We start from the raw sequence: 56,800 nt of genomic DNA, 5'->3' as shown, positions 1-56,800 counted from the left end.
AACCGCCACCAAGGCCACTGCAAAAGCCGCCAAGGCATCGACGGTAAAGGTGACCGACGCCGAGGTGCGCCAGATGATCGAATCGTCGTTCACTTCGAAAGGCCCGGCCACTGTCGAAGGCGTGCTGAACCAGGACGCCACGCAGAAGGCATGCAGCCAGTACCCCGATCGCACCCATGTGCCGGCACCGGTGGCGAAGAAGGTGGAGGCGGCCGAGCTCAAGCAGGTCAAGTACCCGTCTGACAGCAACTTCATCGGCGACTGGAAGGAAGGCGAGAAGATCGCACAGAACGGCCGTGGCATGCAGTTCTCCGACCAGGTCGGTGCGCCAAACGGTGCCAACTGCTACGCCTGCCACCAGCTGACCAAGGCCGAGATCTCGTTCGGCAATATCGGCCCGTCGCTCTACAACTACGGCAAGCTGCGCGGCAACTCGCAGGACGTGATCCGCTACACGTGGGGCAAGATCTGGGATTCGAACGCCTACAGCGCCTGCTCGAACATGCCGCGCTTCGGGCACAAGGGTATCCTGACCGAACAGCAGATCCGCGACGTGATGGCGCTGCTGCTGGACCCGGCATCGCCGGTCAACCAGTAAGCGCAACGCAATGACAGTGCGGCGTGTTGTGATGGCATGGTTTCTGGTCCTGCTCGGCATGGCCAGTCATATCGCATACGCTGCGGAGGTGGGCGACACCATCCACTTGCCAGACGTGAAGCTGCTCGATGGCCGCACCGTACCCGCTTCCCAATGGGCGGGCAAACCGCTGGTCATCGAGTTCTGGGCATCATGGTGTCCGTTCTGCGCATTGCAGAACCCGCGCCTGCAGGCCCTTTACGAGCAGGCGCGCGGCACCCGGCTGCAGATGTTGACGGTCAGCATCGACAAGCATCCACAAGATGCGGTGGCGTACCTGAAACAGCGTGGCTACACGTTCCCGGTGACGATGGATTCCGACGCGCTGCGCCAGGCCTTTGGCGCGCGCAAGGGCCTGCCCGAACTGTATGTGCTCGACGGCCGCGGCCGCGTGGTGCAAAAGGAAGTGGGCGAAATGCTCGACGACGAGGTTGCCGCGCTGGTGCGCTACGGCAAGCCGTAAAGATCGTCCTCGAATCAAACGGATAACAGGCATGAACCGACGTGAGTTCCTGCAGGTGCTGGCCGTGGCTGGCGCAGGAGGCATGACTTTCCCAAGTGGCGACGCCCATGCTGCGCGCGCCGCGCAACAGCTCTACGACGTGCCGCGCTTTGGCAATGTCCACCTGCTGCACTTCACCGATTGCCATGCGCAACTGAAGCCGGTGCACTTCCGCGAACCAAGCGTGAACCTTGGCGTGGCCGAGTGGGCCGGCAAGCCGCCGCACCTGGTGGGTCAGGCGTTCCTGCGCGAATACGGCATCCAGCCCGGCAGCGCCACCGCGCATGCTTTCACGTATCTCGACTACACGGCAGCCGCGCAACGCTTTGGCAAGGTGGGCGGGTTTGCCCATCTGTCCACGCTGGTCCAGCGCATGAAGGCCAGCCGCCCCGGTGCGCTGCTGCTCGATGGTGGCGATACCTGGCAGGGCTCCGCTACTGCGCTGTGGACCAAGGGACAGGACATGGTCGACGCGGCGCTGCAGCTTGGCGTGGACGTCATGACCCCGCATTGGGAAATGACCCTTGGCGCGGACCGCGTGAAGCAGATCGTCGATAACGACTTCAAGGGCCGCGTGTCGTTCCTGGCGCAGAACGTGAAGACCAACGACTTTGGCGACCCGGTCTTCGACCCCTACGTAATGCGCGAAATGAACGGCGTGCCGGTGGCCATCATCGGCCAGGCATTTCCGTACACGCCGATCGCCAACCCCCGCTACCTGGTGCCCGACTGGACCTTCGGCATCCAGGAAGAGAACCTTCAGCAGGTGATCGACGAAGTGCGCGGCAAGGGCGCCAGGGTGGTGGTGCTGCTGTCGCACAACGGCATGGATGTCGACCTGAAGCTGGCCTCGCGCGTGCGCGGCCTCGATGCCATCCTGGGCGGCCATACCCACGACGGCGTGCCTGCGCCGGTGCCGGTGAAGAACGCAGGCGGCGTGACGCTGGTGACCAATGCCGGCTCGAACGGCAAATTCCTTGGCGTGCTCGATTTCGATGTACGCAACGGCAAGGTGACTGATTTCCGCTACAAGCTGCTGCCGGTCTTCGCCAACTACCTTCCCGGCGATCCGAAGATGGACGCGCTGATCGCCAAGGTACGTGCGCCGTACGAGGCGAAGCTCAATGAAGTACTCGCCGTGAACCGTGGCCTGCTGTACCGCCGCGGCAACTTCAACGGCACCTTCGACCAGTTGATCCTGGACGGACTGATGGCCGTGCAGGATGCCCAGATCGCTTTCTCTCCAGGCTTCCGCTGGGGCACCACGCTGCTGCCCGGGGAAAACATCACGATGGAAGCGCTGATGGACCAGACCGCCATCACGTATCCGTACACGACTGTCACCCCGATGACCGGCGAGACCATCAAGACCATCCTGGAAGACGTGGCCGACAACCTGTTCAACCCCGACCCGTACTACCAACAGGGCGGCGACATGGTTCGCGTAGGCGGCCTGCAGTACACGATCGACCCGCTCCAGCCCATCGGCAAGCGCATCAGCGACATGCGCCTGGCCGGCCAGCCCGTCGACGCCGGAAAAACCTACAAGGTGGCAGGCTGGGCTCCCGTTGCAGAAGAAGCCCGCCAGACCGGCGGCGCCCCGATCTGGGATGTGATGGCCCAGTGGCTGCGCTCCAGCAAGGAAGTCAGCGCCCGCCCACTGAACCTGCCAACGGTGCGCGGCATGGATGGAAACCCGGGGATGGCGCCCGCTTGAGATGGGTCTAAAGTGTTGGATCGAAGCGATTGAAAGGCCGCATGGGCTTGGCTACAATCGTTCGTCATGGGCCGATAGCTCAGCTGGGAGAGCGCTGCGTTCGCAATGCAGAGGTCGGGAGTTCGATCCTCCTTCGGTCCACCACTAATCCATCAAAGGGCTTGGCTGATTGCCAAGCCCTTTGCCTTTTCGGACAGGCGTCAAGCTACGCACATGTGGCGCAAGCACATCTTTTCACGAGGCTTACGCAGTCACTGAAATTCTGCAGATTGGCCCTTCCTGATGTGTGGGAGATTTGACCCAACTTAGTGGACTATCAATGGATGGCGGGCCACAATTGATTCATGGACACGAACCTGATCACGATTTCGCTGGAGGATGACTCCCCGGGCTACAAGATTAGCCCGGCCCGCGTACCGCTGGCGACGCTCGCTGCGTTTGCCGGCGAGGTTCGTGACTTCCTCAAAGGGACTGGCAAAGATGGCGATGCTGATGCTGCCGAGGTGGCGGTGGTAAGCGGATCGCTATCCGTAGAGGCGCGTTACTCCTCCCCAAGCCTCGCGCGAGACCTGCAGATACTCTCGGCAACGTTCAATACGGACGGGATCGACCCAAAGCGCCGAGCAATTTTGCAACGTTGGCAGTCCGCGGCGCAAAAGCGTGGGGCCCTGACCGTGAGCATCAAGACTCAGGAAGGAGTTCTTATCGCGATCTCGAGCCAAACGAACTTCCGTGCCGAAAGTGAGAGACGTCTGGTCAATGTCGAGCGCTATGTGCGAGGGGAGATGGTTGATCTCGGTGGGGCTACCCAGGCAAACGCGCATATCAAACTTCCCGACGGAAAAACCCTGGTGGTACGCACGGACCGCGATCTAATCCGTTCCGAGACCGAAAACCATGTGTACAAGCAAGTGCATTTGCGTATTCGCGCAAAGCTAGACCTGGAAACCGGCGAGCTGACTGATGCGCAGTTGGTTGAGTTCGTCCATTACTCGCCAAATTTTGACCAGCAGGCATTCGACAATCTGACGGTGCGCGGTGACGAGGCGTGGAAAGATGTGGACGATCCCGCCGAATGGGTCCGAAAGATACGTGGAGCGACCGATTGAACTCCGTATTGCTCGATACCAGTTTCCTGATTTGCCTGAGCAGTCCGAGCCGTCCCCATCACCGTATCGCAAAGCAATACTTCCAGCGATTCATTGCGGCGGAAGTGACCATGCACCTGTCCACCATTGTCGTCAGCGAGTATGAGGTCAGGCAACGGATTGGCGATCTGGGTTTGGGAAACTTTATCGTATTGCCATTCAACATTGATGACGCGGTTACCACCGCGAAGATCTTTTCGGTCATGCACGCGGCTCGGCAGACTACCGACGGACGAGACGCTGTGAAGGACGATGCAAAGTTGCTCGGGCAATGCGTTGTCGGGGGTGTCACGCACTTTGCGACGGACGACGGGCCGTGCGCGCGACGCATCGCCGAGGCTCGCGGTAACGGGACGATTGTTGGTCTGCCTCATGCGATTTGCCTGCACGATCCATTTTGGGAAGGATGGTTTTCCCAAGGGAACCAGGGCACGTTGCAGCTTTGAAACACTGGGCATAAAGCGAACTCCAATGCCCAGATCGATTCGTTCCACTTCAGCTTAGAGATGCGCGATACTCAGGTCGCCACGGAACATAACGCCCCCTCCCTCGGCACCGATACCACCGACGCCGAAGCGCGCCATCTTGCCGGCCGTCGCAGCACGCTGGTCAGCGTCTTCGTCAATATCGGACTGACCATAGCGCAGGGCACCATCGGCGTGGTGGCTGGCTCGCAGGCGCTGGTCGCCGACTCGCTCCATTCACTGTCCGATCTCGTTTCCGACTTCGTGGTGCTCTTTGCTGGCCACCACAGCCGCAAGGGTGCCGACCTCGATCATCCTTATGGCCACCAGCGTTTTGAAACCGCTGCATCGCTCGCGCTGGGCGCGTTGCTGCTGGCGGTAGGCGTGGGCATGTTGTGGGCAGCAGTCGGCAAGATCCAGCATCCCGCTGGTGCGCAGCCAGTCCAGACAGTGGCGCTGTGGGTTGCGCTTGGCGCGCTGGCGGCAAAGGAGCTGCTGTTCCGCTACATGCTGCGCGTAGCGGAACGCGTTAGGTCCAGCATGCTGGTGGCCAACGCGTGGCACGCGCGCTCCGATGCAGCGTCGTCACTGGTGGTGGCGTTGGGTATCGGCGGCAACCTGCTGGGGTATCACGTGCTCGATCCCGTGGCGGCGATCGTGGTCGGCCTGATGGTGTCGCGGATGGGCCTGCGCTTTGGCTGGGATGCCATGAGCGACCTGATGGACCGGGCTGCCGATGAGGATGTGGTCGAGGACCTGCGCATGACCATGCTCGAATCACCTGGGGTGCTGGGCCTGCATGACCTGAAGACGCGCAAGATGGGGGACATGATCCTGGTCGATGTCCATCTGGAGATCCAGGCGGACCTGACCGTCGAACAAGGTCATGCAATCGCAACCGAGGCGCGTCGCCGGGCGATGGAGCGCGACGACGTGCTCAATGTGATGACGCATGTGGACCCGATTCGGCTTGGTTGACACAGAGCCAATCGCGTAACTAGTGCAATCACAATCAGATTGTCAGTGAACCAATTTGTGTAGGCTTGCGGCTGACGTAATTGCTGTAAAGAGTAGTGAGGACATTCCAAGCTCAAGAATAAGTCCCAGTAGCGCCAACTCGAGGAAGAAGATGCGTTTGCGCCTCCACGTAAATAGCATAGCGAAATACGTATGTCTCCAGCCTGTGATTTTCCGTTTGCGGAGTCCCTGCTTGAATTTTTCGATCTGAGTCGTTGATCTGACGCAACGCTCAATAAACAGCGTAATGTTGGCATACGCTGCCAAAAGAAAAGCCAGAATTAGTGACAAGAAAATCGCGGTGTTAAAGCTATTGCCAACATCGATGGTACCGAGATCGAGCTTCGCACCCACAATCAGTCCCACGGATAATAACACTGCCTGCGGGCCGAGATTGCGTAAGAACTCAAGTAAAGGCCCTCTTCCGTCTCCCAAAAAATACATAATAATTATCTCGCAAGAGTTCATGTGATACGGACTTTAACTTATAGCGCCCCATGCCATTCCGCGAACTAACGACTTATTTACTGCTAACTATTTTAGATCGCTGCGGCGATACAAGCTCAGACCCACGGCCAGGAACGCGAGCATGCCGGCGCAGCCGCGATTGATCCATTGCACCGTGCGTGCCGATAGCGTGCGCATGGCATGCCGGCCACCGAATGCGTAGATCACCATCATCACGATATCCATCAGCGCCGCAATCACGGCCAGGATCACGTACTGGATGGCCACCGGCTTGTCCGCATGCACGAACTGCGGCACGAAGGCCGACGTGAACAGCAGCGTCTTGGGGTTGGACAGCGCCACAAACAGCGCACGCAGGAATGCCGCCCGGCCGCTGGCCGAGGTTGCATCCGAAGATGCCACCAATGCCTGAGTGGGCGCCCGCCACATCGACACCGCCAGATAGAGCAGGTACGCCGCACCAACCCACTTGATGGCGGTGAACAGGTGCTCGGAAGCCTGCAGCACCGCACCAAGCCCACAGCCTACCGCCCCAATCAGGATCAGGTCGGCCAGCGCGGCTCCCGCAATACCGCAAGCGGCCACGCGCATCGGGCGGGTAGCGCCGTTGCTCAGTGCCAGCAGCATGGTCGGGCCGGGGGTGACCATGACCGCGGTTACGGCGATCAGGTAAAGGAACAGGGTAGTGGAATCCATGGGCGGCTCCGCGCGAACAGCGAGGCGTCAGTGTGACCCGATTTGGCTTGGCATGCACGCGCAATCCTGTGGACAACTACGTGAACAAGCGGGTGAAAGGGCTGGGGGTGACGTGTGGGACGTATACGGACAACTAGCGAACAACTCAGGACGTATACGTCGACCGCCGGACAATGGGCACCAGTTACCCACGTCTGTGCACGTATACCCCGCCCGCTTTCCCAGATAGTTATCTGTTCTGCAAGTGATTGATCCGGCGAGAAAAAAAGCAGTTATCCACGTATACGACCCCGCGTTAACCATTACTACTACTATTTATGTATACGTAAACAGTAATGAAATACGTATACGCACTGTTGCCTGTGTCGCATCAACCGGCGTGACTGCGCTAACGTGGAACCTTGAACGCCTTGCGTTTGCGCAGTGCTTCGTCGCGCGCCCAGCATCCATCCATATGGTCGTTGACCAGGCCCATGGCCTGCATCAGCGCGTACATCGTGGTGGGACCAACGAACTTCCAGCCGCGCTTCTTCAGGTCTTTCGATAGCGCCGTGGATTCCGGGCTGGTCGCCATCGTGCGCAGTACCTCGGGGGTCAGCGTGCGTGGCCGGCTCTTCGGATCGGGTTCGAACTTCCAGAAATACGCAGCCAGCGATGGCTCGGTCTCCAGCAGTTCCTGGGCGCGCTTGGCGTTATTGATGGCGGCCTCGATCTTGCCGCGATGGCGGACGATGCCCGCATCGCCAAGCAGGCGCTCCACATCGCGTTCGGTGAAGCGGGCGACCTTGTCGATCTCGAAATTGGCAAACGCGCGCCGGAAGGCCTCGCGCTTGCGCAGGATAGTGAGCCAGCTCAGGCCGGACTGGAAGCCTTCGAGACACAGCTTCTCGAACAGTCGCCGGTCATCGTCGACCGGAAATCCCCATTCGTTGTCGTGATAGTGGCAGTAGTCTTCCAGCTCGCCGCACCAGCCGCAGCGTACCTTGGTCTGCGGCACGGACTTGGTTGTCATTCGCTCGGGCTCCTTGCTAAGGGGTAGGGCGGGCGTCGCAGCGATCATGCGCCCGCAAAGCCGTAGGGTAAAGGATCGCACCAGCCGGATCCGGACATCCAACTGACAGTGGCGGGCAAAAAAAAGCCAACCCGGAGGTTGGCCTTTGGTTTGACGGAAAGAAGCGGATCAATCCAGCTTCTTGCCGGTGCGGTCGTGCATGAAGAACAGCGCGACCAGGCTGATTGCCGCGGCGGCAATCACGTAGTAGGCCGGTGCGAGCTTGTTCTGCGTCGACTCGATCAGCCACGTCACGATCAGCGGGGCAAAACCGCCGAAGATCGTCACGGCGAAGTTGTAGGCCAGCGACAGGCCCGTCGAACGCACTTCGGTCGGGAACTGCTCGGCCAGCACGGCCGGTGCCGGGCCCGTGAACGCGGCCAGCAGGATGCCCAGTACGATCTGCACCTGCAGCAGCGTGGCGGTGGTCGGCGACACATTGAGCCAGTGGAACAGCGGATAGGCCAGCGCCAGGATGGCCAGGGCCACCACGCTCAGCATGCGCTTGCGGCCCACGCGGTCCGACAGCATGCCCATCAGCGGGCACAGCACCAGGATGATGGCGCCGCAGATCGCCGTCGACTGGAACGTGGCACCCAGCGGCAGGCCCAGTTGCTGCTTGGCGTACGACGGCATGTAGAACACCAGCACATAGGTACAGACCGTCCACAGGATGGTCACGCCGAGGCCGGCCACCACTTCGCGCGGATGGTCACGCAGCACCTGCGACAGCGGCGAAAACTTGACGTTGCTGGCGCGGCGCTCGGCCTGGCGTGCCTCGAACTCGGGCGGCTCTTCCAGGTGCGAGCGGATATACATGCCCACCGGGCCGATCAGCAGACCGAACAGGAACGGAATGCGCCAGCCCCAGGCGTCGATCTGGGCCTGGTCCAGGCCATTGGTCACCAGCGCACCCATGGCTGCGCCGAGCATGAACGAGATGCCCTGGCTGGCCTGCTGCCAGCTTGCATAGGCGCCGCGTTCTTCATCCGGGGCGTGTTCGATCAGGAACGCCGTGGCGCCACCGACCTCGCCACCAGCCGAGAAGCCCTGGATCAGGCGCGCCAGCACGATCAGCGCCGGGGCCCACAGTCCAATCGATTCGTAGGTCGGTGCCAGGCCAATGATGGCCGTGCCCAGTGCCATCATCAGGATGGTCAGGGTCAGCGCTGCCTTGCGGCCCACGCGGTCGGCGTAGACGCCTAGCACGATGGCGCCTACAGGGCGCATGAAAAAGCCCACGCCGAAGGTGGCGACGGTGAGCAGGAACGAGGTCAGGTCATTGCCGGTAGGAAAGAACAGCTTGGCGATGATGACGGCAAAGAAGCTGTAGACGGTGAAGTCGAACCATTCCAGGCCGTTGCCGATGGTGGCGGCGATGATCGCGCGTCGTCGGGTGGCTTTGGACAGGTCGTTGGCGGTTGCTGCGGTAACGGACATGAGGCTTGGTACAACGATGAAAGAACCGGTGGATGCCCCCGCCAGTTTGTGCCCTGGCGGTGACGCAAGCCGTCATCTTAAGCGATTCCTTACATCGACTACCGAATGGCACCACGCAGCCCGGGTTACGTTCGGGTCACGTGTTACCCATGTCCCCGGACGTTTCAGCCAGCGCCGTGCCCGTGGTGATTGGGGGTGGGCGGGGTTTGTGTCGGGGCACCCAGCTCCGGCGCCTGGTCGGCGTGGGGTCGTTTGCGCGTGAACCAGAGCCATGCGGCGCTGGCCAGCCAGCCCGCCACGAAGACGGTGTCGCCGGCATGGTTGAGCAGGGCGTACGCGTAGGGTGTGCCGAAGATCTCGGCTAATGAATCGGCGGGTAGCCGCGCGATGATCCAGAGCAGCACGGCCGGGCCGCTGCCGTAAACGCCGGGTTGCCACCACAGCGCGTGGGGCAGGGCATGCAGGGGATCGAAACGCTTGGACACGGGGGCTCTCCGGCTGGATGCTTCATGGCATCCGTGTGCCCATCATAGGCCGATTCGGCTTGCGCCTGTCGTGGCACAGCCCAAATCCGACGTGTGCTGTGTGCGCTATCCAACGCCGCGCACGCCAGGCGGCTTCGACGTTCAAGTTTTTTGCACGATGTGTCCGCAAATGCCGTGCGTCGCTGCCGCGTATCTTTGCCAGACTACAGTCATCGTACAAAACCGCTGAACGGTTGCTGCCATGACTACCTTGCTTCCCACCCTTTACGTATCACACGGATCCCCAATGCTGGCGATCGATCCCGGTCCTACCGGTGCCGTATTCGACGCGCTTGGCGCACGCCTGCGCGCATTGAAGCCCAAGGCAGTACTGGTGGTATCGGCGCACTGGATCTACAGCACGCTGGCGGTCGGCACGCGTACGCGGCAGGAAGCCTGGCACGACTTTGGTGGCTTCCCGCGCGAGCTCTACGCGCTGCGCTACGACGCGCCCGGCTCGCCGGAACTGGCCGCACGGGTCAAGTCCCTGGTCGAGGCCGCGGCGATACCGGGCGCCGGTTTCGTGGCCGAGGACGAAGATCGTCCGCTGGACCACGGCGCCTGGATGCCGCTGCGTCATTTCTTCCCCGATGCGGACATTCCCGTGGTGCAACTGGCCTTCAATCCGTACCTGAGCCCCGCCACGCAGATCGAACTCGGCCGCGCGCTGGCGCCGCTGCGTGAGGAGGGGGTACTCGTGATCGGATCGGGCAGCTTTACCCACAACCTGCAGGAAGTGTTTGGCGGCGGTGCCCGCAAGGCGCAGCACGGCCCGGAGACCGAGCCTTATGTCGACGCATTTCGCGGCTGGATGACCGAGGCGCTGGACGAGGCATTGGCCACAGGCGATGTGGGCAAGATTGCCGACTACCGCAACCAGGCGCCGTACGCACGCCGCGCGCATCCCACGGACGAACATCTGCTGCCGTTCTACGTGACGCTGGGCGCCGCGCTGGGACCGGATACGCTGGCAGGCACTTCAGCCAGCGTGGTGCGCGTGGCCGATGAGGTGACCTACGGCGTGCTGGCGATGGACACCTTCGTCTTCGAAGGCGTTGGCAGCGGCCACGCGTCGCTGCCGAAAGCGGCCTGACGCCACTCGGTACGGTCTAGGTGGTGAGATAGCGGCGTGCGGCCTTGGCGCCGAACAGCGCGATATAGCCCATCGTCAATGCCACCACGGCAAGACCGATGCGCAAATCGACCAGGTGCGCCACGCCGCCGATCAGCACCGGACCGATCAGCAAGCCGACATAGGCAAAGCGCGCCACGCGCGCAATGGCCTCGGCGGCGGCCACGCCTGGCAGTCGCGATGCCGCCACGAAGAAAATCGGCACCATGTTTGCGGCGCCCAGTCCCATCAACGTGAAGCCGAGCAGCGCCACCAGCGGGAACGGTATCGCGATGGCCAGCACGATGCCGGCAAAGCCAAGCCATGCGCTGCCAGTCAGCGTGCGGGCATCGCCGAAACGCGCGCGCAGGCGATCGCCACCAAACCGGCCGCAGGCCATGCCGCCCGAGAATGCCGCATAGCCGAAGCTGATCCAGCCCAGCGGCGCCATGGTGACCTCGCGCATATAGACCGTGGTCCAGTCGTACATCGCGCCTTCGCCGACCAACCCCAGGAATGCCAGCAGGCCCAGCAGCCACAGTCCACGCGAAGCATGTTCGCGGTGATGATCGGCAGTTGGCAGGACAGGATGATCGGCCAGCAGTCCCGGCGTCATGCCGATGGCCACCGCGGCCGTCAGGGCCGCGATCATCGCGGCATGGACCAGCGGCGGCACGCCCAGTGACAGCATCAGGCCGCCGAAGCCCGCGCCAATCATGCCGCCCAGGCTGAACATGCCGTGCAGCGCCGACATCACGGGCCGCGTGCGGCTGGCTTCGACCGTGGCGGCTTGCGCGTTCATGCCGACGTCGAACATGGCGTTGGCCATGCCGAACACCAGCAGCGTGGGCAATAGCAGCGCAAAGCTCGGCATGGCCAGGATCGCCAGCGTGAGGATGGCAAATACCACGCCGCCAATCATCGATGCCCGCGCACTACCCAGCCGTGCCACCCAGCGGCCCACCAGCCCCATGGCAAGAATGGCGCCGGCGGCCACGGCCAGCATGGCGAGTGACAGGACGGCATCGGACAGTCCGAAGCGGGCCTTGATGGTGGGGATATGGACGCCCCAGGTAGCGAACGTGGCACCGTTGGCGAAGAACAGCGCCATCGTGCCGCGCGTGGCGCGCGATACCGCCGACGGCGAAGGGGCTGGAATGGAAGCCGAAGGCGAGGTGGTTTCTATCGAATAATCAGACATCAGGTACGGCCGGACAACAAAACTCAGGATTCACTCGCGATTCAATATGCAGGGGCAAGGCTCAGGCGGGCGCGGCGCCTTGCCGCAGCAGGCCGCGCTGGTGCAACGCAAAGGCAAATGCCGCGAGCGCACCTACGGCCAGCGCCACCATGACCCACAACATCAGCCAGTAGCCGCCGGCGGCGCGCCAGAGCAGCGCGCCAAACCATGGCGCCACGGCCTGCATCAACAATACCGGGGTCATCATTAACCCGTTCAGCGTTGCATAGTGATGACGCGAGATCAGCTCGGGCATCGCCATCGCGCGCAGCATGGTGTTGACGCCGTTGGCGCAGCCATAGCAGATTGCCGCAACCATCAGCCAGTAGCCGTCACCGAGCGTCAGGCACAGCAGGCCCACGCTCATCACGATATACACCGGCATCGACAGCCGCACCGGATGGCTGATCGGCAGGCGCGCCATGGCCAGCCGCCCGGCCACCTGCGCGGGACCGATCAGCGCGGCCACAATCAGTTGCTGTGCCACCGGCATGCCTTTCTCGGTCAGCATCGGGATCAGGTGCGCGCCGAGCAGCGAGGCAATGACCGCAGTGGCGGTGAATGCCAGCACCACGGCCCAGAACACGGGCTGGCGCAGCGTCGTGCGCGCAATGCCCTGCGACGCGCCAGCCAGTGGTGTGCTGGTATGGGAGTAGCTGGGGTGCACTGCATAGCGCAGCCGCGCATGCAGCGGCGCGCAGATGAACAGGTTCAGTGCCGCGAAGATAACCAGGGTCTCGCGCCAGCCCAGATGCAGCACAAGCCATTGCCCCAGCGGAATGAACACCGTGCTGGCAAAGCCCGCCAGCAACGTTACATGGACGATCGGCTTCTGGTAGCTGTCACCAAACGCTTGCCGCAATACCACGAAGGCCGGCTCATAGAGCGTGGAGGCCATTGCCAGGCCGAGCGGTATCCACATCAGCAGGAACATGGTCGGCGACGGGCACCACGCCCAAAGCAGCAGCCCGATGGCGGCCAGCACCGATCCCGCACCCATGACCTTGCGCGCCGGTACGCGATCGAGCAGCCGGCCCACCGCGAACGAGCACATCGCCCAGACCAGCAACCCCAGCGAGAATCCGCCCGCCAGGAACGGCTTGCCGAAGCCCAGCGCCGCATGCATCGGATCGATAAAGACCGTGAACGTGAAGTACAGCGTGCCCCAGCTGATGATCTCGGTGATGCCGAGCGTCCAGACGATATGGCGGGGCGACAGCATGGGAACTGCGGACGACGGGGAGGCGGCAGGAGCGTTCATGGCGCGCCCGACGCAGCGGGCGCCGGTGGCGATGCGATCAATGAAGCCCAAATTGTATCGGTGCCGATGCGCGCGCGTGAAGGCGTCGTTCAGGGGGTGTTGGGCGGGCCCTTCAGTTCCACGGTGTTGCCGTCGGGGTCTTTGACATAGATCGAGGGCCCCTGGCCTTCGGCACCAAAGCGCTGCTCCACCGGACTTCCATCGACGTGATGAATATTGAGGTATCGAAAAATGATGTCTACATCGAACGGATCGATGCGAAGGCAAAAATGATCGAGGTTGCGCCCCTCTGCGCCGGGGCCTGCACCGCCGGCAAGCCCAAGCGGGCCGTCAAGCGCAACCAGGTCAATCAAGCCGCTGCCCGCCCGCAGCTGGGTCAGGCCGATGGCGGCCTGTTCACGCTCGACCGTGCAGCCCAGCACATCCACGTAGAAACGCAGCATGCGGGCCACATCGGCGGTGCGCAATACCAGATGGTCGATGCCCCGGATCGTGAACATGGCCAGGTGTTACTTGTGCAGGCCGTCGTACTCGATGACCTTGAGACTGGCCAGGTCGACGCCATCCACACAACGTACATTCACTGCGGCCGTCGGATTGCCCTGCGGATCCGATGCTTCCGCGTAGGGTCCGCAACCGCAGACCGGGCAGAAGCGATGGGCGATCTTCATCGTGTTGAAGCGATAGGTGGTGGCGTCCGCGTCAGGCGTTTTCAGGCGGAACTGGGTCTTTGGCACGAACCAGAGCAGATGCCCGCGCCGGCGGCAGATCGTGCAGTTGCACTGCAGCACCTGGGTAATCTCGCCGTCCGCCTCGAAGGCGACGCGACCGCAGTGACAGCTTCCCTGGTAGGTTGCCATGGTGTCTCCTGTTATTGGTCGGGAATCAGACGTTTGCCGAGGCTGACCGCGGCATCGCGACCGTAGCCAAGCCTGTCGTAGAAAGCGAGCACGGCATCATTGCCCTCGCGCACCAGCAGGTTGATCTTCGGGCAGCCTCGTTCCAGTAGCAGCGCCTCGGCGCGTGCCATCAGCATACGCCCGTACCCGCGTCCCTGAAACTGTGGATCGACAGCGAGGTAGTAGATCCAGCCTCGATGTCCGTCGTAGCCGATCATCGCCGTGGCGATCAGGCGCCCATCGATCTCGCCGACCTGGAACAGTTCGGGCTGCGCCGTCATCTTGCGCGCAATGTCCTTATGCGGATCGTTCCAGGGCCGGGTCAGCCCGCAGGCGTTCCACAGTGCAACAACGGCCGACTCGTCGGCAGGGCGGTAGCTACGGAATTGCATGGATATACGGTGGGTTGCGCAGACCCCAGTGTAGCGCCGCCCAGTCACCTGCCCTCGGTGGTCTCCCCTCTCCCGCGCGCGGGAGAGGGGCCGTGGGAGAGGGCCAGCGCATCAAGATCCCACGCCGCCCAATCCATCACGCCCACATCGATCAAGCCGCCTGTTGCCCCGCCTGTGGATTGCGGAACAGCTCGAGCAGGCGGGCCCATTTGCCACGCGCAGCCTTGAGGTTGTTTTCCTTGACGTGACCGAAGCCGCGGATATCGTCGGGCAGGTTGGCCAGTTCCACCGCAGTACCGTGATTGGCGGCGCTCAGTCCTTGCGACAGCTCATCGAGCAGCGCGCGGTATTCGCCAATCAAAGCACGCTCCATGCGACGCTCCGCAGTCTTGCCGAAGATGTCGAGCGGACCGCCGCGCAATCCCTTGAGTTTCGCGAGAATGCGGAACAGCGTCATCGTCGATGGACCGTAGCGACGCTTGACCAGTTGGCCCTTGTCATCGTGTTTGGCCGTGGTCGGCGGTGCCAGCCAGAAGTTGAGCTGATAGTCGCGACCCGGTTCGCCTTCGAACTGCGCGCGAAGTTTGTCGAGGAAGATCGGATCGGTGTACAGGCGAGCCACTTCATACTCGTCCTTGTACGCCATCAGCTTGGCCAGATTGCGCGCGGCAGCTTCAGTCAGCGGCAGTGGCTTGCCGGCACCCACCAGCGCGCTCTCTGCTGCGCGCACGTGCTTGACCGCATCGTGATACTGCCCGGCATAGGCCGCGTCCTGGTACTTGGTCAGCAGCTCGACGCGATTCGCGATCAGCTTCTCCAGCAATGCCCCGGACGATGTCGGCAGCTTCACCACGTCGGCGCCTTCGGTCTGCGTCTTGAGCTTGCCGGTCAGCGACAGCACGTGATCGGGGTCGTGCGCCATATGGCGCCCCCAGTCGAAGGCGGCCTTGTTCTTGTCGACCGCGACCCCGTTCAGTTCGATCGCACGTTCCAGTGCTTCGAGCGTCAGCGGAATCCAGCCCTTCTGCCATGCGTAACCGAGCACCAGCGGGTTGGTGTAGATCGTGTCGCCCAGCAAGGCCACGGCCAGTGCGCTCGCATTGATGAAATCGCACTGCTCGCCCACGGCATTGCGGATATCCTGCTCCGCCGACATGCCCGGGAACTGCCACTTCGGATCCTTGATAAACGCGGCGGTCGGGGTTTGCGCGGTATTGACCACGGCGCGCGTGCGGCCCGACTGGGTCTTCGAGACGACCTCGTCGGTGGCCGAGACAATCGCGTCGCAACCGATTACCAGATCGGCTTCGCCCATGGCGATGCGCGTGGCATGCAGGTCTTCCGGCTTCGCGGCAATCTGCACATGCGACAAGACCGCGCCACCTTTCTGTGCCAGCCCGGCCATGTCGAGCACGGTCACGCCCTTGCTTTCCAGATGCGCGGCCATGCCGAGCAATCCGCCAATCGTCACCACGCCGGTACCACCGACACCGGTTACCAGGATGCCGTACGAGCGGCGCATCGCCGGCAGCACCGGTTCCGGTAGCGAAGGCAGCCCGCTCATCGAGATGCCATGCGCCTCAGGCTTGCGCACCTGTGCGCCTTCTGCCGTCACAAAGCTCGGGCAGAAGCCGTTCACGCACGAGAAGTCCTTGTTGCATGAAGACTGGTTGATCTGACGCTTGGTGCCGAGCTCGGTTTCCAGCGGCTCCACCGACAGGCAATTCGACTTGACCGAGCAATCGCCACAGCCTTCGCAGACCGCGTCGTTGATGAATGCGCGGCGAGCCGGATCGGGGAACGTGCCGCGCTTGCGGCGACGGCGCTTTTCGGTGGCACAGGTCTGGTCGTAGATCAGGATCGTGCAGCCCGGCACTTCGCGCAATTCGCGCTGGATGTCGTCAAGCTTCTCGCGCGCATGCACGGTCAGCCCTTCGGGCAATTTGATCGCCCCGTTGTACTTTTCGGGCTGGTCCGTGACGATGACGATCTTCTTCGCACCCTCGGCCGCTACCTGGTAGGCGATGTCTTGTACCGACAGCTGCCCGTCGACGGGCTGGCCGCCGGTCATGGCCACGGCATCGTTGTAGAGGATCTTGTAGGTAATGTTCACACCGGCCGCGATCGAGGCGCGGATGGCCAGCAGCCCCGAGTGGAAATACGTGCCGTCGCCAAGGTTGGCGAATACGTGCTGGTCACCGGCAAACGGCGCCTGGCCGATCCACGCTACGCCTTCGCCGCCCATCTGGCTGAACGTGCTTGTATTGCGGTCCATCCAGACCGTCATGTAGTGGCAACCAATGCCGGCCAGTGCGCGCGAACCTTCGGGCACGTTGGTCGACGTATTGTGCGGGCAACCCGAGCAGAACCACGGCTTGCGCTCGGCCGTCACGCGCGGCGTGGCCAGCGCCTTCTCCTTGGCCTGGATGATCGCCAGGCGCGAATCGATACGAGCACGCACATCGCCGGGCAGATCGAATTTTTCCAGCCGCGTGGCGATGGCCTTGGCGATGATCGCGGGCGACAACTCGTAATGCGCCGGCAGCAGCCAGTTGTTCTGCGGAATCGACCATTCGCCGCCCGCATTGTCCTTCTCGTCGAACTTGCCGTAGACCTTCGGGCGTACGTCGTCGCGCCAGTTGTACAGCTCTTCCTTGAGCGCGTACTCCATGATCTGGCGCTTCTCTTCGACGACCAGGATTTCCTGCAGCCCTTCGGCAAACGCGCGTGCGCCATGTGCCTCGAGCGGCCAGACACAGCCCACCTTATACAGGCGGATACCAAGCTGCGCGCAGGTGGCATCGTCGAGCCCCAGGTCGGACAGTGCCTGGCGCGTATCGAGGTAAGCCTTGCCGGCGGTCATGATCCCGAAGCGGGCGTGCGGCGAATCGATCTCGATGCGGTCGATCTTGTTGGCGCGCACATAGGCCAGGCCCGCATACCATTTGAAGTCGAGCAGACGGGCTTCCTGCTCCAGCGGCGGATCGGGCCAACGGATATTGAGGCCGCCCGGTGGCAGCATGAAATCGTCGGGAAGCACGATCTGCACGCGATGTGGATCGAGTTCGACCGAAGCCGACGACTCCACCACATCGGTCACGCATTTCATGGCCACCCAGAGCCCCGAATAACGGCTCATGGCCCAGCCGTGCAGGCCGTAGTCGAGATACTCCTGCACGTTGGATGGATAGAGCACCGGCAGTCCGCACGCCTTGAAGATGTGCTCTGACTGGTGTGCCAGCGTGGAGGACTTGGCCGAGTGATCGTCGCCGGCCAGCACCAGCACACCACCGTGCCTGCTTGAACCGGCCGAGTTGGCATGCTTGAACACATCGCCCGTGCGATCGACGCCGGGACCCTTGCCGTACCACATGCCGAACACGCCATCGAACTTTGCGTCCGGATACATGTTGACCTGTTGCGACCCCCAGACCGACGTGGCGGCCAGGTCCTCGTTCAGGCCGGCCTGGAACACGACGTTGTGCGCTGCCAGATGCTTCTTGGCTTTCCAGAGCGACTGGTCCAGTGCACCAAGCGGGGAGCCGCGATAGCCGGAAATGAAACCGGCGGTATTCAGGCCGGCGGCGCGGTCGCGTTCCTGTTGAAGCATCGGCAGGCGTACCAGGGCCTGCGTGCCGCTGATGTAGATGCGGCCACGCTCAAGCGTGTATTTGTCTTCGAGGGAAACGTTTTCGAGCGCGCGGCGGATCGCGTCGCTGACCGGAGGGGTCAGTGGGGCATTCATAGGTGCTCCTCTATGGGCATGCTGTCGGGATCACCGACACATCAGTTGTGGGCAACCGTTCCTGGCCTCTTGTGGAGGCGTCAAACGGCCGTGTCTCTGCGCGGCATGGTAGCACCGGCGTGCAGGCCGCGGTACCGTGCGATGCAGCATAAAACGCGCCAGATACCCCCGTGATTTCCCGTATACGTGGGCGCCGCGCGTGTACACTGCAGTGCATCCAAATGGCGCACGCGGTTCGCGAATGACGACCCGGCGCCACACCACCGGGACGCCGCCATGGTGCAACCCGGTACCTTCAAGAAAAACCGACCATGACCAATTCCCCCCGCCAGGGCGCCACCCTGGCCGTGCTGATCGACGCCGACAACGCGGCGCCCGCCATCGTCGAAGGCCTGCTGGCCGAAGTGGCCAAATACGGCGTGGCCGCCGTCAAGCGCATCTATGGCGACTGGACGCGCCCGAACCTGTCGGGCTGGAAAGATCGCCTGCTTGCGCACTCGATCCAGCCGATCCAGCAATTCCGCTACACCGTGGGCAAGAACGCCACCGATAGCGCGATGATCATCGACGCGATGGACCTGCTCTACACGGGCCGCTTCGATGGCTTCTGCATCGTGTCGAGCGACAGCGATTTCACGCGCCTGGCATCGCGTATCCGCGAACAGGGCCTGATGGTCTACGGCTTCGGCGAGCGCAAGACGCCCAAGCCCTTCGTTACCGCGTGCGACAAGTTCATCTATTCCGATGTGCTGCGCGCCGATGCGGACAACGACAACGAGGCCGAAGCGGCCCCGGCACGCCGCCGCAGCACGCAGGAACTGCGTCAGGATTCGCGGCTGGTACGGCTGCTGCAAAGCGCATCGCAGGCGGTGTCCGATGAAGACGGCTGGTCCACGCTGGGTGGTATCGGCAACTACATCGCCAAGCAGGCCCCTGAGTTCGATTCGCGCAACTACGGCTACGGCAAGCTTTCGGAACTGGTGACGGCGACGAACCTGTTCGAAGTGGAAACGCGCAACGGCGGCAACAACAAGACCCTCTGGGTGCGGCTGAAGAAGCGCAGCAAGGGCGAGGGCGGTCAGGCCCAGCAGGCTCAGCAACAGCCGCAACAACGCCCCGCGCCAGTGAAGCCGGCGTCGGCCCCGCTGCCCACGCAGACCGTGGCGCAACCGGTGCCCCCTGTCGAAACGCCGGCCCCGGTGGTCGAGGTGGAAGCGATTCCCGAACCCGCGCCTGCGTTGTCAGCCGAAGCCGAGGACGAGTATGAGTCGGCCGGTTCCGCTTCGACCCTGATTCCGGAATCCGTGGAGGTTGAGGAAGAACCGAAGGCCCGCGGCAAGCGCGCGAAGCGTCCTGATGTGAAGCTCAGCGAAACGCCGTGGCCGATCGATCAGTCGGTGTTCGCGGCGCCGGGTACGACGGTGTTGTCGGCGCAGGTTGCGGAGCCGATTGAAGCGCCGGTTGAAGCGCCGGTTGAGGAAACGAAGCCGGTGAAAAAGCCTGCTGCAAAAAAGGCGGCACCGCGCAAGAGAGCACCGGCCAAGAAGGCGGCCGCAGCCTAACGAAGCACCACCGGTTTTCTGCCCTCTCCCGCTGGCGGGAGAGGGGCCGGGGGAGAGGGCCAGCGATTCAATTGCCGCGGTCTTCTCCACTCCGCTGCCACTACACCAACGCCCGCTCCTGCAATCCCCTCACCGCATCGCGCGCTGCACGACCCAGTGCGGCCATGTCGAACCCGGCAATCTCATCCTGACGCACTACCACACGGCCGTTGACGATCAGCGCCTCCAGCGCGGGCCGGCCGCCGGAAGCCACCGGTGCAATGGCCGGATCGTGCAGCCCGAAGCAGCGCGGATCGTCAAGTCGATACAACGCCAGATCCGCGGCCATGCCGGGCGCCAATGTTCCGACCTTGCCAAGACCCAGCACCGCAGCCCCGCCAGCGGTGCCCCAACGCACCACGTCCTCGACGCTTGCCGCGTCCGCTCCGCCCTCGAAGTTGCCGCCATCGGCGCTGGACAAAGCCAGCTGGCCACGGCGTGCGCGCTGCAGCAGCCATGCTGCATGCGTTTCTGAGATCATGTCGGCGGCCTCATTCGACGCAGCGCCATCGACGCCGATCGATACCGGCACACCCGCGCGTTCCAGCGCCGGCAGATCGGCAATGCCACTGCCAAGTCGGCCATTGCTCTGCGGGCAATGCGCGATGCCGGTGCCGGTATCGCCAAGCAGGCGGATCTCGTCCGCGCCAAGCTTGACCAGGTGGGCGAACCAGACGTCGTGGCCAACCCATTCGTACTCGGCACAGAAGCCCACCGGCGTGGACGCGAACTTTGCCAGCGCGGCGTTCTGATACTCGACCGTTTCCGACAAATGGCTATGGAGCCGCAGGCCAAGCTTGCGCGCCGTGCGTGCGCAGGTGCGCAACTCTTCCGGCGACATCGAGTACAGCGGCGTGGTGGGCGCAATTACCACGCGGCGCAATGCGTCTGGCGCGGCGTCGTGATACTGCGCCGCGAGCCGCGTGCAATCGGCCAGGAAGTCATCGAGCGATTCCGGGCGTAGCGCCTGCGGCAGATCGCTTTCCAATTGGCGCGTGCGCGTGGCACCCCCGCGGCACAGGACGAAGCGCAAGCCCAAGGCTGCGGCCTCTTCGAACAGGATCGCCGAGCTGTCGAACGGCATGCCGGGGTAGTAAAGATAGTTGTGATCCGCGACCGTGCCGCACCCACTACGCAGCAGTTCCACCAGGCCAATCCTTGCGGCCAGCCGAAAGGTGTCTTCATCGAACGCAGCGCGGAAACGATACGGCGTGGCGGCGAGCCACGGTGTCAGCGTCAAATTGATGCCTACCGGGTCGCCCTTAAGCAGCGACTGGAACAGATGGTGATGCGTATTGACCCAGGCCGGGTAGATCACGCAGTCCGTGGCGTCGATCTGCGCTTCACCGGGCAGCGGCGCGAGCGCGCCAATGGCCTCGATGGTATTGCCACGGATACGGATGTCGGACCCCGCCGCGCGCGCAGCGTCGCCGGACAGCCCGGTCAGGATGGCTGTCGCATTGCGGATCAGCAGCGACGGTTCGGCGTTCGGTTCGGCAGATGAAGAGTGATATGTCATGCAAGCTCGCTTTCATGCCAATGGGACAATGCCAGACGCGATACGACGGCCATCAGTGCGAACAGGACGATGCCGGTAAGCGTGATCAATACCAGCGCCGCGAACAGGCGCGGAATGTTCAGCCCAAAGCCGGCCTGCAGGATCTGGTAGGCCAGTCCGGCGCCAGTACCACCGGTGCCGGCGACAAACTCGGCAACCACCGCACCGATCAGCGCGAGTCCGCACGAGATGCGCAGTCCGCCGAAGAAGCAGGGCAGCGCACTGGGAATGCGCAAACGCACCAGCGTGTCCCAGCGGCTCGCACGGTTCAGGCGGAACAGGTTCAGCAGGCCCGGGTTGACGCTGCGCAGGCCAAGCACCGTGTTCGACAGGATCGGAAACACCGCCACCATGGTCGCGCAGATCACCAGTGCAAGTGTCGGCTCCTTGACCCAGATGATGATCAGCGGCGCGATGGCTACCACTGGCGTAACCTGCAACAGGATCGCATACGGAAACAGGCTGGCCTCGATCACGCGGCTCTGCACGAACAGGAAGGCCGCCGTGGTACCGAGCACGATGGCCAGCAGGAAGGCCAGCACCGTGATCTTCAACGTGACCATCAGCGAGCCTGCCAGCAGGCTCCAGTCGGTGACCAGTGTGCTGGCGACAGCCAGCGGCGAGGGCACCAGGTATGCCGGCACCTCGAACGCGATGCAGGCTGCCTGCCAGGCCAGTAGCACGATCAGTCCGACGATCAGCGGTGCGGCTACGCGCTGGACCGCGGGGCGCGCCAGCAATGGTGTTCTCTGAGATTCAGTCATGATGCGACTCCAGTGGTTCCATGCATTGCGGGCGAACTCAGGTTCGCCTGCGTAAGCAGTTCGGACAACTGGCTGCAGTACTGCATGAACGCAGGCGATACGCGGAACGCATCGTCGCGCGGCCCCGGTGCTTCGATGGCGACGTCGGCGATCACGCGTCCCGGACGCGCCGCCATGACAACCACGCGGCTCGACAGGTACACCGCCTCGTAGATGCTGTGCGTGACAAACACCACGGTGAGGCCGCGTTCAGCCCACAGCGCGCGCAGGTCGGCGTCGAGCTTGTTGCGCGTGAATTCGTCCAGCGCGCCGAATGGCTCGTCCATCAGCAGCAGGTCGGGCTCGGTGGCCAGTGCACGCGCAATCGATACGCGCATCTGCATGCCACCGGACAGCTCGCGCGGATACGATTCGGCGAAGCGGTCGAGCCCCACCAGCGTCAAGGCTCGCCGTACACGTTCGTCGGCTTCATCGCGCGGCATGCGTGCGAGGTCCAGTGGCAGGCGCACATTGGCACCCACGCGCGCCCAGGGCATCAGCGTGGCCTCCTGGAACACCATTGCCATGCGGCCCGCGCCAGCGCCGATTCCGGGCACCCGAAGGTGCCCCGCCGACGGCGTCTCCAGTCCGGCGAACAGCTTGAGCAAGGTGCTCTTGCCGCAGCCGGACGGTCCCAGCAGCGATACGAATTCGCCGGGACGGATCGACAAACGTACACGCTCCAGCGCGACGGTCCCATTGGGGTAGATCTTTTCAACCTGGTTGGCCAGCAGCAGCGCGTCGTCGGGCGCAGCCGTGCCTGAACGGAACAGGGCAGTCATGTCGGTCTCCACGAATATCGTTGCGAAGGATCAGGTTCGTTCAAGGCAGTACCTTGAGGTCCTTCACGAATTGCGTGGTATAGGCCTGCTTCCAGTCCACATTGGCAGCCAGCAACCCGGCGCCGACCATGAAGTCGCGCGTCTTCTGCCAGCGCGCATCGGTCATCATGCCGATGCCCTGTGTCATGGCATCGCCGCCGCTGACCAGCTTGAGTTCGCGCAGTTTGGCTACACCCCATGCGAGCTGGTCTTCCTGCATATTGGGGTTGTCCTTGCGAATCAGTGCGTTGCCCGGCGACGGATCAGCCAGGTAGCTCTTCCAGCCTTCCATCGATGCCTTGACGAAGCGCGCCACCAGGTCAGGCTTCTCCTTTGCCGTCGTCTGCATGGTCACCACAGTGGTCCCATACGGCGGATAGCCGTCGTCGGCAAACAGATAGAACCGTGTTTTTGCGCCGGCCTTGTTGGCGGCGAAGACTTCCGACGTGGCATAGGCCTGTTGCGCGGTCTTCGGATCGGCCAGGAACGGCTGCAGGTTGAACGTGTAGACGCGCGACTGGCCTTCATCGAGCTGGTACTTGCTCTTGAGCCATGGCCACCATGTCGTGCGCCCCGATGTCGAGACCAGCACCGTGCGTGATTTCAGATCGGCCAGGCCTTTCACGTCATCGTGCGTCATCATGCCTTGCGGGTCCGACTGGAACGACGCGGCCACCGTGGTAACCGGAACGCCTTGCTCCAGGCTTTTGAGTACCTGCAGGTCATAGCCCATCAGGAACTCGGCCTGGCCGCTGGTGAGGATCTGCATGCCGTTGACCTGCGGTCCGCCCATGCGGATCGTGACATCGAGCCCGTACTTCTTGTAGATGCCGGTAGCCACGGCCTGGTAGAAGCCGCCATGCTCGGCCTGGGCGTACCACGAGGTCAGGAACGTGACCTTGTCTGCGGCGTGGGCTGTGGTCATGGCGGATAGCAGGCAAGCGCCCGCGACAAGCGCGCGGCGCAGCACGGTGATCGTCTTCATGCGGATTTCTCCCTTGGGGGCAGTGGGATGGGAAGCAATGGATTTCGATATCGCGCCAGCACCAATGCGTGTACGCACCGGCCAGAGGCAGACGGATTTGATACGACAAACAGGCTGGAATCTGTGGGACACATGCCGTGGTTCGCTCTCGTCGTCCGGCCCATGCAGGGCTGGCGTCAGACACAGCGCAATGGGCGCCCGGCCAGGCCAGGGCAGCATCGCGCAACGTGGCAGCAGGGCTGCCAGAGCAATGTCCCGCGCCGTCGCAGGGGATACGACGGCACTAACCGCTTCTACTCGAAAGCTGAATCAGCAAGCCGCGTGCCAACGATGCTCACGACGCAAGTGCCATGAGTGACACGCTGACCGATTGTGGATGACCCAGACTGGTGCGTGGCGCACCAGCATTTCGCGCGACGATGCGCTTAACGCACCAACTGGTTGATCTCGATGATTGGCATCAACACCGCCAGCACGATCAGCAACACCACCACACCCATGGTCAGGATCAGCAATGGCTCCAGCAGGCTGGTCAGGAATAGCGTGCGGCGCTCCAGTTCCTGCCCCTCGCCGGTTGCCGCGCGATCGAGCATCACGGGCAGGTTGCCGGTGGCTTCACCGGAGCGGATCAGATGCACCAGCACCGGTGGAAACTGGTTCTGCGCGGCCAGCGCGCGCGCCAGCGATGCACCTTCACGCACGCGCGTGGTGGCGTCATCGACGTTGGTCTTGAGCGCGACGTTGGTCAGCGTTTCCCCTGCGGCCTGGAGGCTGCGCAGGATCGGCACCCCGGCCGATACCAGGATGGCCAGCGTACTGGCAAAACGCGCGGTGTTGTAGCCACGGATCAGCTTGCCAACCAGCGGCGCGGTCAGCAGCCACCGGTGCCATGACAGGCGGACATCGGGCTGCTTGAGCAGGCTGCGCACGATTGCGGCAATCACCGCGATGACGCCGAGCCCGGCCCACCACCAGTTGCGCACGAAATCCGACAGCCACAGCATGATGATCGTCAGCGTGGGCAGCTTCTGCTTGGTGTTGGCAAACACGCTGACCACCTGCGGCACCACATAGGACAACAGGAAGATCACGATCGCAAACGCCACTACAGTCACGATCGCCGGGTACGTGAACGCCAGCATGATCTTCGAGCGTAGTGCGTTGCGGGTCTCGATATAGGTCGCCAGCCGTTCGAGCACCACGCCGAGGTGGCCCGAATGCTCGCCAGCGGAAACCAGCGCACGGTAGATATCCGGGAAATCCTTTGGATGCTGGGCCAGCGCCACTGACAGTGAGCTGCCGCCCATCACTTCGGCACGAATGCCGGCCAGCAGTTCGTGCACGTATTGCCGTTCGGCCTGGTCGGCCAGTGCGCCAAGCGCTTCATCTAGCGGCAGTCCCGATATGATCAGGCTGGCCAGCTGGCGCGTGAACAGCGCCTGTTCCTGCGTCGACAGGCGCCGCACGAACAGGCCGCCGCCACTGCGCTGGGCCAGTCCGGCGCCAGCCAGCGGGTCGACGGTAATCGGTGTCAGGCCCCGCGCGCGCAGTTGCGAACGGGCCTGCCGGGGGCTGTCGGCCTCGATCACGCCGCGGTCTGCGCGGCCAGCGGCGTCAGCGGCTTCGTAGCGATAGGCGGGCATGCTGTGGTCGGTCCGTTGCCTGGCTTATTCGCGCGTCACGCGCAGGACTTCTTCAAGCGACGTGGCACCGCTCTCGATCCAGCGTTGCGCATCGCCGCGCATCGTGTGCATGCCCTTGGTCAACGCGACCTGCTTGATCTCGGATTCGGGTTGCTGGCGATGGATCATGGTCTGGATCTCGTTGTCGACGGTCAGCAGCTCGTACACGCCCATGCGGCCTTGATAGCCCGAATGGCCGCATTTGTCGCAGCCAACCGCATGCCACACGCGCTGCAGCGGCTTGCCCTGGGCGTGCAAGGTGTCGGCTTCGCTGGCCGTGACCTCGATTACCTCTTCACGCTTGCAGTGCGGGCATAGCCGGCGTACCAGCCGCTGCGCCAGGACGCCAAGCAGCGACGACGACAGCAGGAACGGCTCGATGCCCATATCCACCAGGCGCGTGACGGCCGATGCCGAATCGTTGGTGTGCAGCGTGGCCAGCACCAGGTGACCCGTCAGCGAGGCCTGCACCGCAATCTGCGCGGTTTCCAGGTCGCGGATTTCACCAATCATCACCACGTCAGGATCCTGGCGCAGGATGGCGCGCAGCGCCTTGCCGAACGTCATCTCGATGCGCGGGTTGACCTGGGTCTGGCCAATGCCGTCGAGGTCGTACTCGATCGGGTCCTCGACCGTCATGATGTTGGTGGTCTGCGAATCGAGTCGCGACAGGGCCGCGTAGAGCGTGGTGGTCTTGCCCGAACCGGTCGGGCCCGTCACCAGCACGATGCCGTGCGGCTGACGCACCAGATGGTCGAACCCCGACAGCGTCCCGGGGGCCATGCCAAGCTTCGCCAGGTCGAGCCGGCCCGCTTCCTTGTCGAGCAGACGCAGCACCGCGCGTTCGCCATGGCCGGTAGGCAGCGTCGACACACGGACATCGACAGGGCGCCCGCCCACACGCAGCGTAATGCGGCCATCCTGTGGCAAACGCTTCTCGGCGATATCGAGCTGCGCCATGATCTTGATGCGCGAAATCAGCGCGCCGTGCAGCGCCTTCTTCGGTCGCACCACATCGCGCAAGGTGCCGTCGACGCGGAAGCGCACCACCGACGACGATTCGAACGGTTCGATATGGATATCGGAGGCCTGCTCGCGCGCGGCCTGCGTCAGCAGCGCATTGATCATGCGGATGATCGGCGCGTCGTCCTCGGACTCGAGCAGGTCTTCCACGGCGGGAATGTCCTGCATCAGACGCGACAGATCGACTTCGCCCTCCACCTCGCCCACCACCTGGGCCGCCGAACCGTCCTGGCGGTTGTAGGCATCCGACATCGCCGCTTCCAGCACTGCCGGCTCCAGCACGCGCAGGTGTAGCGCACCATGCACGCGCGCGACTTCCGCCAACGCCGCTGGAGACGTCTTGCGGCTGACCCAGACTTCGAGCCCGTCGGGTCGCTGGTGTGCGATCAGCAGCGGCGCTTCGCGCGAGAACGAATACGACACCAGTCGTGCCGCGATTGGCGAAGGCGGTTCAAGCGGCGCTTCGGTCCCGGCGGCGGGAGTGTCAAAGGTTTCGGTGGCCATGGCGATGATGCTCAGCTTTGCGGGGCCTTGTTCTTCAGGAACGACTCGTTGTCCAGCGATAGTGGTCGCGGAACCGATGGTGGCGCCGATTGCGGTGCCGGCTGCGGCGCCGGCGTGGCTGGCAGGGTTGGGTCGAGCGGCAGCGGCGACTGGATCGGGCCGTTGTAGCGCGGATCAACGAATGGCGTGCTCGGTGCGTCGGCCGGGGGCAACACAGGCGTGTCCTGGTCCCGTATGACCATGTTAGGCGACACAAAGCCCTGCTGCTGGCCGCGAATGTACTCGTAACGGTCCTGCGTCAGGCGATCCGTGGCGGCGGCCGTGCGCATCACGTACGGGCGCAGGAACACCAGCAGGTTGGTCTTCTTGCGATTCTTGTTTTCGTAGCGGAACAGCGAGCCAATAAACGGAATATCGCCCAGCAACGGCACCTTCTGCACGCCATCGCCGTAGCTGTCTTCGATCAGGCCGCCCAGTACGATGATCTGGCCGTCATCGACCATGACATTGGTTTCGATCGAGCGCACGTTGGTGGTGGGGCCTTGCGTCGCATTGACGGTGCTGGCTACTACCGACGACGATTCCTGGTAGATCTGCATCTTGACCAGGCCGCCTTCGGTGATCTGCGGGCGCACCCGCAGCGTGATACCCACGTCCTTGCGGTCGAAGGTCTGGAACGGCGACACGGTGGCCGTACTGCCGGTCTGCGCGTACGAACCGGTCGTGATCGGAATGTTCTGACCGATCAGGATCTTCGCTTCCTCATTTTCCAGCGTGATCAGGTTCGGCGTCGACAGCAGGTTCACGCTGTCGTTGCTGCCCAGCGCGCGCAGCAGCGCGCCCAGGCCGATAGCCTTGTTCAGCACGCCCAGGTTCAGGCCGCCGATATCGGGCACGATATTCTGGATCGCTGCCAGGCCGGCGGTCTTGTTTTCGCCGTAGAGCAGGCCGGCAGCGGTCAGGTTGATGATGTTCTTGCCCCCGGAACCATAGTTCGTGCCGGCGAAACCAACGGTATTGCCGCCCGAGTTGACCAGGCCCTGCCACTGGATGCCGAGCTCGCTGGCCTGCGAAGCCGTAACTTCGACGATCATCGATTCGATATAGACCTGCGCTCGGCGCGCATCCAGATCGTCGATCACACCGCGCAGGTTGCGGTAGACCGGTTCGCTGGCGGTAATGATCAGGGAATTGGTCGACGGGTCGGCCTGGATGATGCCGCCGGTCGTCGGTTGCTGGTTGACCGCGAACGATGCCGAGAAGGCATTGGACCCGCTACCACCGCCTAGCCCCGAGGAGCCGGACCCGCTGCTGCGGTTGTACCCGCTGCTGCTACCGCCGGTGTACTGGCCGCCCTGCGGCAGCGATGTGTTTTGCATGGCGCCACCTGCCGCGCCGCCGATGCCGCCAGCCTGCCCACCCGGCTGGGTCGAGCTCGAGAAGGTGCTGTCCGCCGCCACGATTGCACGCAGCGTGGCGGCGAGCTTTACCGCATCGGCATTCTTGAGCGGCACCACCCAGATATTGCCGGCGCGGGCGAACGGTTGGTCGATCTTCTCGATCAGTTGGCGCGCCTGTTGCACGCGCGCGCGGCTGGAAGCACGGATCATCAGCGAATTGCTGCGCGGCTCGGCCACCACGGTGGTACGTAGCGTGGCGTCGCCCGGCGATGCGCCGCCGCCGGCGCCACCCGCCGCGGACGGATCCAGCAGCTTCTGCAGGACCACGGCCGCATCGCTGGCTACTGCGTTCTTGAGCGGCACCAGTTCCACTTCTCCCGAGGCCGGTGCGTCGACCGCCGCGATGATGCGGGCCAGACGGCGCAGATTGTCCGCATAGTCGGTAATCACCAGCGTGTTGTTGGCCGGATACGCGGTGATGGTGTTGTTGGGCGCGATCATCGGCCGCAGCACCGGTACCAGGTTGTTCGCCGACTCATAGTTGAGGCGGAACACCTGCGTGACCACCTGGTCGCCGCGGCTGCTGCCGGCGCCGATTACTGTCGGCGATCCCTGCAGTTTGGCATCGGCTTCCGGCACCACCTTGGTAAAGCCGTTGGACTCGACCATCGCATAGCCCTGCATGCGCAGGACTGACCCCAGTGTTTCCAGTGCCTGCGCGCGCGATACCGGCTGCTCGGTCACCAGGTTCACGGTGCCCTTCACGCGCGGATCGATTACGAAGTTCTTGCCCGTGGCCTGGCCCACCGCCTTGACCACCGATTCCAAGTCGGCATTGACGAAATTGAGCACGACCTGGTCACGGTTGCTGCGCGGCGAAATGTCGTTCGGCTGCGGCACCGGTTGCTGTGGCTGGGCCCAGAGCGGCGCGGGCGCCAGCAGCGACAGGCCACACAGCAGCGCGGTGGCGCGTGCGCAGGCGGTACGGAAGAAGTGGTGGTGTGCTTGCGTTTTCATCATCGGTTCCAGGTATGCGGCTTCTGGGGTCAGAAGCGCAACCTCGTAACGTTGTTCTCTGTTCGTCCCAGCAGGCTTAACAGGCCTGCCAGCTGGGTGGCCGCTTCGGGGTCGGCATATGCCGTGCCGTCGAAGCGGGCCTGCCGGCCAAGTGTGCCGCTGCCCTCCAGGTGCAGCGGCCCGGCCGTGGTGCTCAGTCGCAGCTTGCCGTCCGCGCCGATCAGGTCGACCTGCGCGCGATAACTGCCTAGCGGGCGCAAGCGGCTGACGGCGGCGGACATCTGTTCAAGCTGCATGGTCAGGTGTCCGAATTTCTGATTGCCGGCAAACTTTCCTTGCAGTCCTGACCAGTCGATGCGCATCGTGCCATCCGGGCGCAGCGTGTTGAATGGCGCGCCAATGCCTTCGAGCAACGACGCCGGCAGCCGAATGCTGCCCGACTGCACAGTCCAGCCGGCTGGCGTGACGGCAACGGTAACCGGCGCGGCCATCGACGCGTCTTGTTCCAGCACAACCCGCAACGTGCCGGTCAATAAGGGCCAGAACGCAACGTCCCAGCGCAGCCGGCCCGGCAATACCGTGGCGGTCTGGCTGCCCGTGCCGGCCGATAGCGCGAGCGTGGCGCTGCCGTGCCATAGCGTACCCGCGGCATCGGCCAGCAGCACCCGCCGCTGGCTTTCCGTGGCGATACGATCCGCCATCCAGGTTGCCGGTAGCGATGCCACCACGGTCACGACGACCGTCGCGAGGCCCAGTATCGCCCAGCGCAACCGCTGCCAGCCGCGCGGCGCGCGGACCCTGCGGCGGGGCAGGCGCAATGCCTCCAGCCGCGCCATCAGTTGCGGCCACCGGCGCCAGGGCCTTGCAGCGTTGCCGTGACGTTGACCAGTGCCGTGGCACCGACGTAGCTGATGCGTGCGTCCGTTACCTTGAGCCGTTGCTGGGTCCTGACATCCTGCAGCCAGCTGGCAACCGAGCCGAAGGCGGCCTTGTCGAGCTGCAGCTGGATCGCGTTGTCGCCGGTGGCTTGCAAACGCGTGGCCTTCAGGCCGTGCTGGTCCAGGCTGTCTTGCAGTGCCTGCGTCAGGGCATCGCCGCGCAGCGACGGCGCGGGGCTGGCCTGCAAGCCCCGCGCTTCCTGGGCCAGCGTTTCCATTTCGGCGAGGTCGGCGCGTTGTGCCGGCAGATTGCGCATCAGCCGATCGCGGCCGGTAGCGGCGGGCTCCCACAGCAGCAGGTAGCCGAAGACCAGCACGAGCACCAGCGCACCGCCGCCGAGGATGGCCTGTTCGCGTGGATTGCGTGCATTCCAGAACGCGTCGAAGCGTTCGCGCCATGATTCGGGGATGCGCGGGCGCAGGCGACTGAAACGCGCGCCAGCTGGGCGTGTCGAGGCGGGGCGGTTAGCGTTCTTCATGCGCCGGCCCTGCCTTGTCCTTGCGCTTTGCCATCGGCGCGGGATTCGGTCTTGACGGTCCAGCGTGAGCCAGGCGGCGTCGGTGCGCCACCGGCACGAACGGCCGCGTCGGGCGGGTTTCGGTCTTCGTCCATCTGCAGGCCAACTTGCCGCACGGCATTACGCAAAGCATTGGTATTGGTGCCGGCCTTGAGCGTGATGTATAGCGTGCCGGCCCGGTAGTCGAGCTGCAGCAGCGCATCGGGCGGCAGGTCGTGCGCGGCCCGTGCGAAGCCATCCGCGAGCGGCAGGAAATCGCTCGGCACGCTGCGGCCGCTGGCGGTGCGCAGTTGCTCCATCTGGCGCCGCATCAGCAGCGGCGGCTCGGCTACCGGCGGGATATTCGGGAAGGCGGTGTGCAACACGTCGATCTGGGCCGCGTCGATGCGCCTGGACTCCTGGCGCAGCATCAGCCATTGCACGTTCATGCCGATGATCTGCGCGATCAGCAGCGCTACGGCCAGCGCGGCGGGCAGGCGCCACGCCAGCAGGTTCCAGCGGTCCATCCGACCCTGGGCGAATTCGAACTGCGCCAGGTCGAGCTGGGGCTCGAGCAGGCTTGCCTCGGCGCCAGCCAGCCAGATGCGCCAATCTTCGGAAATCCGCGAGGCACGTGCCACCGCACGCTGGGTTCGCAAAGCCGGCACCGGGGCGTTGGCCAGCGCGGCTTGGTCGCCATGCCATTCCCCGGCGGGCGCCAGCGCCTGCCAGGTGGCCAGGGCCTGGTCGTTGAGCAGCAGCCCGTAGCCATCGTAGGGGCCGGTTCGCACCGTCAGTTGCCAGAGCCGGGTCGTGTCGGCGGAGGCCGGCGGCGGCGCGGTGGCGTCCAGCAGCGATGCCGATTGCGCCAGGGCCGAGGCTGCCGCTTCCACGACCAGCGTGGCCGGTTGCGTAGCGGCATCGGTAGTGGCCGGGACTTCGGGAACGGAAGGTGCCGGCGCTGGCGTCGGCTCAGCCGTCGACATTGCCGTCGCTGTGGCGCCGTCCGCCAGCGCGGGCTCTGCCACCGGCACTTCGGTGGACACGGACTGCGGCGCGGTGGCTTCGGCCAGCGGCAGGCACAGTTGCGCGGCCAGTACGCTGCGGCGGCGGTGCTTGTGTTCGGCAAACTGGTCGAGGGCCGCGCGCAGCCAGGCACGGTCGGTCACCATCAGCAGGCGGCGGCGCGGGCCGCGCGGCGCGGCACCGGAATCGAGTGCCGGGCCCAGCGCGATGTGGCACGGCGCCGTGTCCGTGGCCAGCATGTCTTCGACCAGGTTTGGCAGCGCCAGACGCAGGCGGGCCGGCGGCAGCGGCGGGACCATGGCTGCCGTGAGCAGCACATCGCTGGCCGCGACAATCAGGACCAGGCGATCCGCGGCCGGCATTTCGGCGGCACGGGCGTGGCCTTCGCGCAACAGCTCAGGCGCCTGCGGAGAACCTGCCCGGGCGCTTTTCACTGCAACGGACGTACGTACCAGCGCAAACGGCATCGCGCCAAACTGCCAGGGTTGCGGCTGGTCATGCGGCCGGTGCGGCAGGCGGACGTAGAGCGTGGTACTCAAGATTTCCCTGTTATCTATGACGATGCCACGCTGGAGGCGCGTGGCGGGCTGTTCGTCCGCCGGATGGCTCCCCGGCGGGCGCAGTGCATGGCGCAGCTGCGGGCAGGCAGCTGCTGTCCCGGCCCGGCGCAGCAGCATACCTTGCCTGTGTGACTAACGTGCGTCAATAGTGGCTCGCCTGAATCTGCAAGAAGACAATTCCTACACCGGTCTGTGCGAAGACCGCTTGCGGACCGTGCCTGTTTCAGCGTTGCTCGGGCATGGCATCGGCATCGCGCACCCAGATGACGCGCGTGGTATTGCCGCTGCCCAGTACGTCGGCCCGGAACACCAGCGACACCTTGAGCCGGCGAGCCCGCTCATGCCTTACCAGGCCGTAGATCAGGAAATAGTGGGTGCGCACGTCGACGATGTCGCCGGCGTTGGTGGCCTGCGGCGCAATGCCCTGCAGTTGCGTGGTCACCTCGCCCGTATTGTTGAAGTAGGCCCGGTCGCGCTGGCGTACCAGTTCGCGCGCACGGTCGAGCGGCAGCTTGTCGATCACGGCGGACAACACCTCGGCCTCGGCCGTATTGGCATTGACCTTGGTGCGCTCCGGCAGGACGGTCACGAACGGATCGAGCGCGGCGATCATCTGCGGCGTGTAGCCCGGGATGGCCAGCAGATCCTCCACACTGTCAGGCGGCCTGGGTGGGGGCTGGCCATTGGTCGACACGCCCTTGGCCGCGCGCAGGAAGTATTGCGCCGTGGGTTCGGCCAGCGCGGCATTCATGCCGAGCGTTTGAAGCAGGCGCCTGAAGGCCAGCAGCGACGGTTGGTCGATGCTGGCGACGCGGCTCGTGCCATCGGCCTGCCAGATATAGAGGTTGGTCAGGTTGAAGCGTGCCTGCGCGTCGAGGATCCGCCCGGAAACGAACGAGGTCTCCCCACCCTCCGCAGTGCTTACGCCAGCGCCCAGGAAATCGGAAAGCCGGGTCTCGGCAACCGTCACCGACCACGGTTCGCCGATGTAGTCGACCTGCGAGCGCCGCTGGTCGTCGCGCAGGATCAGGCGCGACCAGTCCACCGCGGCGCGTTCGATCCAGGCTGCCTGCGCCACCAGGCGCTGGTTCTCGATCGAGCGGATCTGAACCTGCTGGCGCCACAGCAGGCCGGATACCACCACCACGGCCAGCGTAACCATCAGCAGCGCCGTCACCACCGCCGCACCTTGCTGGCGGCGCTGGCGGGGTATCCGGTGCGGGAGGGCAGGAGCATGGCGCATCATCACAAGCCCGTCATGCAGATCTTCTGGAACTGGCGCGTGGCATCGCCGTCGCCCATGCGTGCGAAGACGGTCAATTCGACCGCGCGGACAGCCACGCTGGTGGAAATGTTGCCCAGGCCCGCCTGTGCGTCGCTGGCACCCAATGCTTGGGCGGCGCTGGCAGCAGCGCTGCCCTGCATCAAGGCCGTACGCACGCGGCCAGTATCGATCAGCCAGCCCACGGGCTCGACCCAGGCGCGTGCCGACAACTGGTCTGCGTTGGCCAGCAACGGCCGCAACTGCTGGCCCGCGTTGCCGGGCTGACGCAATGTCACAAGCGCGTTCTGCACGTCACTACGCGACCCGGCAGCGCGGCTGGCTACGCGGACCACGGTGTTGCCGTCGAGCCGGTACGCCACGACCTGCCACGCGGGCGGCTGGCCTTCATCGCGGCGATCGCGCACCATCAGCAACTGGTTCGGGCCGAACTCGACCGGGCTGGCCTGCAGTTGCGCAGGCTGGGCCAGATGTTCGCAATCGGTCTGGAACTGGCCATAGAGGACCTTGAGCGCGTCGAGCCGGGCATCGTGATCGGTGAGCCGTTCACGGCTGCGCGTGAGCGAATCCAGCGCGCGCCACCCGATCACCGCCATGACCGCCAGCAGGGTAATGGCCACCAGCATTTCCAGCAGCGTGAAGCCGCGTGGGCCGCGCTGCCCGTGACGGCGGTCAGAGGACATTGCGCGTTTCATTGGGTATCAGGGTGACCAGCCAGGCCAGGCGGACGGATTTGTTGGTGGCTGACGGATAGACCGCGATTTCCACGCGGCGGAACGACGGGTTCGGGGTGCCGGAGACCGCCTCCTCGCACCACAGCGGCACGCCACCTTGGGGGCAGTCGTAGCCGCGCGAGCCGGGCTCGGGCCAGGTCCGCGACAGCCGTAGCGTGGCCAGGTGGTTTTCGGCACTGTATTCGGCCAGCATGCGCTGCTGCAGCGATACGCTGGATTCGGTCATCGATCCCATCGCGCGCATGGCCGCCGTCAGCGCCACGGCGAGGATGGTCAGTGCGACCAGTACCTCGATCAGCGTGAAGCCTGCGGCATGCCGTCGATGGAAGCGGGTCATTGGGTCACCGTGGCCACATAGCGTCCGGTGCCGTCGCCGGTCACGTCCACGCGAATATCGCCGCGCGTCAAGACCAGCCGTTGCGGCTCGTCAATCAGTTCGCGCCCAAAGACCAGCCGCAGCGGACCACTGCCAGGCTGGCGGCCTCCCTGCACGACCACCGCGCCATCCAGTTGCACGCGCCAGCGGCCCGGTGCAAACACGTCGGCGCGCATCGGTACCCAGCCCTGCGGCGTCGATTCCAGGAAGCGCCAGCCCGAGGCATCGCCTTCCCAGGCCAGCGGGCGGGCACCCAGCTGGGCGTCCTCCTGCGCCAGTTCGAACAGGCGGGCGATGCGCTGGCCGTCGTCGAGCACGCGGCCGCGGTCATTGGGCGTGGCGTTGACGGCCACCAGGGAAATGACGATGCCGGCGATCACCATGACCACCAGCAGTTCAAGCAGCGTAAAGCCGCGAGTCCGGCGATGCGGAAGTAGGGCGGGGGTGCCGCGCAGCGTCGCCGGAGTCATGAAGTGAGGAAGCGCTTATTCCCAGTTGCCGATGTCGGCATCATTGGCGCTGCCGCCGGCCTGGCCGTCGGCGCCGAAGCTGAACACGTCGATCTCGCCACGCACGCCCGGATTCAGATACTGGTAGGGGTGTCCCCACGGATCCTTGGGCAGCTTTTCCAGATAACCGCCGCCCTTCCAGTTGTTCGGCACCGGCTCGGTGGTCGGCTTGCTCACCAGCGCGGCAACGCCTTGCTCGGTGGTCGGATAGCGGCCATTGTCCAGGCGGTACAGCTTGAGCGCCTGCATGATCGACGAGATGTCCTGGCGCGCCGCAACGATCCGCGCTTCATCGGGACGGCTCATGATCTTGGGTACCACCAGCGCAGCCAGCACCCCCAGGATCACGATCACCACCATGATTTCGATCAGCGTGAAGCCGCGGGCGCGACGACGGGTTTCGGTCCTGGTGGCCGCAGCCTGGTTGAGGGTTCTGCGCATCGTGTCTGTATGTTGAGTCCGGGTATGGTCGGAGAGTATAACCCCCGCCGTATGACTGTTTGGCGTGAAGCGCCGGCGCCGGATTGTGATTTTATGTACCAATGTGCAACGCAACAAAAATCTTGCATTGCAGATGCACGTTATCTATGATTCGACTCACGATGCAACTGACCCGATTCTCCGACTACGCCCTGCGCCTGCTGATGTATGTATCACGCGGTGACGGGAGCCGTCCGATCACGATTGCCGAGGTTGGCCAGCAATTCGACATTTCCCACAACCATCTGGTGAAGGTGGCGGCGCGGCTGTCGAAGCTTGGCTGGATCACGGCTACGCGTGGGCGCCACGGCGGCCTGCAACTGGGCCCCGACGCGGCGCAACTGTCGGTCGGCACGATCCTGCGCGAGCTGGAAGGGCACAAGGCGATCATCGACTGTACCGATCCGCCCTGCGCGCTGCACGGCAATTGCCGGCTGAAGCGCGCGCTGGACGAGGCCGAGGAGGCATTCTACAAGTCACTCGACGGCATCACGCTCGGCGAAGTGTCTGGTAGCCGCACGGCCGAGTCGATTATCAGCCTGCATCTGGATTTCCTTAGCCGGCGCGTGGCTTGATGCCGCGGGGCAGGTGCCCCGGCAAAGCCTGTCGCCGGCTTTATTGTGTGCAAAAACATGCATTGAAGATGCATGAAAATAGGAGTTTCGCTGATGTTGTCCGCTGCTTCCCGCCCCTATATCGATGCCAGCGTTCCCGTGCTGCGCGAGCACGGTCTTGCCATTACCACGCACTTCTATCGCGAGATGTTCGCGGCCCGGCCCGAACTGAAGCGCCTGTTCAACATGGGCAACCAGGCCAATGGTTCGCAGCAGCAGTCGCTGGCCTCGGCGGTGTTTGCCTACGCCGCCAATATCGATCGTGCCGATGTTCTGGCACCGGTGGTCGAGCGCATCGTCCACAAGCATGTGGCCGTGGGCCTGACGCCGGCCCACTATCCGATCGTCGGCAAATACCTGATCGAGGCGATCGCCGCCGTGCTGGGCGACGCCGCCACGCCCCCGCTGCTGGCCGCCTGGGACGAAGCCTACTGGCTGCTGGCAGGCGAGCTGATCGCCGCCGAAGCCCGCCTTTACGAACGCCACAACGTTGCGCCGGGCCAATTGCTGCGTGTGCGCGTGGTCAATCGCGAACAGGAAGGCGATCACGTGGTGGCGCTGACCCTGGCGTCCGCCGACGGCACGCCGCTGCGCGATTTCGCACCGGGCCAGTACATCAGCGTGGAAGCCACGTTTGCCGATGGCCATCGCCAGCTGCGCCAGTACTCGCTGTCCGGCGAGCGCGGGCTGCCGACCTGGCGTATCTCGGTCAAGCGCGAGGAAGGCAATGCGCAGACGCCGGCGGGTGCCGTATCGAACTGGCTGCACGACAACGCCCACCTCGATACGACCTTGCATGTCAGCACGCCATGGGGTGACTTCGCGCCGCAACTCGACGACCGCCGTCCGATGGTGCTGATGTCCGCGGGCATCGGCGTGACGCCGATGGTATCGGTGCTGCGCTCGCTGGCGCGTGAGAATCCGCATCGTCCGGTGCTGTTCGCCCATGCCGCCCGCCACGGCCGTCACCATGCGCACCGTCGCGATGTCGTCTGGGCGCGCGAACAGATGCCGAACCTGCGTACCCACATCAGCTATGAGACCCCGCATGACGCCGATGTCGCGGGTCGTGATTTCGACCATGCCGGCACGATGCCGATCGATGCACTGCTCAAGGCTGAAGACACCGCCGCATTCAACGATGCGCGCTTCTACCTGTGCGGCCCGATCGGCTTCATGCAGGCCCAGCGCCACGCACTGATTGCCGCCGGGGTTCCGGTGTCGCATATTCATCGTGAAGTGTTCGGTCCCGACCTGCTCGACGATCTGCTTTGATCTGACCGCATCAAGGTTTGCAGGACTGACAGACAAGCGACGTATGCGTCTGGTACGCTAGGCGATCTCATGAACACTGCCGCCTGGCGTACCCGCTCGTGCCAACCCTGACCCGGCCCGCTTTCCGCTTCGACCTGTCCGCCGCCTGGCTGCCGCGCCTGGCCAGCCTGGTGCTGTTTGTGGCCTTGTGCGCGCTGGTGACGCACTGGGTGCTGACCTTCAGTGCAATGCGGACGATTCCGGTTCCCAAGTCGGCGCGGGTCGCCCAGACCGAGGCCGTGGAAACGGGTGCGGTCGCCACGCTGTTCGGCGGCAATGCACAGGCCGGTGTGCGCGACGTGCAATTGATTGGCGTGGTGGCGGACCTCGATGGCGTGGGTCCTGCCGCGGCGATTCTCTCGCTCGATGGTGGGCCGCCCAAGGCGGTCCGCGCGGGCGCCTCGCTGTCGCCGCAGATTCGGCTCGCGGAAGTTCACGGGCGCAATATCGTGATCGAACGCAATGGCGTGCGTCAGGAAATTGCACTGCCACTGCAGAATTCGGTGGCGGTCGGGCGTCCGGGCACTCTGCCTGCGATGCCGCCATCGGGTGCCGGCGCACCGCTGTCGACACCGATGCCACCGCCACCCCCGCCTGCTGTCAGTGCACCTGCACAGCAACAACCTCAGGCGGGCCAGCCACCACAGAATTTCCAGCAGCAGCCTCAGAACATCCGCCAGATACCGGGGCAACCGTTCCAGGCGGTACAACCCGATGGCGCGCCCGGCGAGAACCCCGCCGCGCAAGACTGATCGAAGCCGAAAGCAGGCACAGCACAAGCGCTTGAAAACGCGTCGGCAATACGGTTTCAATGTGTTGCGCAATATTTGCCTGTCTTGCGCATGTTTACGCCGCAAGTCGATTCTGTGACCCCCGTAACATCGTATTAAAAGTGCCAACTTTGACAGGATGTCTGCGTTCTAATCCGTACATGCCCAACGTGATGAAAAGGAGCACAGACATGCAACGCAATCACAAGACGCACATCCTGAAGAGCTTTATCGCGGCCTCGGCCATGTTCATGGCAGTGGGTGCCGCGTTCGCGCAAACCGCCGCGCCGGCACCTTCGGCAGCACCCGCACCCCAGGCAGCGCCGCAAGGCGGACCGGGGCACCAGCATCGCATGGGCGGTCCGGGCGAACACCACGGCGGCATGATGTGGATGAAGTCGGTGGACACCGACGGTGACGGCGCGATTTCGAAGGCCGAAGCCGACGCGCTGTTCAACAAGATCGATACCAATCATGACGGCAAGCTCGACAAATCCGAGCTCGCTGCGTACCACAAGGCGGCCTGGGAACAGCGCCGTGCGCAGATGAAGGCTGAGTTCGAGGCCAAGTTCAAGGCTGCGGACAAGAACAACGATGGCGCATTGACGCGCGACGAGTTCAAGGCCGCATTCCCGCGCATGGCCAACCGCTTCGACAAGCTCGATGCAAATCGCGACGGCAAGGTCACCATGGCCGAGATCCAGGCTGATATGCAGAAGATGCACAAGGAGCGCATGGACCGTCGCGGTCCGGGCGGCGCCTCGGCACCGGGCGTGCCTTCGCCGAGCGGCAACTAAGCGGTATTCACGCAGCAACTCCTGGCAACCCCAGAAGTAGAAAAACGCGGCCTTCGGGGCCGCGTTTTTCATGGAGCTGGCACCATCCTTGCCTCTGCCGCGTGACCCATGCGGCCGCCGAATCTGATTACCGCACTGGCGCTTACATGAAATAAATTGCGGACTTGTGCACGACTTGCTAAATTTGCGCAAAAAAATTGCCGACAAACATATTGCGGAGCAACAAAACGTGAGCAAGGTGGAGCTGGACAAAATCGACCGGAAGATTCTGGAGGTCCTGCAGACCAACGGGAGGCTGACCAACCTGGAAGTGGCTGAGCGTGTGAACTTGTCGCCCAGCCCTTGCCTGCGTCGCATCCGGCGGCTCGAGGAGATTGGCGTGATTCGCCAGTACGCAGCGCTGCTCGAACCCAACAAGATCGGGCTGGGGTTGCTCGCCTATATCAATGTGCGGCTGGAAAAACAGGGCGGTACGCCAAAGGGCAAAGCACCGCTCGACCTGTTCCGCGCGGCCATCCAGACCTGGCCAGAGGTAGCCGCATGCCACGCAATGACCGGCGAAATGGATCTGCTGCTCAAGGTCTATGTCGAAGACATGGAGCACTTTGCCCGCTTCATGCAGGAGCAATTGCTGGCGCATCCCTCGGTAATCGATGTGCGTTCCAGCTTTGCGCTGGAGTCGATCAAGGACACCACGGCGTTGCCGGTAGCCAGCTCGGCCTGATTTGACCTCGCATGAAACGCAAACGGCGCACCGTCAGGGTGCGCCGTTTGCGTTCATGGCAGTCCGATGTCGTCAGGCCGTGCCCTTCTGCGGCACCAGCGAGCGCCAGAAGCGCAGGCCGAAACGACGCGCATCGCGCAGATTGCGGCGCACCATGTAATCCAGATCCGCCACCTGCTCGTCGATGGCCTCGGTCAGGCGGCTCACCGTGTCGGCGGGTGTCAATTCGAGATAAGCATCGGCTTCGCCATAGGCATACTGGACCTTCATGCCGGCCTTCTTGGCAATGTGCATCATCGCCGCGTTGCGGGACAGGCAATGCATGTACAGCGTGCGGACATTGGTATTGCGGCCGTGCATGGCGGCGCGCTGGAACAGGGCGCTACCGATACCGCGGCCCCGCGCGCTCTTCGACACCGACACGCCAAACTCGGCAACGCGGCCTTGCGCGTTGTCGCGCAGGTTGGCGAAGTGGCCAACGCCCACCAGTTCCAGATGTTCGTCATAGACGCCGAACACGCTGTCATGGTCGAAATCGATGCTGTCCACGTATGCCTCGATCACATGGTTGCCAACTGACTGGCCAAAACGGAGCAGGCGATCTTCCTCGCCCAGGGCGAGAAAATGCTTGAGCAAGCGCGAGCGGTGATGGGCAGCCAGTTCCCGCACCAGGGTGGTGTGGCGCTGGGTGGCCTGTGCCTCGGCTGCACGGCGAAGATCTTCGTCGGTGACGGCTCCGACGGCCTTGCTCAGTTCGAGCGGGTTCACTTTGGTTTCCTTCTTCAGTGATCGGGATAAAAATAGCACCGGAGCGGTGGTTGCCGGTGCACTTTCTCGCTGCACACATATTTGTGATGCGGAATGCAGGATTCGGGCAAACACTAGGTTGCTGCGACGCGAAAAGTATTGTAGTGGAATTGTCAGTCTCGCGTAAGCTATCCAGCGGCGCTGCCGGCGTACCAAAGTGTGACAATTCGAAAAATCCCGCTAATTCAATAACTTAACCTGGCGGCTACAGCGTCACAGGCGTGCGCATTGTGGATTTGCTGCAACGCGGCACGTTTTTGGCGGTCTGTCGCTACGGACGCCCGTTTGGGCATGACCGTTAGAATTCGCCCCTATGAACGAGCCGCCCATTGTTGTGATTTATGCGCACCCCGCGCCTCGACGCTCTCGCGTCAACCATCCCCTGGCAGAGGCCTTGGCCGAACTGCCGCATGTAGAAGTACGCGAGCTTTACCGGCTCTACGTCGACTACGACATCGATGTCGTGGCGGAGCAGCGCTTGGTATCGACCGCCGAAACCGTGGTGCTGCTGTTTCCGGTCCGTTGGTACAGCGTGCCGGCGCTGATGAAACTGTGGCTCGATGATGTTCTCGAGATCGGTTGGGCGTTCGGTCCTGGAGGCACGGCCCTGCGCGGCAAGTCGATGCTGGCCGTGGCCAGTACCGGCGGACATGCCGATGCCTATGGCCCGGATGGCATCCACGGCCACCCGATCGAAGATTTCCTGTTGCCACTGGAGCAGACCGCGACGTTGTGCGGCATGACCTGGTTGCCGCCTATCGTGCTGCACGATGCCGACCGCGCCAATACCGATGCGGTTGCGCTGCACATCGAGCATGTGGCGCGCCACCTCGCGCCTCCGCCATTGCCGCCGGAAACGCAGGAATGGCCTGAATCCGAAGTATCCGGGGAGGACGCATAGTGAACCAGCATGACTTCCTGATTGCCCTGCTGGTGTTCCTGCTGGCTGCCGTGGTGGCCGTGCCGGTAGCACGGCGCTTCCAGCTTGGTGCCGTACTTGGCTACCTGATCGCGGGCGCCGCGATTGGCCCGTTCGCGTTGCGGCTGGTCACCAATGTCGAGTCGATCCTCCATTTCTCCGAGTTCGGCGTCGTGCTGATGATGTTCGTGATCGGCCTGGAACTGGAACCGCGCAAGCTCAAGACGCTGCGCAAGTCGATCTTCGGCTATGGCTCCGCGCAAATGGCAGCCTGCGCGCTGGCCATCGGGGTGGTTGCCGCCCTGTTCGGCGCGCCATGGCAGGTGGCCGTGGTGGCCGGGCTTGGCCTGGCGTTGTCATCGACGGCCATTGCATTCGCCACGCTGGCCGAACGTAACCTGATGAGTACCGGAGCCGGCGCGGCCAGTTTTGGCATTCTGCTGTTCCAGGATATCGCTGCGATCCCGATGATCGCGCTGCTGCCACTGCTGGCGGCAGATGGTGCTGGTGCTGGCGCCACCGCGCATGGTCCCGAGAACTGGGTGATTGCCGGCAAGGCGGTGGCCGTGATCGGCGCGGTGGTGGTGGGTGGCCGTTACCTGGTGCGCCCAGCCCTGCGGATCATCGCCCGCACCGGCATGCGCGAGATGTTCACCGCATTTTCGCTGCTGCTGGTGGTGGGTATCGCGTTGATGATGGACGCGGTGGGTTTGTCGATGGCGCTTGGCACCTTCGTGGCCGGCGTGCTGCTGGCCGACTCCGAGTATCGCCATGCGCTGGAGGCCGACATCGAGCCGTTCAAGGGGCTCCTGCTCGGGCTCTTCTTCATGGCGGTGGGCATGTCGATCGATTTCGGCATCCTGGCACAGTCGCCGGGCAAGGTGCTGGGCTTTGTGGCGGCCTTCGTCATCGTCAAGACGCTGGTACTGGCCGTGCTGGCTCGCCGTTTCGGGGTGTCACGCGGACAATGGCTGCTGTTCGGCCTGCTGATCTCGCAGGGCGGCGAATTTGCGTTCGTGGTGTTTTCCGAGGCACGCACGGTAGGCTTGCTGCCGCATGACACCGAGGCCTTGCTGGTGCTGGTGGTGGCGTTGTCGATGGTGGCCACGCCGCTGCTGTTGCTGCTGTTCGACCGCCTGCTGGCGCCGCGGCTCAATGCAATGTCGCAGCGCCCGGACGACGAAATCACCAATCATCACAACCCCGTGATCATTGCGGGATTCGGTCGCTTCGGGCAGATCATCGGACGGTTGCTGTACGCCCAGGGCATCGGGGTGACCGTGCTCGACCATGACCCCGACCAGATCGAATTCCTGCGTCAATATGGCTTCAAGATCTTCTATGGCGATGCCACGCGCATGGACTTGCTCGAGGCCGCCGGCGCGGGCGAAGCGCGGATCATGATCGTGTGCATCGAGGACATGAACGACAACCTCGCGCTGATCGACAAGGTGCGCCATCGCTGGCCGGAGCTGAAGATCTATACCCGCGCGCGGCACGTATCGCATGTCTACCAGCTCAAGGACCGGGGCGTGGAAACGTACGAGCGCGAGATGTTCGAAGGCTCGCTGATGCTCGGCCGACGGGTGCTGGAAGGGCTCGGTTTCGATCGGGTCGAGGCGCGCAGCGTGGCGTTGCGCTTCCGTCGCCACAATATCGAGGGCATCGACCGCTTCTATCCGTACTACAAGGACCAGAAGAAGCTGGTATCGCTGGCCAAGCAGGCACGCGACGAACTCGAGGAAATGTTCCGCCAGGACCGCGAGCAGCGCCAGAAGCGCGAAGAAGCCGAGTGGTCCTAGCCGGGTGATCCTGGCCCGTTGGTCCTAGCGCGCCGCGGCGCCCGCCATGCCGGGCGCCAGGCCGTTTTCCAGCAGGCTGACCACCATCTCGGCAAACTCCGCGTAGGACAGCTTGCCGCCCGGCTTGAGCCAGGTGAAGGTCCAGTTGATCATGCCGAACACGGTCATGGTCAGCGCCGTCTGGTTTTCGCCGGTCACGCGATCGGGGTAGGCCAGCCGCAACAGGCGTGAAAACGCCGCAACCACCTCGCGCTCGCGCATGAGAATCTCGTCGCGCTGCTCCTCGGCCAGGAATTTCACATCGTTGATCAGTGCGATATGGCGCGTCTGCGACGTCTCGTACTCGGCCAGGAACGCGCGCAGCAGGTGCCCGAACGTATCGCGGGCGCTGCGCGCCTGCCGTTCGCCTTCCGCCTCGACCTGGGCAATGATCCGCATCAACTGACGCGTATAGCGATCGAGCAGGTCGAACAGGATCGCTTCCTTGCTTTCGTAATAGTGATAGAGGCGTGCCTTCGATGTGCCACAGGCCGATGCCAGATCGGCCATCGAGGTGCTGGGATAGCTGGTGGCGGCAAACGCGGCCGCTGCCAAATCGAGAATCTGTTCGCGTTGCGCCTCGAAGTCGGGCGCTTTGGTTCTGGCCATATGGGTCGGATCGATCCGCCGGTTGTTCTGTTATCGCTACGGCGTCACTCGGCGCCGGAAGCCATGTGATTGCGGCGGATTTCGCACGATTCGAGGCTTTCCGGATTGCCGCGCAACTGCAACTGGCCGCTGCTGACAAGCTCGCGGCAGCGCCAGAAGACGAACCAGTCGCTGGCCAGCAGGCCCTCGATGGCGCCCATCACACTGCCCACCACCTGCGCGGCCGAAGTCCAGTCCACCGGAGCGCGTTCCAGGATCACGTCGTCGACATTGTGATAGGCGGCGGGCACCAGCGTGTTGCCTTTCCAGAGCCGCACATCGGCGTTTTCCTTGACGTTCTGTTGCCACTCGTAGCCAAGCCGGCCCAGGCGCAGCACCGACACCGGCGCGATGGTCGAGAAACGCCGCGCAAGCCGGGCGGCCGGATACATGCCGATGGCGGTCAGGCTGCCGTGCGCCGGCGTTTCCAGTTCGCGCAGGTCCATCGCCACCTCGTTGATGCGCTGGGGCGCCTGGTAGAGATGGAAGACCACGCGGCGCAGCATCAACTGGTCCGAGGCGCTCTGGCCATGCCAGATTGCCACTTCCAGGTCGTCCCGGCGCAGTTGCTGGAGCTGGTCCAGCGCCTGGCGCATTTCGGCGCCGAAGTCGATATCGGAATGCGGGGCCACCCGCTGCCAGAAGCCCGAGCGGATCAGGCCCGTGCTGTCGATATCGGCGATCGGGCCCACGGCGAGGTCGTCGCGCAGGACGACCACCGGATCGGGCCGGGCCGACTGGGCCAGTGCCTGGCGCAGCGTATTGCCCGCGACATCGCCGTTGACGACATGGATATATTGCATGACCGTGATTGTATAGGGTGCGACGGGTCCCGGACCTCCGGTCGCAACTGCCCAGGCCGCCGGCAGGCGGTTGCAGGACGGGCGGTGCGACGCATGAAGCGTGTTCCGCCATTGTAATCACGGCCTGTGGTTCGCCGGGCATCGGCGGCTGTCCGACATGTGGGATTCCCACCATACGCGTGCGGCGCTTGACACCTGTCAGCCTTACCGCTCGTCGTAGCTGACCACCACGCGCGGCGTAAGGGCGCGCGCCTGGCAGGTCAGTACGAAGCCCTTTTCCATTTCCCACGGCTCCAGCGTGTAGTTCTTCTCCATTTCCACTTCGCCCTCGAGCACCTTGGCACGGCACGTGCAGCAGACCCCGCCCTTGCACGCATAGGGCAAGTCCAGGCCGGCGGCCAGCGCGGTGTCCAGCACATTGGCATCGGCCAGCGGCAGGCGCATCTTGTGCTGCTTGCCATCCAGCACCACTACCAGTTCGGCCGTGCCGGCATGGTCGCCATGGTCGACATGTGCGGTCGGGGTGCGCCTGGGTTGCGCCAGCGGTACGCCAAAACGTTCCGCGTGGATCCGGTGCGGATCGAGTCCGGCAGCCTTGAGCGCATCCTCGACCTCATCGATCATCGACGCCGGTCCGCAGACGAACGCGGCGTCGATGTCGTCCACCGGTACCAGCGTCTCCAGGAATGCGGCCACGCGCGCGTGGTCGAGCCGGCCGTGCAACAAGTCCACTTCCTGCGGCTGGCGCGACAACACGTGGTAGAGCGTGAAGCGCGCCAGATACTGGTTCTTGAGGTCTTCGAGCGCTTCGGAAAAGATGATCGTATCCACGCTGCGGTTGCCGTAAATCAGCGTAAAGCGGCTGTTCGGCTCCACGGCCAGCGTGGTGCGGATCAGGGACAGCACGGGCGTGATGCCGCTGCCCGCCGCAAACGCTACATAGTGGCGCGCCGCACCGGCATCGAGCGGTACATGAAAGCGCCCGTCCGGTGTCATCACGTCGAGCGTCTGGCCGGCGGCCACGTTGTCATGCACCCAGTTGGAGAACAGGCCATCGTCGACCAGCTTGACCGCCACGCGCAATTCACCGTTTTCGTCGTAGTCCTGCACGCCACAGCAGATCGAGTACGAGCGGCGCACGTCCGTGCCGTCGACCGGCGCCTTGAGCGTCAGGAACTGGCCCTGCGTGAAGCGGTACACCTCGCGCAGACTGGCGGGTACTTCGAAAGCGATCGAGACCGTATCGGACGTTTCCGGGCGAACCTGCGCCACGCGTAGCGGATGGAACTGGGGTGTCATGGCCGGGCGGGTGCTCAATAGGGTTTGAAGTAATCGAATGGTTCGCGGCAGTCCAGGCAGCGATGGAGCGCCTTGCAGGCCGTGGACGCAAAGCGCGACAGTTCCTGGGTGTGGACGCTGCCGCAATGCGGGCAGGCGATGGCCGCCGTCTGGGACGCGCCGGGCATGAAGCGCAGCGGCTTGACGTTGGCGCCGGGTTGCAGCGTCGTCGCGCATTGCCCCGGCGGCGCAATGCCGAAGGCGCGCAGGTTGGCGCGCCCGGCGTCGGTGATCCAGTCGGTGGTCCAGGCCGGGGCCAGCACGGTACGTACCCGCCATGGCGCCAGCCCCGCCGCATCCAGTGCGCGGCCCACGTCCTCTTCGATCTGCGACATGGCCGGGCAACCGGAGTAGGTCGGCGTGATGATCGCTTCGATGGTCGTGCCATCGGCATCGAGCACTACATCGCGCAGGATGCCGAGATCGCGGATCGACACCACCGGAATCTCGGGATCGGGCACCGCGTCGAGCGCCTCCCAGGCACGTGCCAGCCGCTCGGCAGGCGTGCCCGCGACCGCGCTCGATGGCGCAAACACCGGCGCGAATGGCGATAGCGGCGACGGCGGCGACGCAAGCGGCGATGTCATCGAAGCGATGTCGTTACGCATGGGGTGTCGGTTCCCGCTACCACTGGGCGCCCGGATGGGCGCGCGCCAGCCCCTGCAGTTCGCCCAGCAGGTAGCTCATGTGTTCGGAATGCACGCCGTGCTTGCCAGTCGAGATGAATGCCGACGGTGCCGGACGACGCAGCGTGGCATCGTCCAGAACGGCCTGCACCGTGGCATCCCAGGCATCGCGCAGACCGGCGGTCAGTACCCCCACGCCTTGCGCGGCGGCTTCCTGTTCCACGGCATCGGGCGTGAAGCACTCGTTCATGTACGGCAGCAGATGATCCAGCGCGCGTTGCATGCGCAGGTGCGATGCATCGGTACCGTCGCCAAGGCGCACCACCCAGTCGGCGGCGTGATGCAGGTGATAGCGCGTTTCCTTGGCCGATTTGGCCGCGATGGCGGCAAGCTCGGGATCAAGGCTGCCTTCGAGTGCCGGCCACAGTTCGGCCATCAGTGCGCTGTACAGGAAATTGCGCATGATCGTGACCGCATAGTCGCGCTCGGCGCGTGCCGTGCCAGCCAGCGGGCCGTGGTGCGGCAGTTCCTGCAGCGTCCAGTTGCGGAAGTCGTGTTCGTGGCGCCAGTAGGCGTAGTCATCCTCGTGCCGGGCGCGGCCGGTCAATTGGCCTTCGAGCACGCCGGCATGGCTATAGAGCAGGCGCGCCTGCCCGATCAGGTCCAGGCTGATATTGGCCAGGGCGATGTCTTCCTCGAGCACCGGGCCATGTCCGCACCATTCGGCATTGCGCTGGCCAAGCACCAGCGCGTTGTCCGCGAGGCGCAGCAGGTAATGCAGCGGCGCGGTCTGCGCCAGCGGCAGGCGGGCCAGTGCGTCGGCGAGCTTGCCGTCGTCGGCAATGATCGGTTGCGTCATGGTGCCGGCCTTACATGTGATTGACTTCGTCGGGCAACTGGTAAAACGTGGGGTGCCGGTAGATCTTGTCGGCGGCCGGGTCGAACAGTTCGGCTTTCTCGGCCGGCGCGCTCGCGGTGATGGCCGACGATGGCACTACCCAGATCGATACGCCTTCCTGCCGGCGCGTATAGACGTCGCGCGCCATATGCAGCGCCTGCGAGGCGTCAGCCGCATGCAGGCTGCCGCAATGCTTGTGTTCCAGCCCCTGCTTGCTGCGGACGAATACTTCCCACAGCGGCCATTCCTTCTGTTGTGTCATGGTGGTCTCCTGTGCGGTCCGGGATTCAGGCGGCCTTGGCGGGTTCCGCACGGCCTGCGCGTTTTTCGGCATGGGCCAGCGCGGCTTCGCGTACCCAGGCGCCATCCTCATGCGCTTTCACGCGGGTGGCCAGGCGCTCGCGGTTGCACGGGCCGTCGCCGTTGATCACGCGCCAGAACTCTTCCCAGTCCAGCGGGCTGTAGTCGTAGTGGCCGCGTTCGGCATTCCATACCAGGCCGTCATCGGGGAGCGTCACACCGAGCACCTTGGCCTGCTCGACCGTTGCGTCGACAAATTTCTGGCGCAGGTCATCGTTGGAAATGCGCTTGATGCCCCAGGCCATGGTTTGCGCGCTATTGGTGGATGAGGCATCGGGCGGACCGAACATCATCAGCACCGGAAACCACCAGCGGTTGACGGCGTCCTGCACCATGTTGCGCTGGCCCTCGGTGCCACGCATCATGGCCAGCAACGCATCGAAGCCCTGGCGCTGGTGAAAGGACTCTTCCTTGCAGATACGGATCATGGCCCGCGCATAGGGGCCATACGAACAGCGGCACAGCGGAATCTGGTTCATGATCGCCGCGCCATCTACCAGCCAGCCGATCACGCCAACATCGGCCCACGTCAGCGTGGGGTAATTGAAGATCGACGAGTATTTGGCGCGGCCGGTGTGCAGCGCCTCGACAAGGTCGTCGCGCGAGGCATTCAGCGTTTCAGCCGCGCTATATAGATACAGTCCATGGCCGCCTTCGTCCTGCACCTTGGCAAGCAGGATGGCCTTGCGCTTGAGCGACGGGGCGCGGCTGATCCAGTTGCCTTCGGGCAGCATGCCAACGATCTCGGAATGCGCATGCTGCGAGATTTGCCGCACCAGCGTCTTGCGATAAGCATCGGGCATCCAGTCCATCGGCTCGATCTTGGCGTCTTCGGCCATGCGCGCATCGAACGCGGCCTGCCGCTCGGCCAGGCTGGCATCGGCGGAGACCAGGGGCGCCGATTGCGGCTGGCCGGGCAGGTCGAGGCTCTGTGTGTACATCACGTCTCCTTGACGGTCACTGCTATGACGGTCGCCCCGGTTGTTCTGGTTCTGTTGGCGCGAGGGGCCGGCGGTTCGCACACTATAAATATAATCCGACCGGTCGGTCAATTTAAGCGTAAGCCGATTGACATCCGATTTTCAGATTTGGCTCACAACGTGAGTCCGGCGCCACGTGTAGTATCGAAGTTCACCATTTCTCTACCCGGAGGGCAGGCGATGTCGAGCAAGGCTTACAGCAAGATCGTGGTGGCGGTGGACGGCAGCAGTACATCGGACCTGGCGCTGCAGGAGGCGATTCGCGTCGCGGGCAACGGCGGTTCCGTGCTGGCGCTCTATGTGGTCGACAACGGCGTGATGCTGTTCGACGCGGGTTTCTACGATCCCACGCAGATCGAGCGCGCGTATGTGGATAGCGGCAAGAAGGCGCTGGAAGCCGCCGGCCGCGTGCTGGGTGCCGCAGGGGTGCAGTTCGAAACCAGGCTCGTGACCGATCCGGCCGTCATTGGCGATATCGCAGGCTCGATCAATGCCGCCGCAAGCGAATGGGGTGGCGACCTGCTTGTCATTGGTACCCACGGCCGCCGTGGCGTGCGCCGCCTGGTGCTAGGCAGCGTCGCCGAAGCCGTGATTCGTCAATCGACCATGCCAGTCCTGCTGGTGCGCGGCAAGGAAGCCGACGCGTAAGACGCAAATCGTCACCGACCGCGGCCGACCGCCGCGGACTGCGCAGGGTCAGCCAGCAAACCGGAAGTGGCCACCCCGCAGCACAATCTCGCGCGCCTCGGTAAGCTCGAACAGGCTTTCCGCAAGCTGCTCGATGCGCGTGCGATTGGTCGTGAACGCGTGCACCAGATCTTCCTCACGTGCGGAACGTGCGCCGCAATAGGCTTCGAGTGCTTCCGCGGTGACCGAATACTGTGATTCGGCGCCATTGACGGTCGCGGGACAGGACAGCGTCAGGCTGGCACCACAGTAGGTGGGAACGCTGCTGGGAAAAGTGATTGCGGTCATGGCGCACCTCGTCTTGCCGGGAACGGGGAAACGGCGAATATCCCCTCACTATAGGCAATCACCAACTTCCGGCAAGCCGGGGCCGACCCGCATGGACCTGCACGGGCAGGTATGGCTGGATCCGCCCGGCATGCGCGCCGCCACTACTAGCCGGCGCGCATGCCGGGCAAGCGGGTGCGATTGGCCATGGCCTGCTCGGCGGCAAGGGCGCGCAAGTCCGTCACCGTGCGATGGGCGCTGTCAATATGGGCATCCGCATACACCGTCTGCTCGGCCAGGAATCGCTCGAACGGTGCATCGGCTGGTGTTACCGGCGTCAGGCGTGCGGGTGCGATGGCGGCGGTGATTCCGGTCCGGCCGGGACGGACGGCTACTTCTGCAAGACGGGTTTCAAGATCGCTCAGCAAGGTCTGAATTGCCACTCCGGGGCGCGCGTGAGTCTCGCCAGATTCCGCCCCCGCGCGAATCAGCCCGGCGAGCGAAGCCATGCGCCGCGCCGTGACATGCAAGGCCGCATGGGTTGCGGCGAGCCTTGAGTCCAGATCCCCCGCGCACTGACCCAATGTGTCTTCTGCGCGCGTCGACGCACGCCCCGCCGATACGCGCAATGCTTCAAGGCGCATCTGGGCCGGGGAGAGCGCGCGCGCGCTGCCAATGGCCGCGCGAAGATACACGGCATTGACGGCAAGGGCGTCGAGGCTATGCCGGAATACCCGCGAAAGCTCGGCGCGCGGCGCCAGCACGTAGTAGCTGGCCAGCGCAATCAGGCACCCAATGGCAGTGTCGAGGCCGCGCAAGGCCGCCACGTGGCTGCTGCTCGAAGCCGGTTCGCCCAGCCACGAGAACAGGATGACGGCGGGAGTCAGGCAAAAGGCGAAGCCTCCGGCGCTGCCGGTCAGCCGCAGGGAATAGGCGGCGGCCAGGAACCCGGCGCTGAGTCCGAGCGCGAGTACCGGCGTCGGGTGGGCAAGACCGATTACACAGGCCAGCAGGGCGCCAGCGAGCGACCCGGCGAATCGCTCGAACGAAATTTGCCGGGTCGTCTGCAGGCGCGGGCTGAGCACCATGATCACAGTGACGGCAACCCAGTATCCGTGGTCCACCTGAAGCAGTTGCGATGGCAGCAGGCTTAGACCACCGGCAAACGCCAGTCGCACAGCATGGCGCGACACTCGGGCATCGCGTGCCGCAATGTCCGCAATGGCGTGACCGAGCCGGTCGACCATGCCGGCCATGCCGGCGTTGGGCCAGGTAAAGGTCTCGCGCCAGCGTTCAAACGACGGATGCTGCGCCAGGGCTGCCAATGCGGACTGGTATGCGGGCGGTGCGCCGGCATTGGCACGCTGGCCGATCAGTCGGCGCATGTCCTGGCCCAGCATGGCGCTCAGGGCGGGAAGGTCGGGGGCATGGCGCGTCAGCGCCTGGCGTACCTGCTCCTGCGTATCGGCCAGACATCGCGCGGCGTATGCCAGGGGCAGTCCGTGCTGGCCAGTTGCCCGCTCGCGCAGTTCGCCGGCGACGATCAACAGCGCGAATATCGCATCGGCAACCGTCACGGCATAGGCATAGTGCAGCAACCCGACCGGGTCGAGCATGCCGCGGCGCCCGATGACCGCTGCCCGTGCGGTTTCAATCCTTTGACGAATTTCCTGCTTGTGAACCGCGGTGTCCAGCACGATCGGCTCAGCCAGGCACGCCGCAAATCGTTGCAGTGCATCGTAGGTGGCAATGATCTCCGGCCTGGGACGCGCATCGCGTTGCGATGGAATCAGTACAAGGCAGACCAGGCACGCGAACACGCCACCGCGCAGGAAGTCGACCCCGGCCATCCATGCATGGGCCAGCACCGGCGTGCCAACCACCGGTTGCAGGCATGCGGCGATCAAAACCACGTAGAGCAGCTTGAAGCAGAGCGCCGCAGCCGGCCCGCGTACTTCGGCCAGTCCGGCGATCAGGCCACCGCACAGTACAACGGCCAGCGCAGCAAGCGGAGAAGTGGTGAGGCTGGCGCCGACTACGCTGACCAGTGCGCCACCAATGCCTACGGCCCCAAGCCCGCGCATGCGCGATGCGGCCGTACCTTGCCGATCGGCCAGGCAAGTCCATATCGATGCCGTTGCCGACCAGAGGTAGCCACTGTCGCCCGTTAGCCAGGCAGTTCCTGCCAGCGCGAGAAAGGAAAGTGCGTAGACGATCCCACGCTGCAAAAAGGCAGCATTGGGCCAATAACGAAAGAGGCGCGGGGCGCGGCGCATGGTCGGACGAGTGAAACAGGATGTCTCAGGGTGAGTACCGATACCACTCTACGGGGAAGATTGTTGCGTTGCAACAATACGTGCATTTCCGGAAGTTTTGCCTGCGAAGGGTGCGATTTGCACCAGCGGCGGGAAATGTGATGCGGGACGGTGCAGTTGCCACATTCGCCGTACCAAGTAGCCTAAAAAACTAAGCCAAGCCTCCGATTCCCCAAATTTTGGGTAAAAAAAACCCGCGCAGGTTGTGCGCGGGTTGGAATCCACCGAGGTGGTGGAGGAGACAGACTTCACTATACACGACTTGTTGCGACGCACCAAGCGCGACATTAGAAAATGACTTCAAATAAGCACAATGTCCGTTGTTGTCGTACAACGCGATCATCGAAAGAGGTAGGCGATGCACACGGCGGCAACCAATCCGACCATATCGGCAAAGAGCGCGCATCCGAGCGCGTGCCGGGTATTACGCACATTGACGCTGCCAAAATAGACAGCCAACACATAGAAGGTCGTTTCCGTCGACCCCTGGATGATGGCGGCCAGACGTCCCTGGAAGGAATCCACGCCGTAGGCGGTCATGACATCGACCATCAGGCCACGTGCGCCGGCACCGGAGAGGATTTTCATCAATCCCACGGGCAAGGCGGGCACGAAGTCCGTATTGACGCCGAGCCAGGTGAACCCTGCGGTGAGGCCGCGCATCAGCACGTCCATGCAGCCGCTTGCTCGGAATAGTCCGATAGCTACCAGAATCGCGACCAGATACGGAATGATCTGGACCGCAACGCCGAAGCCTTCCTTCGCACCGTCGACGAAAGCGTCATAGACATTGATCCGTCGGATGGCCCCGCACACCAGGAACAGCGTGATCAGGGACAAGATAAAGCCGCTGCCGGCCAGCGCCGTCAGCTGGCTGACCTGATCGGGGGGCGCATGGCGAAGCCAGGCAAACATTCCGGCCACGCCCGCGCCTGCGATGGCAAACATCGCCAGCACCGCGGGTTTGAACAGGTTCAGCCGCTGCACCCACGCCACGGCCAGCAACCCGGCCAGGCAAGACGCACCGGTGGCGAGCAGCGTGGGCAGGAAAATGTCCGCCGCATTGAAGTTGACCAACCCTTGCTTGACAGCAAGCGCCTGGCGGATGGCGATCACGGATGTCGGGATCAACGTCAGACCGGCTGTATTCAGCACGATGAACATGATCTGCGCGTTGGTGGCCGTATCTGGCTGTCGATTGAGTGATTGCAGCTCGCGCATCGCAGTCAGGCCCAGCGGCGTTGCCGCATTGTCGAGTCCCAGCATGTTGGCCGAGACATTCATCATCATCGCGCCCTGTGCAGGGTGGCCCTGAGGAATGCCTGGAAAGAAATGGCGCAGCAACGGGTTCACAAGACGCGCGAACAAGTCGATCACGCCGGCCCTTTCGCCAATGCGCATGATGCCGATCCACAGGCTCATCACGCCCACCAGGCCAAGAGAAATCTCAAACGCCGTACGAGAACTGTCGAACAGGCTGTTGAGCAAGGCGGGGAAGACGGTAAGGTCGCCACCCGCGAGCCGCACACACGCAGCCAGGAAAGAGGATAGGAAAAATCCGAGCCAGACGAGGTTCAGTGCCATCGACGTAAGAAAGGCATGTGGAATTCGCCACCCAGCAGATGGCGAAGCTTCGCATCATAGCCTGTTGACCTCACGCAAGGTCCGCGCCGCGCTCCGCCAGCAACGCGCGCAGGATCGAGCGGTGGCAATGCGCCTCATCCTCGCAATAGCAACCCAGTGAGAAGTTCGTCTGATGCGAGAAAGCCGCCAGCAGGTCGAGCGTGCGGCTGGCACCGGGTTGCGCCATCTCGGCACGAAAATGTTTCTCGAAGGCGCGCCAGGCCTTGTCGTCGTTCGCCGCTTGCGCCTGCGCCACCAGTTCGGCCGACGGGGACAAGACTGGATACCAGACGTCGTAAAAATCGCGGCTGGCAAATTCGGCCTTGGGCACGCCGCGCGGCGGACGCCGCACGGTACCCATGCGCAAGCCCTCATCCTTTGCGCGGGCCTCGCCCAGTCTGACGATGCGAATGGTCATCTGATGCTCTCCGGATTACGCCGTGGTTGCTCGTTCCAAGCCCAGGTCGTGGATCATGGTGTCACGCATCACGAACTTCTGCACCTTGCCCGTTACCGTCATCGGCATCTCATCGACAAACCGGATGTAGCGTGGAATCTTGTAGTGAGCGATCTGATCGCGGCAGAACTCACGAATATCTTCCTCGGTGGCCGACTGGCCTGGCTTGAGCACGATCCAGGCGCATACTTCCTCGCCATACTTCGCATCGGGCACGCCGAAGACCTGCACCGCTTGCACCTTCGGGTGGCGGAACAGGAACTCCTCGATCTCGCGTGGATAGATGTTCTCGCCGCCGCGGATCAGCATGTCTTTTACCCGGCCGACGATATTGCAGTAGCCATCGGCATCGATGGTCGCCAGGTCACCAGTGTGCATCCAGCCGTCCCGAATCGCTTCGCGGGTACGTTCGTCGTCGTCCCAATAGCCTTGCATGACCGAGTAACCGCGCGTGCACAGTTCGCCGGTCTCGCCGCGCGGCACAATCTCGCCGGTCGCATCGACGACTTTGCATGTCAGATGCGGTTGTACGCGGCCAACGGTGGCGACACGCTTGGCAAGTGGATCATCGGTGGCGCTCTGGAATGAGACCGGGCTGGTTTCGGTCATGCCGTAGGCAATGGTCACCTCCGCCATATGCATATCTGTCACCACGCGCTTCATGACCTCGATCGGGCACGGGGCGCCGGCCATGATGCCGGTGCGCAGTGTGGAAAAGTCGAATTGCCGGAAGTCAGCATGATCGAGCTGGGCGATGAACATGGTTGGCACCCCATGCAAGGCCGTGCACCGTTCGTCAGATACAGCGCGCATGGTCGCCAGTGGGTCAAAGGCTTCGCCAGGGAAAACCATGCAGGCGCCCACCGAGACACATGCCAGCACCGATAGGACCATTCCGAAGCAGTGATAAAGCGGAACAGGGATGCACAGGCGGTCATTCGCGTCGAGTCGCATTGCCATCGCGACATAGCGACCGTTGTTGACGACATTGTGATGCGTCAGCGTCGCACCCTTGGGGTTGCCCGTGGTTCCACTGGTGAACTGGATATTGATGGGGTCATGAGGGCCAAGCTGCCCGGTGATGGCATCGAGGGCTTCTTTTTGTGGAATGAGCAGATCCGAGAAATTGAGCATCCCGGGCGTAGCTTCGTCCTCCATGCGGACTACGGACCGGAGGGCGGGGAGGCGGACTGCGCACAATTGCCCCGGCGGCGCCGTTGCCAACTCGGGAGCCAGCGCCTGCAGCATTCCCAGATAGTTACTGGACTTGAAGCGCGTGGCGGTCACCAACATCCGAACGCCCGCCTTGTTTAACGCGTACTCGAGCTCCGCCTGCCGATATGCGGGGTTGATATTGACCAGCACGGCACCGATGCGAGCGGTAGCAAACTGCGTGACCAGCCATTCGACCCGGTTGGGCGACCAGATCCCGACACGATCTCCGCGTGCGATGCCGCCAGCTGCAAGTCCTGCCGCCATCCGGTCAACCTGCATGGCGAACTCCCGCCAGGTCCAACGGATGCGCTGTTCTCGGAAAACGACTGCGTCTCCATCCGGGTTTGCGGCCACTGCTCGGGCAAGCAACTGGGGAATCGTGTCCCCGGACAGCGGGATGTCGGTCGAGCCGACCACCAGCGAACGGTCGACAGGCACGGGTTGCGTCATGAGTGTCTCCTTCAACTGCGTCTTCTAATAGTGGCTGAGCCGGGAACGCCAGCGTCAGGATGGCAGCTTAGGGCAGTTCGAACTCCAAGGCTGTCTCCGCCGCGACAGTTGTACCGAGTCGTGCACGTGAGCTGCCCGGAACAGCGCATTCATCTTTTTTAAGAAAGGGCTTGCGTAGCCCGGGAAGCTCATCTAATATTCGCCCCCTCGCAACACGAACCGCTCTGCAAACGCAGTCG

Annotated in this window: 55 protein-coding genes and 1 tRNA gene (1 of these 56 cut by a window edge); 17 read left to right on the top strand and 39 right to left on the bottom strand. The window is 63.8% G+C overall.

The annotated features are described in order from the left end of the window. The 7 genes from soxX to ACO550_RS16690 all read left to right on the top strand — a co-directional run. Positions 1-598: the 3' portion of a sulfur oxidation c-type cytochrome SoxX gene (gene soxX / locus ACO550_RS16720; RefSeq protein ID WP_315592955.1), read on the top strand. The gene continues 74 nt to the left of window position 1, outside the view; the window shows 598 of its 672 coding nt (coding positions 75-672); its start codon lies off the left edge, out of view; the stop codon is at positions 596-598. Positions 599-629: 31 nt separating this feature from the next. Continuing rightward, positions 630-1,100 (top strand): TlpA disulfide reductase family protein, encoded by a 471-nt coding sequence (locus ACO550_RS16715; RefSeq protein WP_315592954.1) that lies wholly within the window; start codon positions 630-632, stop codon positions 1,098-1,100. Positions 1,101-1,131: 31 nt separating this feature from the next. After that, the gene (gene soxB / locus ACO550_RS16710; RefSeq protein WP_315592953.1) at positions 1,132-2,856 is read left to right on the top strand and encodes a thiosulfohydrolase SoxB; all 1,725 of its coding nucleotides are present in this window, start codon (positions 1,132-1,134) and stop codon (positions 2,854-2,856) included. A gap of 68 nt (positions 2,857-2,924) precedes the next feature. After that, positions 2,925-3,000 (top strand) — tRNA-Ala (locus ACO550_RS16705). A 200-nt stretch (positions 3,001-3,200) separates the two neighbouring features. Further along, a complete protein-coding gene (locus ACO550_RS16700) occupies positions 3,201-3,965 on the top strand; it encodes a hypothetical protein (RefSeq protein ID WP_315592952.1) in 765 nt (254 codons plus the stop codon). After that, positions 3,962-4,450 carry a type II toxin-antitoxin system VapC family toxin gene (locus ACO550_RS16695; RefSeq protein WP_485994907.1) on the top strand — a complete coding sequence of 163 codons (489 nt, stop codon included), beginning with the start codon at positions 3,962-3,964 and terminating at the stop codon, positions 4,448-4,450. The genes ACO550_RS16700 and ACO550_RS16695 overlap by 4 nt, the downstream gene beginning before the upstream one ends. 60 nt (positions 4,451-4,510) lie before the next feature. Beyond that, a complete protein-coding gene (locus ACO550_RS16690) occupies positions 4,511-5,446 on the top strand; it encodes a cation diffusion facilitator family transporter (RefSeq protein ID WP_315592950.1) in 936 nt (311 codons plus the stop codon). Positions 5,447-5,488: 42 nt separating this feature from the next. On the opposite strand, the gene ACO550_RS16685 is transcribed toward ACO550_RS16690, so the two are convergent. The 5 genes from ACO550_RS16685 to ACO550_RS16665 form a co-directional block, all read right to left on the bottom strand. After that, the gene (locus ACO550_RS16685; protein WP_315592949.1) at positions 5,489-5,929 is read right to left on the bottom strand and encodes a hypothetical protein; all 441 of its coding nucleotides are present in this window, start codon (positions 5,927-5,929) and stop codon (positions 5,489-5,491) included. Between the two features lie 90 nt (positions 5,930-6,019). Continuing rightward, the gene (locus ACO550_RS16680; protein WP_315592948.1) at positions 6,020-6,649 is read right to left on the bottom strand and encodes a LysE family translocator; all 630 of its coding nucleotides are present in this window, start codon (positions 6,647-6,649) and stop codon (positions 6,020-6,022) included. A 388-nt stretch (positions 6,650-7,037) separates the two neighbouring features. Then, positions 7,038-7,661 (bottom strand): DNA-3-methyladenine glycosylase I, encoded by a 624-nt coding sequence (locus ACO550_RS16675; RefSeq protein WP_315592947.1) that lies wholly within the window; start codon positions 7,659-7,661, stop codon positions 7,038-7,040. A 168-nt stretch (positions 7,662-7,829) separates the two neighbouring features. Further along, a complete protein-coding gene (locus tag ACO550_RS16670; RefSeq protein ID WP_315592946.1) occupies positions 7,830-9,140 on the bottom strand; it encodes an MFS transporter in 1,311 nt (436 codons plus the stop codon). Positions 9,141-9,304: 164 nt separating this feature from the next. Further along, positions 9,305-9,583 (bottom strand): hypothetical protein, encoded by a 279-nt coding sequence (locus ACO550_RS16665; protein ID WP_485994912.1) that lies wholly within the window; start codon positions 9,581-9,583, stop codon positions 9,305-9,307. Between the two features lie 292 nt (positions 9,584-9,875). On the opposite strand from ACO550_RS16665, the gene ACO550_RS16660 reads away from it, so the two are divergent. Continuing rightward, positions 9,876-10,757, top strand: coding sequence for a DODA-type extradiol aromatic ring-opening family dioxygenase (locus ACO550_RS16660; protein ID WP_485994911.1), 882 nt, complete (start codon positions 9,876-9,878; stop codon positions 10,755-10,757). Positions 10,758-10,773: 16 nt separating this feature from the next. Here ACO550_RS16660 and ACO550_RS16655 read toward each other — a convergent pair whose 3' ends face one another. The 6 genes from ACO550_RS16655 to ACO550_RS16630 all read right to left on the bottom strand — a co-directional run bounded on the left by ACO550_RS16655 (position 10,774) and on the right by ACO550_RS16630 (position 18,312). After that, a complete protein-coding gene (locus ACO550_RS16655; RefSeq protein WP_315592943.1) occupies positions 10,774-11,976 on the bottom strand; it encodes an MFS transporter in 1,203 nt (400 codons plus the stop codon). 61 nt (positions 11,977-12,037) lie between these two features. After that, positions 12,038-13,276 carry an MFS transporter gene (locus tag ACO550_RS16650; RefSeq protein ID WP_315592942.1) on the bottom strand — a complete coding sequence of 413 codons (1,239 nt, stop codon included), beginning with the start codon at positions 13,274-13,276 and terminating at the stop codon, positions 12,038-12,040. An 89-nt stretch (positions 13,277-13,365) separates the two neighbouring features. Further along, positions 13,366-13,776, bottom strand: a complete 411-nt coding sequence (locus ACO550_RS16645; RefSeq protein WP_315592941.1) for a VOC family protein — start codon at positions 13,774-13,776, stop codon at positions 13,366-13,368. A 9-nt stretch (positions 13,777-13,785) separates the two neighbouring features. After that, a complete protein-coding gene (locus ACO550_RS16640) occupies positions 13,786-14,136 on the bottom strand; it encodes a GFA family protein (RefSeq protein WP_315592940.1) in 351 nt (116 codons plus the stop codon). Between the two features lie 11 nt (positions 14,137-14,147). After that, positions 14,148-14,567: a GNAT family acetyltransferase gene (locus ACO550_RS16635; protein ID WP_315592939.1), complete on the bottom strand. Its 420-nt coding sequence runs from the start codon at positions 14,565-14,567 to the stop codon at positions 14,148-14,150. Between the two features lie 151 nt (positions 14,568-14,718). Beyond that, complete coding sequence (locus ACO550_RS16630; RefSeq protein WP_315592938.1) at positions 14,719-18,312, bottom strand: indolepyruvate ferredoxin oxidoreductase family protein; 3,594 nt, start codon at positions 18,310-18,312, stop codon at positions 14,719-14,721. Positions 18,313-18,623: 311 nt separating this feature from the next. Between ACO550_RS16630 and ACO550_RS16625 the strand changes: the two genes are divergently transcribed. Continuing rightward, entirely contained in the window at positions 18,624-19,874 is a 1,251-nt protein-coding gene (locus tag ACO550_RS16625; RefSeq protein WP_315592937.1) for an NYN domain-containing protein, read from the top strand. Positions 19,875-19,974: 100 nt separating this feature from the next. On the opposite strand, the gene ACO550_RS16620 is transcribed toward ACO550_RS16625, so the two are convergent. The 15 genes from ACO550_RS16620 to gspG all read right to left on the bottom strand — a co-directional run bounded on the left by ACO550_RS16620 (position 19,975) and on the right by gspG (position 36,069). Beyond that, complete coding sequence (locus tag ACO550_RS16620; protein WP_315592936.1) at positions 19,975-21,432, bottom strand: amidohydrolase family protein; 1,458 nt, start codon at positions 21,430-21,432, stop codon at positions 19,975-19,977. Next, positions 21,429-22,235, bottom strand: coding sequence for an ABC transporter permease (locus tag ACO550_RS16615; RefSeq protein WP_315592935.1), 807 nt, complete (start codon positions 22,233-22,235; stop codon positions 21,429-21,431). Before ACO550_RS16615 ends, ACO550_RS16620 begins: the two co-directional genes overlap by 4 nt. Continuing rightward, positions 22,232-23,056 carry an ATP-binding cassette domain-containing protein gene (locus ACO550_RS16610; RefSeq protein WP_315592934.1) on the bottom strand — a complete coding sequence of 275 codons (825 nt, stop codon included), beginning with the start codon at positions 23,054-23,056 and terminating at the stop codon, positions 22,232-22,234. Before ACO550_RS16610 ends, ACO550_RS16615 begins: the two co-directional genes overlap by 4 nt. A gap of 40 nt (positions 23,057-23,096) precedes the next feature. Further along, on the bottom strand, positions 23,097-24,080 hold the full coding sequence (locus ACO550_RS16605) for an ABC transporter substrate-binding protein (RefSeq protein ID WP_485994906.1): 984 nt from the start codon (positions 24,078-24,080) through the stop codon (positions 23,097-23,099). A gap of 425 nt (positions 24,081-24,505) precedes the next feature. Next, a complete protein-coding gene (gene gspF, locus ACO550_RS16600; RefSeq protein ID WP_315592933.1) occupies positions 24,506-25,723 on the bottom strand; it encodes a type II secretion system inner membrane protein GspF in 1,218 nt (405 codons plus the stop codon). Positions 25,724-25,747: 24 nt separating this feature from the next. Next, complete coding sequence (gene gspE / locus ACO550_RS16595) at positions 25,748-27,289, bottom strand: type II secretion system ATPase GspE (protein ID WP_315592932.1); 1,542 nt, start codon at positions 27,287-27,289, stop codon at positions 25,748-25,750. 11 nt (positions 27,290-27,300) lie between these two features. Then, on the bottom strand, positions 27,301-29,706 hold the full coding sequence (gspD, locus tag ACO550_RS16590; RefSeq protein WP_315592931.1) for a type II secretion system secretin GspD: 2,406 nt from the start codon (positions 29,704-29,706) through the stop codon (positions 27,301-27,303). Positions 29,707-29,735: 29 nt separating this feature from the next. Further along, positions 29,736-30,542 (bottom strand): type II secretion system protein N, encoded by an 807-nt coding sequence (locus ACO550_RS16585; protein WP_315592930.1) that lies wholly within the window; start codon positions 30,540-30,542, stop codon positions 29,736-29,738. Continuing rightward, positions 30,542-31,123, bottom strand: a complete 582-nt coding sequence (locus tag ACO550_RS16580; protein ID WP_315592929.1) for a type II secretion system protein GspM — start codon at positions 31,121-31,123, stop codon at positions 30,542-30,544. The genes ACO550_RS16585 and ACO550_RS16580 overlap by 1 nt, the downstream gene beginning before the upstream one ends. Continuing rightward, on the bottom strand, positions 31,120-32,706 hold the full coding sequence (gspL, locus tag ACO550_RS16575; RefSeq protein ID WP_315592928.1) for a type II secretion system protein GspL: 1,587 nt from the start codon (positions 32,704-32,706) through the stop codon (positions 31,120-31,122). Before gspL ends, ACO550_RS16580 begins: the two co-directional genes overlap by 4 nt. 244 nt (positions 32,707-32,950) lie before the next feature. Beyond that, a complete protein-coding gene (gspK, locus tag ACO550_RS16570; RefSeq protein WP_315593053.1) occupies positions 32,951-33,970 on the bottom strand; it encodes a type II secretion system minor pseudopilin GspK in 1,020 nt (339 codons plus the stop codon). 2 nt (positions 33,971-33,972) lie between these two features. Then, positions 33,973-34,692: a PulJ/GspJ family protein gene (locus ACO550_RS16565; protein ID WP_315592927.1), complete on the bottom strand. Its 720-nt coding sequence runs from the start codon at positions 34,690-34,692 to the stop codon at positions 33,973-33,975. After that, complete coding sequence (gene gspI, locus ACO550_RS16560) at positions 34,682-35,080, bottom strand: type II secretion system minor pseudopilin GspI (protein ID WP_315592926.1); 399 nt, start codon at positions 35,078-35,080, stop codon at positions 34,682-34,684. The genes ACO550_RS16565 and gspI overlap by 11 nt, the downstream gene beginning before the upstream one ends. Then, positions 35,077-35,589, bottom strand: a complete 513-nt coding sequence (locus tag ACO550_RS16555; RefSeq protein WP_315592925.1) for a prepilin-type N-terminal cleavage/methylation domain-containing protein — start codon at positions 35,587-35,589, stop codon at positions 35,077-35,079. Before ACO550_RS16555 ends, gspI begins: the two co-directional genes overlap by 4 nt. Positions 35,590-35,604: 15 nt before the next feature. Then, positions 35,605-36,069 (bottom strand): type II secretion system major pseudopilin GspG, encoded by a 465-nt coding sequence (gene gspG / locus ACO550_RS16550; protein WP_315592924.1) that lies wholly within the window; start codon positions 36,067-36,069, stop codon positions 35,605-35,607. 161 nt (positions 36,070-36,230) lie between these two features. Between gspG and ACO550_RS16545 the strand changes: the two genes are divergently transcribed. From ACO550_RS16545 to ACO550_RS16525, 5 genes are all read left to right on the top strand, one after another. Next, on the top strand, positions 36,231-36,683 hold the full coding sequence (locus ACO550_RS16545; RefSeq protein ID WP_315592923.1) for an Rrf2 family transcriptional regulator: 453 nt from the start codon (positions 36,231-36,233) through the stop codon (positions 36,681-36,683). Positions 36,684-36,776: 93 nt separating this feature from the next. After that, the gene (locus ACO550_RS16540; protein ID WP_315592922.1) at positions 36,777-37,997 is read left to right on the top strand and encodes a globin domain-containing protein; all 1,221 of its coding nucleotides are present in this window, start codon (positions 36,777-36,779) and stop codon (positions 37,995-37,997) included. A 98-nt stretch (positions 37,998-38,095) separates the two neighbouring features. Beyond that, the gene (locus ACO550_RS16535) at positions 38,096-38,788 is read left to right on the top strand and encodes a hypothetical protein (protein WP_315592921.1); all 693 of its coding nucleotides are present in this window, start codon (positions 38,096-38,098) and stop codon (positions 38,786-38,788) included. 209 nt (positions 38,789-38,997) lie between these two features. Beyond that, entirely contained in the window at positions 38,998-39,603 is a 606-nt protein-coding gene (locus ACO550_RS16530) for an EF-hand domain-containing protein (RefSeq protein ID WP_315592920.1), read from the top strand. Between the two features lie 229 nt (positions 39,604-39,832). After that, complete coding sequence (locus ACO550_RS16525) at positions 39,833-40,327, top strand: Lrp/AsnC family transcriptional regulator (protein WP_315592919.1); 495 nt, start codon at positions 39,833-39,835, stop codon at positions 40,325-40,327. A 72-nt stretch (positions 40,328-40,399) separates the two neighbouring features. On the opposite strand, the gene ACO550_RS16520 is transcribed toward ACO550_RS16525, so the two are convergent. Continuing rightward, the gene (locus tag ACO550_RS16520) at positions 40,400-41,095 is read right to left on the bottom strand and encodes a GNAT family N-acetyltransferase (RefSeq protein WP_315592918.1); all 696 of its coding nucleotides are present in this window, start codon (positions 41,093-41,095) and stop codon (positions 40,400-40,402) included. A gap of 352 nt (positions 41,096-41,447) precedes the next feature. Here ACO550_RS16520 and kefF point away from each other — a divergent pair, with 352 nt between their 5' ends. Together kefF and kefC are read left to right on the top strand one after the other, a co-directional pair. Next, a complete protein-coding gene (gene kefF / locus ACO550_RS16515; protein WP_315592917.1) occupies positions 41,448-42,035 on the top strand; it encodes a glutathione-regulated potassium-efflux system oxidoreductase KefF in 588 nt (195 codons plus the stop codon). Beyond that, entirely contained in the window at positions 42,035-43,855 is a 1,821-nt protein-coding gene (gene kefC, locus ACO550_RS16510; RefSeq protein ID WP_315592916.1) for a glutathione-regulated potassium-efflux system protein KefC, read from the top strand. The genes kefF and kefC overlap by 1 nt, the downstream gene beginning before the upstream one ends. Before the next feature lie 24 nt (positions 43,856-43,879). Here the strand turns inward: kefC and ACO550_RS16505 are convergent, their stop codons facing one another. The 7 genes from ACO550_RS16505 to paaA form a co-directional block, all read right to left on the bottom strand. Then, entirely contained in the window at positions 43,880-44,503 is a 624-nt protein-coding gene (locus ACO550_RS16505; protein ID WP_315592915.1) for a TetR/AcrR family transcriptional regulator, read from the bottom strand. 44 nt (positions 44,504-44,547) lie between these two features. Continuing rightward, positions 44,548-45,345 (bottom strand): DUF1835 domain-containing protein, encoded by a 798-nt coding sequence (locus ACO550_RS16500; RefSeq protein WP_315592914.1) that lies wholly within the window; start codon positions 45,343-45,345, stop codon positions 44,548-44,550. Between the two features lie 204 nt (positions 45,346-45,549). Further along, positions 45,550-46,644, bottom strand: a complete 1,095-nt coding sequence (paaE, locus tag ACO550_RS16495) for a 1,2-phenylacetyl-CoA epoxidase subunit PaaE (protein ID WP_315592913.1) — start codon at positions 46,642-46,644, stop codon at positions 45,550-45,552. A gap of 14 nt (positions 46,645-46,658) precedes the next feature. Beyond that, complete coding sequence (gene paaD / locus ACO550_RS16490; RefSeq protein ID WP_315592912.1) at positions 46,659-47,291, bottom strand: 1,2-phenylacetyl-CoA epoxidase subunit PaaD; 633 nt, start codon at positions 47,289-47,291, stop codon at positions 46,659-46,661. Between the two features lie 16 nt (positions 47,292-47,307). Beyond that, positions 47,308-48,168, bottom strand: coding sequence for a 1,2-phenylacetyl-CoA epoxidase subunit PaaC (paaC, locus tag ACO550_RS16485; protein WP_315592911.1), 861 nt, complete (start codon positions 48,166-48,168; stop codon positions 47,308-47,310). 10 nt (positions 48,169-48,178) lie between these two features. Beyond that, the gene (paaB, locus tag ACO550_RS16480) at positions 48,179-48,469 is read right to left on the bottom strand and encodes a 1,2-phenylacetyl-CoA epoxidase subunit PaaB (protein WP_315592910.1); all 291 of its coding nucleotides are present in this window, start codon (positions 48,467-48,469) and stop codon (positions 48,179-48,181) included. A 25-nt stretch (positions 48,470-48,494) separates the two neighbouring features. Beyond that, positions 48,495-49,508 (bottom strand): 1,2-phenylacetyl-CoA epoxidase subunit PaaA, encoded by a 1,014-nt coding sequence (gene paaA, locus ACO550_RS16475; protein WP_315592909.1) that lies wholly within the window; start codon positions 49,506-49,508, stop codon positions 48,495-48,497. A 219-nt stretch (positions 49,509-49,727) separates the two neighbouring features. On the opposite strand from paaA, the gene ACO550_RS16470 reads away from it, so the two are divergent. Next, the gene (locus ACO550_RS16470; RefSeq protein ID WP_315592908.1) at positions 49,728-50,195 is read left to right on the top strand and encodes a universal stress protein; all 468 of its coding nucleotides are present in this window, start codon (positions 49,728-49,730) and stop codon (positions 50,193-50,195) included. Positions 50,196-50,243: 48 nt separating this feature from the next. Here the strand turns inward: ACO550_RS16470 and ACO550_RS16465 are convergent, their stop codons facing one another. The 5 genes from ACO550_RS16465 to ACO550_RS16445 form a co-directional block, all read right to left on the bottom strand. Continuing rightward, positions 50,244-50,522: a DUF1488 domain-containing protein gene (locus tag ACO550_RS16465; protein ID WP_315592907.1), complete on the bottom strand. Its 279-nt coding sequence runs from the start codon at positions 50,520-50,522 to the stop codon at positions 50,244-50,246. A gap of 146 nt (positions 50,523-50,668) precedes the next feature. Next, complete coding sequence (locus tag ACO550_RS16460) at positions 50,669-52,777, bottom strand: FUSC family protein (RefSeq protein ID WP_315592906.1); 2,109 nt, start codon at positions 52,775-52,777, stop codon at positions 50,669-50,671. 378 nt (positions 52,778-53,155) lie between these two features. After that, positions 53,156-54,400 (bottom strand): nucleoside recognition domain-containing protein, encoded by a 1,245-nt coding sequence (locus tag ACO550_RS16455; RefSeq protein WP_315592905.1) that lies wholly within the window; start codon positions 54,398-54,400, stop codon positions 53,156-53,158. A 70-nt stretch (positions 54,401-54,470) separates the two neighbouring features. Beyond that, on the bottom strand, positions 54,471-54,857 hold the full coding sequence (locus tag ACO550_RS16450) for a DUF488 domain-containing protein (RefSeq protein WP_315592904.1): 387 nt from the start codon (positions 54,855-54,857) through the stop codon (positions 54,471-54,473). 15 nt (positions 54,858-54,872) lie between these two features. Next, on the bottom strand, positions 54,873-56,561 hold the full coding sequence (locus ACO550_RS16445) for a fatty acid CoA ligase family protein (protein WP_315592903.1): 1,689 nt from the start codon (positions 56,559-56,561) through the stop codon (positions 54,873-54,875). Positions 56,562-56,800: the final 239 nt, after the last annotated feature.

The sequence above is a fragment of the Cupriavidus sp. genome (assembly GCF_057315035.1).
This window is presented reverse-complemented; position numbering and strand designations above follow the sequence as displayed.

Coding starts and splice junctions, on each gene's coding strand:
- ACO550_RS16460 (WP_315592906.1), bottom strand. CDS start 52,777: ATGCGCCGCGCCCCGCGCCTCTTTCGTTATTGGCCCAATGCTGCCTTT.
- paaD (WP_315592912.1), bottom strand. CDS start 47,291: ATGCGTAACGACATCGCTTCGATGACATCGCCGCTTGCGTCGCCGCCG.
- paaC (WP_315592911.1), bottom strand. CDS start 48,168: ATGACGCAACCGATCATTGCCGACGACGGCAAGCTCGCCGACGCACTG.
- paaB (WP_315592910.1), bottom strand. CDS start 48,469: ATGACACAACAGAAGGAATGGCCGCTGTGGGAAGTATTCGTCCGCAGC.
- ACO550_RS16645 (WP_315592941.1), bottom strand. CDS start 13,776: ATGTTCACGATCCGGGGCATCGACCATCTGGTATTGCGCACCGCCGAT.
- ACO550_RS16615 (WP_315592935.1), bottom strand. CDS start 22,235: ATGACTGAATCTCAGAGAACACCATTGCTGGCGCGCCCCGCGGTCCAG.
- ACO550_RS16555 (WP_315592925.1), bottom strand. CDS start 35,589: ATGACTCCGGCGACGCTGCGCGGCACCCCCGCCCTACTTCCGCATCGC.
- ACO550_RS16505 (WP_315592915.1), bottom strand. CDS start 44,503: ATGGCCAGAACCAAAGCGCCCGACTTCGAGGCGCAACGCGAACAGATT.
- ACO550_RS16630 (WP_315592938.1), bottom strand. CDS start 18,312: ATGAATGCCCCACTGACCCCTCCGGTCAGCGACGCGATCCGCCGCGCG.
- kefF (WP_315592917.1), top strand. CDS start 41,448: ATGAACGAGCCGCCCATTGTTGTGATTTATGCGCACCCCGCGCCTCGA.
- ACO550_RS16700 (WP_315592952.1), top strand. CDS start 3,201: ATGGACACGAACCTGATCACGATTTCGCTGGAGGATGACTCCCCGGGC.
- gspF (WP_315592933.1), bottom strand. CDS start 25,723: ATGCCCGCCTATCGCTACGAAGCCGCTGACGCCGCTGGCCGCGCAGAC.
- ACO550_RS16620 (WP_315592936.1), bottom strand. CDS start 21,432: ATGACATATCACTCTTCATCTGCCGAACCGAACGCCGAACCGTCGCTG.
- ACO550_RS16455 (WP_315592905.1), bottom strand. CDS start 54,400: ATGGCACTGAACCTCGTCTGGCTCGGATTTTTCCTATCCTCTTTCCTG.
- gspI (WP_315592926.1), bottom strand. CDS start 35,080: ATGACCCGCTTCCATCGACGGCATGCCGCAGGCTTCACGCTGATCGAG.
- ACO550_RS16540 (WP_315592922.1), top strand. CDS start 36,777: ATGTTGTCCGCTGCTTCCCGCCCCTATATCGATGCCAGCGTTCCCGTG.
- ACO550_RS16650 (WP_315592942.1), bottom strand. CDS start 13,276: ATGAACGCTCCTGCCGCCTCCCCGTCGTCCGCAGTTCCCATGCTGTCG.
- ACO550_RS16565 (WP_315592927.1), bottom strand. CDS start 34,692: ATGTCCTCTGACCGCCGTCACGGGCAGCGCGGCCCACGCGGCTTCACG.
- ACO550_RS16500 (WP_315592914.1), bottom strand. CDS start 45,345: ATGCAATATATCCATGTCGTCAACGGCGATGTCGCGGGCAATACGCTG.
- paaE (WP_315592913.1), bottom strand. CDS start 46,644: ATGACACCCCAGTTCCATCCGCTACGCGTGGCGCAGGTTCGCCCGGAA.
- gspK (WP_315593053.1), bottom strand. CDS start 33,970: ATGCGCCATGCTCCTGCCCTCCCGCACCGGATACCCCGCCAGCGCCGC.
- gspE (WP_315592932.1), bottom strand. CDS start 27,289: ATGGCCACCGAAACCTTTGACACTCCCGCCGCCGGGACCGAAGCGCCG.
- ACO550_RS16655 (WP_315592943.1), bottom strand. CDS start 11,976: ATGTCTGATTATTCGATAGAAACCACCTCGCCTTCGGCTTCCATTCCA.
- ACO550_RS16680 (WP_315592948.1), bottom strand. CDS start 6,649: ATGGATTCCACTACCCTGTTCCTTTACCTGATCGCCGTAACCGCGGTC.
- ACO550_RS16610 (WP_315592934.1), bottom strand. CDS start 23,056: ATGACTGCCCTGTTCCGTTCAGGCACGGCTGCGCCCGACGACGCGCTG.
- ACO550_RS16465 (WP_315592907.1), bottom strand. CDS start 50,522: ATGACCGCAATCACTTTTCCCAGCAGCGTTCCCACCTACTGTGGTGCC.
- ACO550_RS16545 (WP_315592923.1), top strand. CDS start 36,231: ATGCAACTGACCCGATTCTCCGACTACGCCCTGCGCCTGCTGATGTAT.
- ACO550_RS16685 (WP_315592949.1), bottom strand. CDS start 5,929: ATGTATTTTTTGGGAGACGGAAGAGGGCCTTTACTTGAGTTCTTACGC.
- ACO550_RS16445 (WP_315592903.1), bottom strand. CDS start 56,561: ATGACGCAACCCGTGCCTGTCGACCGTTCGCTGGTGGTCGGCTCGACC.
- ACO550_RS16585 (WP_315592930.1), bottom strand. CDS start 30,542: ATGGCGCGGCTGGAGGCATTGCGCCTGCCCCGCCGCAGGGTCCGCGCG.
- ACO550_RS16450 (WP_315592904.1), bottom strand. CDS start 54,857: ATGACCATTCGCATCGTCAGACTGGGCGAGGCCCGCGCAAAGGATGAG.
- ACO550_RS16670 (WP_315592946.1), bottom strand. CDS start 9,140: ATGTCCGTTACCGCAGCAACCGCCAACGACCTGTCCAAAGCCACCCGA.
- paaA (WP_315592909.1), bottom strand. CDS start 49,508: ATGTACACACAGAGCCTCGACCTGCCCGGCCAGCCGCAATCGGCGCCC.
- soxB (WP_315592953.1), top strand. CDS start 1,132: ATGAACCGACGTGAGTTCCTGCAGGTGCTGGCCGTGGCTGGCGCAGGA.
- ACO550_RS16690 (WP_315592950.1), top strand. CDS start 4,511: ATGCGCGATACTCAGGTCGCCACGGAACATAACGCCCCCTCCCTCGGC.
- ACO550_RS16580 (WP_315592929.1), bottom strand. CDS start 31,123: ATGAAGAACGCTAACCGCCCCGCCTCGACACGCCCAGCTGGCGCGCGT.
- ACO550_RS16470 (WP_315592908.1), top strand. CDS start 49,728: ATGTCGAGCAAGGCTTACAGCAAGATCGTGGTGGCGGTGGACGGCAGC.
- ACO550_RS16635 (WP_315592939.1), bottom strand. CDS start 14,567: ATGCAATTCCGTAGCTACCGCCCTGCCGACGAGTCGGCCGTTGTTGCA.
- ACO550_RS16605 (WP_485994906.1), bottom strand. CDS start 24,080: ATGAAGACGATCACCGTGCTGCGCCGCGCGCTTGTCGCGGGCGCTTGC.
- gspD (WP_315592931.1), bottom strand. CDS start 29,706: ATGAAAACGCAAGCACACCACCACTTCTTCCGTACCGCCTGCGCACGC.
- ACO550_RS16715 (WP_315592954.1), top strand. CDS start 630: ATGGCATGGTTTCTGGTCCTGCTCGGCATGGCCAGTCATATCGCATAC.
- ACO550_RS16640 (WP_315592940.1), bottom strand. CDS start 14,136: ATGGCAACCTACCAGGGAAGCTGTCACTGCGGTCGCGTCGCCTTCGAG.
- gspG (WP_315592924.1), bottom strand. CDS start 36,069: ATGCGCAGAACCCTCAACCAGGCTGCGGCCACCAGGACCGAAACCCGT.
- ACO550_RS16625 (WP_315592937.1), top strand. CDS start 18,624: ATGACCAATTCCCCCCGCCAGGGCGCCACCCTGGCCGTGCTGATCGAC.
- ACO550_RS16530 (WP_315592920.1), top strand. CDS start 38,998: ATGCAACGCAATCACAAGACGCACATCCTGAAGAGCTTTATCGCGGCC.
- ACO550_RS16675 (WP_315592947.1), bottom strand. CDS start 7,661: ATGACAACCAAGTCCGTGCCGCAGACCAAGGTACGCTGCGGCTGGTGC.